Consider the following 57,671-nt stretch of genomic DNA (forward strand, 5'->3'; position numbering starts at 1 on the left):
ATCTTCAGGATATAAAGCTCTAGCTGCTCTTCCTACAAAGGCTCCTTGTTCAGAAATATCTTCAGGATATAAAGCTCTAGCTGCTCTTCCTACAAAGGCTCCTAGTTCAGAAATATCTTCAGGATATAAAGCTCTAGCTGCTATTCCTACAAAGGTTCCTAGTTTAGAAATGTTTCCAGGATATAAAGCTCTAGCTGCTATTCCTACAAAGGTTCCTAGTTTAGAAATGTTTCCAGAATATAAAGCTATAGCTGTTCTTCCTACAAAGAATTCTTGTTCAGAAGCGTTTCCAGGATATAAAGCTCTAGCCGCTCCTCCTACAAAGGCTCCTTGTTTAGAAATATCTTCAGGATATAAAGCTCTAGCTGCTATTTCTACAAAGGCTCCTTGTGTAGAAATGTTTCCAGAATATAAAGCTCTAGCTACTATTTCTACAAAGACTCCTAGTTCAGAAATATTTCCAGGATATAAAGCTCTAGCTGCTCTTCCTACAAAGGCTCCTAGTTCAGAAATATCTTCAGGATATAAAACTATAGCTGCTTCTGCTGTTAATCCAATCATCTCTGCGTCTGTTAATGCCAATCCTTTTCCATAAGTCAGAAGAAAAGGAATTTGCTCTTCTGTCCTTGAGCTCTTTAAAGCAGTAATTATATTCAGATTTAAAACCTCATCTTCTTTTCCTAATCGTCCAACTATAGCTCGAAGCATATTTTCTGCACTTCTTTCTTCTCCTGCTCTCAACTTTATTTCTGAAGGAATCTCTGCTGTTAAAGTATTCCTTAAAATTTCAAAATTAATTCCTTTAGCTGTAATCCCTAAAGAATCTAGTGCAACTTCATTCACTCTTAACTTTGCAGAAGCAGCAGCAAGATTTAGTCCTTTTCTTAATTCTACACTAATATTGCCGAATGACTTTCTAACCTGAAAAGCACGCATTATTCCGTGCCCCCCTGTCGGCAACCCTGTTATTTTCATTCCCATTTTTTGTTCCTCCCTTAATTCATTTGCACCATGCTTAGTGCCGATATAGAGACCTCTGAATAATCAACCCATTTTCCCATGGATTATCTTTTTCTTTTTGGCCCGCATAGAACATAGGCTCGCGGGGCCCCCGACACTGAACGTGTCGGTTCCCACTCGCGCCCGCCTGCCTGCCTCTGGCATGGCCTTCGGCGGATCCTATACCCTCCCGATTTATTATCCTCATCTTAAAAAGAAAATTTCACTTGAACATAAACTATTTTTTGTTGCTCGCAATCCTTTGATGTGCAAGGAATACAGAGAATAATGAAAACCCCGCCGGCCGCAACCCCATTGACCCCAAAATCCTTTTCATGGCATGTCTTCTGGAATTCATTGAAAACCTCTCTGGAGAACGCTATAAGATCGAGCCAAGGCAGGCAGATTTAAAAAACAACCATATTAATTGCTATATTTTTTATCTTGCAAATTTTTCGGAGCTCTCCTTCTTATATATCGATGCCTTCTAAGAAAATTTCAATTGGCAAACAACTATTTGGCCCCAATCGAAGTTTCCTCGCCTTGCATATTTTCTCATGCAATGCTATAATAATTACAACTTAATGTCAGTTTGAAAGTGGGGAAAAAGCCCACTTTTTGTTTTCTTGGAGGAGTTTAATGATTATACCTAATTTTAAGAACATGCTTGCCGAGATCGAAAAAGATCGCGGTATCAAAGAAATAGACCTATTAAATGCCATAAAAGATGCTATGATCTCGGCATATAAAAAACGCTTCCCAACAGCCGAAAATCTCGAAGCAACCATTAGCGACCAGGGCGAAACAAGTATTCTCGCCAATTTGGTAGTTGCAAAAACCGTTAACGATCCACTTGTTGAAATTTCTCTAAAAGACGTTAAGAAAGATAACAAAGATGTTAAAGTCGGAGATACCGTAAAACTTAATGTTACACCAAAAGATTTTGGTCGTTTAGCGGCGCAAACCGCGAAGCAAGTTATTATACAGCGTATCCGCGAAGCTGAAAAAGAGGGAACTTTTGAAGAATATCAAAGCAAGATCAGGACTTTGATCACAGGAACCGTCCAAAACAGAGAACATGGCGGTTATCTTGTAAATATTGGCCGTATTGAAACATTTTTGACTTTTACCGAAAGCATGCCGACAGAAACTTTAAGGCCAAAAGATAAAGTTAAATTGATAATACTTGACGTCAAAAAGACGCCAAAAGGCCCCATGATCGTTGTTAGCCGATCACATCCTGACCTCATAAGGCGCTTGTTCGAATTTGAAATACCGGAAATTACCCAAGGAATACTTGAGATCAAGGCAATTGCTCGTGAAGCAGGAAGACGCACTAAAGTCGCCGTATATTCAAATGACAAAAATATCGGCGCCGTCGGCACTTGTGTCGGACCTATGGGATCAAGGATCCAAAACGTCACAAGAGAGCTTGGGCCAGAGAGAGTGGATATTATCGAATGGTCGCAGGACGATTCCGTATTCATTTCACATTCGCTTTCGCCTGCAAAGGTTTCAAAAGTCGAATTAAACAAAACAGAAAAGACTGTAAGGGTCATTCTTCCCGAAAAAGAATTCTCTTTGGCTATCGGCAAAGAAGGACAAAACGTAAGGCTTGCGGCAAAGCTTACAGGATATAAGATAGATATAATATCGGAAGAAATGCTTGCCAAAGAAAAAGATGATGCAAAAGAGGCCAAAAAAGAATCGGAAAAAGTTGTAAAGCTTGAAGCCGAAAAAATAACTGAAAGTGAACAATAAAGAATAAAGTGGGATCCTGCGACTAAACGTCGCGGCTCCTATAACTCAAAACTATGCGAGGAAACCGCGAACCGTGCCTGCCGGCAGGCAGGGTTCATTCGCAGGTTTCAGAGCCTAGAGAGGGGTTTTTAAATTGGAAAAGATCAAGGTTAGCGCATTAGCAAAAGAACTGAACAAGACTTCAAAAGAGCTTTTGGCAATACTAAAAGATGTTGGTGTCGACGCTAAAACTGCCGCATCATCTATCGATCCCGAATCAGCCAAAATAGTTAGAGATCTATTATCACCTAAAACAGCAACAGCGCCTGACACAGCGCCAAAGAGACAAAGCGACACAGCGACACATCCTGTTCCAGCCTCCAAACCCACACCCGAACCTATTCCTACGCCTGAGCCTATGCCTAAAACAATTCGAATACCTGAAAATGGGATAATATTAAAAGATTTTGCGGATAAATTGAACGCTAGATCGTCCGATATCATAAAAGAACTGATGAAAAAAGGGATCATGGCTACATTAAACCAAAAGATCTCCTCCGAAATGGCTCAAGATATTGGAGCAGGGTTTTCATTCAATGTAGAAATCGATGTCCCGCCACCTGCGGCTACAAAAGAAATTGAAGTCGAGATGACGGCTGAAGAAACAAAAAAACTAAAATCAAGACCTCCTGTTGTTACGATCATGGGACACGTAGATCATGGGAAAACAAAATTACTCGATACAATAAGATCGACAAAAGTGGCCGAATCCGAAGCGGGAGGGATTACACAGCACATCGGCGCTTATCAAGTACAGATCAAAGGCAGAAAGATCACTTTCTTGGATACTCCGGGCCACGAAGCTTTTACGGCCCTAAGAGCCCGCGGCGCTAAAGTCACGGATGTCGCGATAATTGTTGTTGCGGCAGACGACGGCGTCATGCCACAAACAATTGAAGCTATCGACCATGCTAAAGCCGCCGGAGTCCCAATTATTGTTGCGATAAATAAAGTTGATAAGCCTGATGCCAATCCCGACCATGTTAAACAGCAGTTGTCAGAACTTGGCCTCCAACCCGAAGAATGGGGCGGAAGCACGGTTACAGTCCCTGTATCAGCCAAACAAAAGACAGGCATCGATGAATTGCTTGAAATGATATTACTTGTAGCCGACCTTCAAGAATTAAAGGCAAATCCCGACGCGAAAGCAGTGGGTGTCGTTATTGAATCCAGGCTTGATAAAGGAAAGGGTCCGATCGCAACTCTTCTTATTAAAAATGGGACGCTATATGTTGGGGATATTTTCACTTTAGGCGCTACATCGGGAAAGATCAGAGCGCTGATCTCCGACAAAGGCGAAAGAACAAAAAAGGCTACACCATCAACACCTGTTGAGATATCAGGTATTGCGGAAGTTCCAATACCCGGTGATATTCTTCAGGTGATGGACAACGAAAAAGAAGCCAAAAACATGGCCGAACAGAACAAGATATTAAGATCGACGCCTGTTTCGCACACGCTCCAAACCTTGGAAGAATTCTCGAAAGAAGTTGAAGGCGGGGAAGTCCTCGACTTGAATCTTATTATTAAAGCGGATGTACAAGGATCGCTCGAAGCGCTGATCGCTTCGCTTAAAGAGATAAATGTCGAGTCAAAACGAGTTAACATCATCCACTCGGGCGTAGGTAATATTTCGGAATCAGACGTTTTGCTCGCAGAGGCTTCAAAAGCCATATTAATAGGTTTTCACGTCGATATCGATAATAGGGCTCGAGAAATATCCGAAGCTGAAAATATTAGGGTTAAGATCTACGACATCATCTATAAATTGCTCGATGACGTAAAAATGGCGCTTGAAGGCTCTCTCAAGATCGAATATGAAGAAGTAGTGATTGGAAAAGCCGAAGTCAGGCAGACCTTTAAATTCTCAAAAGTTGGCGTCATATCCGGTTGTTTTGTGATATCCGGTAAAATGCTTCGCGGCGCCGGGATGCGAATATTTAGAAATAATGAAAAGATATACGAAGGCAAGATGGAATCCCTTAAGAGATTCAAAGAAGATGTAAAGGAAGTCATGGAAGGCTATGAATGCGGGATCGCAATAGTTGGGTACGAAGGCTTCAAACAGGGCGATATCATCGAATGCTTTGAAATGAGAGAAAAGACCAGAAAATGAGCCGGCCTGAAAGAGTAGCAGAACTTATAAAAAGAGAAGTTGCTGAGATCATTAGAGATAAAGTTTCGGATCCTCGCATTGGGTTTATGAGCGTGATCGATGTTGAATTAACCCCTGACCTGAAAAATGCCAAGATATATATTAGCGTCCTCGGAGATGAGCTCGTCTGCAAGAGAACAATGGAAGGCTTAAAGAGCGCAAAAGCTTTTATTCGAGGAGAATTGGGCCAACTGCTTGAAATGCGCTATATCCCGGAAATAATGTTCATATACGATAAAAGCATCGCCCGCGCGAGCAATGTGATAAATATCATGAACAGGCTATCGCAGAAATGAAACCCTACAGCAAATTTTTACAATTAATAAAACAAAGTGAAACGGTAATAGTCGCCGTGCATAAAGATCCGGATGGCGACACTCTTGGCAGCTTGATAGCAATGGGACTTATTCTTGAAACCTTTGGGCTCAAAGTCACTCTTTTCTCGAACGACGGCGTACCGAACACTTACAAATTCCTGCCGGGTTCCGACAAGGTCATAAGCCATCCTCCAAAGAAGGAATTCGATATCATGGTCGCGGTAGATGCGTCATCGCCTTCGCGTATCGGGACAGACAAGATACTTGCAAAAACGGTCGTGAACATTGACCATCACCCGGACAACTCGAATTTCGGAGCTCTAAATTATGTAGAGCTATTATCATCGGTCGGCGAACTTATATATAAGATCGCGAAAGAATTCCAGATACCAATCACGCAGGAAATTGCGATTGCTTTATATGTTTCAATAATAACTGACACCGGAAATTTCAGATATTCAAATACCCTGCCTTCTACTTTTGAAGTAGCGCATGATCTAACGCTCCACGGGGCAAGCCCATTTACGATAGCGACTTTAGTATATGACACAAAGAGCGTTGAAAGCCTAAAGATATTGGCTGCAACATTGGAAAACCTGGAATATACGCCGGATAAAAAAGTCGCTTGGGCATCGATCACGAAAAGCCTAATTAACGAGATACAAGCAAGGTCGGAGGATTTTGTAGGGATCATCGACCATATTCGCGCAATAAAAGAATGTGAAGTGGCGCTATTATTTCGTGAAGACAAGAATGGAATGATCAAAGTAAATTTCCGTTCAAAAGGAAATGTCAACGTCTCCAAAGTAGCGAATATCTTAGGCGGTGGCGGGCATGTGCAAGCCGCCGGCTGCGAGATCGACCTGCCTCTAAACGAAGCTATAAAGAAAGTTGTAGACCTAGTTCTCAAGGAATTCTAGTGGACGGCATCATAATCGTCAATAAGCCCGAAGGCTGGACTTCGTTTGATGTATGCAATAAGATACGACGCCTCTCGCAAACAAAAAAAGTCGGGCACTCAGGGACCCTCGATCCATTTGCAACAGGAGTTCTTCCCGTTTTCCTGGGGTCAGCTACTAAACAAATTGAAAAATTCTTGAATGGAGATAAGGCTTACATCGGCGAGATGACGTTCGGAGTTAAGACGGACTCGGGTGACCGCACAGGGAAAATCCTAATTCCGAATTCCGAAACAAACACAAAATTCGAATTACCAAATATACAAACATTGTTGGAAATATTTAAGAAATACACCGGTGAGATAGAACAAAGGCCGCCGATGTACTCTGCTGTAAAAGTTAATGGCCAGCGGCTCTACAAATTAGCTAGACAGGGTGTTGAAGTTGAACGTAAAGCTAGGAAGATAACTATATATAAATTTGAGCTTCTTTATTACACCCCCTCTGTCCCTCGGCAGAGCTCGGGACATCTCCCCCTTGCTAAGGGGGAGAATGAGAGGGGGTCTGTAAAATTCTTTGTCTCTTGCTCAAAAGGAACCTACATCCGCCAATTGGCTGAAGATATCGGAGACGAATTAGGCTGTGGAGCTCATCTATCGGCGCTTGAAAGAGTATTGGCTCAACCGTTCCATATCTCTCAATCGATCAGTATGGATACAATAATAAATTTCGCAAAGATAGCAAAGCTTGATTCTATTATTATTCCCACGGGTGAAATATTAGCGCAAAAGACATGATATAATTATTTTATGAAAGACAAACTAAAAATCATTCCATATTATACCGGCTGCGGAACTCTACAAGAAGCATCTAAAAACAAGAAAGCGCGGGAGCTTTTGTGGCTTGAGATATTATTAAATGACAGCATAGCTTGGAAGACAAAGCTTAGCACGGGATCATTTAGGAAATCTTATAAAAAAGCTTGCCTTTGGTACGGGAATTTTGTAAGTTTCATAAATGCCCATATTAAAAGAGCTCCATTAAAAGCTGTGCATGGCCATATTGATGCGAAAGATTATCGTAAATTCGTGGAGGCTATAACTTTTGTCAGCAATTAGCCTGAGAAATATCATAGAGGTCCTGAAAAAATACGTTAATTCAAGAAAAAAGCCTTTAAAAATAATCTTGATAGGCGGTTTGGCGCTTCACTATTATGGAATGCAGGGAAGGACAACAATTGATATCGATGCGGAGGTTACTGGCGACATCGAACCCCTTCTGAAATTCTTAAAAAGAAAAAATATCCCTGCTGATCTTGGCGAAGAGATAGGACGATGGTCAACTATCAATATGCCGTCCGGCTATAAAAAAAGGGCTATCACAATTTATAAAGAAGGACGGTTGATGGTCAAAGTCCTTAATCCCCTAGACTTTATTATAAGCAAATTGCGAAGGTTTACCGAAGAAGATTTTGAAGATGCATTATTTGTTGTGAATAAATACAAATTAAAACAAAAAGATATTGAATCAACGGCAAAGCGCGCTATCAAGTCGTCTCCAAAAGATATAACGATCTTGGCCTTCAAAAAAAATCTAAAGTATTTTCTAAAGAAAATCTAGATAAGCTAGAATGCTTATCCCCGTTAGGGACGGGATAATATTATCGGCAAGCGATGAACTGAATAAAACCGAAGACGGGAAAGCGGAATTACACCGGGGTTATGAGCGTCCTTCAGACGATATGGAATATGAGTATACGCTTCCGTGGCAGGTTAATTTGATGTAAAATTAATTCCGCTGTTTGAATTTATCTCTACTATCTGGTATTATGCTGATCGGAGGGCATCAAATGAACGCAAAATTGATAAAACGTGAAATAATAAAAGAAATCGAGATCCTGCCGATCAATGAGCTAAAATCCGTTGCAGATTTTGTCGAATTCATCAGAGAAAAGCAGGAAGAAGAAAGCCTGCTTAAGAATAAAAAATTATTAAGAGAGATCAAAAAAGCGAAAAAGGATTGGGCGTCAAAGAAACACGATCAATTTATCGAATGGGGAACTTTAAAGAAAAAGTTTTCTATTTGAACGATGTATAATATCGCTTTCCACAATATTGCCGCAAAAAGATTTGCCAAACTTGATAAAGATTTAAGAAGCCGGATAGCCGAATTTATTGATTCTTTGGCCATTAATCCATATCTAGGCAAGAAATTATCGGGAAAACTTGAAGGTGATTATCGCATTAGGATCGGTAATTACAGGGTAATTTATAGAATTATTCACGAACAGAAAATCATTCTTATCTTGAACGTCGGAAGCCGCGGCGATGTTTACAAATAAATCCAATGGATAAAGCTCAAGCCAAGAAGCAAATCGACCTCATTCGAGAGCAGATCCGCAAACACAATTACTTATATTACGTATTAGATAAACCGGAAATCTCAGACTCGGAATATGATAGATACTTTAGACAACTAAGGGATCTTGAAGGCAGGCATCCAGAGCTTATAACACCCGATTCGCCGACCCAAAGAGTAGGAGGAGCCCCGCTAAAATCGTTCAACACCGTAAAGCATAAAACACCTCTTTTATCTCTTGATAATGCAATGAGCATCGAAGAGCTGGAAGAATTCGATAAGAGAGTTCGGGAAGGCCTCAACAAGGATAAAGTAGAATATGATTGCGAGCTAAAGATCGATGGATTGGCCGTCACCATGATCTACAAAAAAGGGAAGTTTGAAATAGGGTCGACCCGCGGAGACGGCATTCACGGGGAAGATATTACCTATAATTTAAAAACAGTTAAAAGCATCCCGCTTATTTTAAACGAACCAATTGATATCGAGGTCCGCGGCGAAGTTTATCTGCCGTACGACGATTTTATAAAATTAAACGAAGAGAGAGAGGCGAACGAAGAAGCAAAGTTTGCAAACCCTCGCAATGCCGCAGCGGGATCACTAAGACAGCTTGACCCAAGTATCACAGCCGAAAGACCTCTGGATTTCTTTTGCTATTACGCGATCCTCCCGAGAGGAAAAGTCAAAACCCAATATGAAACGCTCCAACATGTCGAAAAATTGGGAATTAAGATCAATCCGAATACAAAGGTATGCAATGGCATTGAAGAAGTAAAGAAATATATCGAACACTTCGAAAGCTCTCGTGAAAAATTAAATTACGAGATTGACGGGATTGTTATCAAAGTAAATAATTTGGCATTTCAGGAAAAGTTAGGTTTCACTTCCCGCGCACCAAGGTTCGCAATAGCATTTAAATATCCTCCTATGCAGGCTGTGACTATCATTGAGGACATTCAAGTACAAGTAGGCCGCACCGGGGCAATAACGCCTGTAGCTCATTTAAAGCCGATCCATCTCGCGGGAGTTGTTGTAAAACGAGCGACACTCCATAATGAAGACGAGCTTAAAAGAAAAGGGATAAAAATTGGCGATCATGTAGTAGTTCAACGCGCAGGGGAAGTAATCCCGGAGGTTGTTAAAGTCGTCAAAGAAAAAAGATCAGGGCATGAAAAAGAATTCAATATGCCAAAAAAATGCCCTGTGTGCCATGCGGATCTCTTTCGGCCGGAAGGCGAAGCAGTAACAAGATGCATCAATGCCGCTTGTCCCGCTCAAGTTAAAGAGAGGATCAGGCATTTCACAACACGCGAAGCTATGGATATGGAACATGTTGGCCCGGCAATAATCGACCAGATGGTTGAAAAGAAAATAATAAAAAATGTCGCGGACCTCTATTCGCTCAAGAAGGGTGACGTTTTGAAGCTTGAGAGGTTCGCCGACAAGTCGGCGCAGAATATAATGGATTCGATCGAAGAAAGCAAAGATAGGCCGCTTGATAGATTGATCTACGCGCTCGGTATCCGACTCGTTGGCCGCCATATAGCATCGCTTATTGCCGAGCATTATGAAAACATTGAAGAGTTATTTGATGTAGGTGCCGATAAACTAAAGAAGATCGCCGGCGTTGGCCCTAAAGTTGCGGAATCAATTGCACTTTTCTTTTCGCAAAAAGATAATCGTCACCTTATTGAAAGATTGAAAGCTTCCGGGGTGAGAACAGAGGCTGAAAAGAAGCATGGCCCACAGCCATTTCGAGGCAAAACTTTCGTATTTACGGGTGGACTCGCTACAATGACGAGACCTGATGCGGAAGAATTGGTAAGGTCTCTCGGAGGCCATCCGTCGTCTTCGGTTTCCAAAGAAACCGATTATGTCGTTGCGGGATCGGATCCTGGGTCAAAATATGATAAAGCTTTAAAGTTTGGCGTCAAAACAATTACCGAAAAAGAGTTCAAATCACTAATAAAGAAATAATATAATCAGGTTAGAGAAGATATCCGCACGGATTCAGCTAAATAATCTACAACATCGACGAGATCGGCAAATTCTCTTTGAAGAGCGATTCTTCTTACCCTTGGAGCAAAGGCCCCGCCCATTGAATTGGCAAGCAATGCTCTTAGTTCAGGGGATGTCCGATTGTTATCAAATAGCATCAAGTCCAATCCTGTTTCCTTTTCTCCGATCTGACGTATCTGATCTGTAAGAGTTATATCGGAAACTGTCCTGTTGTCGGTAGCCATTGAAACCCTAAACCCATCCCTTAGCATTTTAAGTAAAGGATGATCTGAAAATTTGCCGCTTGCGATTGTACCCAATTGGTGGTTGCTTTTAACGCTTACTTCAAAAACAATTCCCTTATCTTTCAATTTTTGCCTGTCCGCACAGGAAAGCTCGTTTACTTGGATACCATGGCCTATGCGATCAGCTAATAATAGATCAACTGCCTTCATAATATTTTGGCCGGTCCCTATTGGCTCGCCAGCATGGACGGTCCTAAAAACGTCCGTGTCAAATGTTTTCGCAAAAGCTTCAAGGTAATTTTCCGGAGGATATGGCGTTTCATAACCCACAAGGTCCAAAGCTACTCTTTCGGGATATCTTTTGGCTAAACGGACAGCCGATTCTGCCGTTGGTATAGGATGATCGACATATTTATCGCCAAACAATGCAGTATCAACTTTGTCGCGATAAATACAAGCAACAAGGGTAGAGGACACGCCAAAATCCCTTTCTCCATGAATTAAACCCTGCATGATCGCTTCTCCTATTTCATCATAAGTTAAGCCCTTTTCGGTATGGAGGCATGGAGCATAACGAAGCTCGATATGAAGAACACCGTCATCATGCGCTTGGGCAATTGCGTCATAAGCAATGTTTTCCAATGCGATCCTATCCTGCATAACAGCAAGGGGCAGGGCAAATCCAGCCAATAAAAATCTTAAAAAATCAGTATTCGCTGCATCAGCCTTAAGCCTTGCATATTTTTTAATATCAGCTAAAGTTGCATTTCTTGGAAATTCCGGAATAAATTGTTTGACTCCAGGATCATCCGCTAAAACGATCCCCTGGCGCTCGGCATGTTCAGCGATCATTCTTTCCCTGACCGACCCGTCAAGATGGCAATGGAGATCGGCTTTTGGAAGCAATCGAAGCAATCTCCTCGTCAATTCAAATTTTGGGTTAGACCTAATTGCATTTATTTCTGAAGCAAGCGCTCTTGAATGCGTACATAGATTAGATGAAGTAATGCCGTATGAATACAGCATAAGAGTCGCCGTAGTCCGAACCCTCATGTCCGACGCATCTTTTGCTGTGTTCACAAGGATCAAAAATGAAGCTGGGTCCAAATTCTTGTTATGATATAAATTTATAAGCTGACTTAATGGATTTATTCCGATATCAGAAAAAATATTTGATTGCATCCGTCTGCCTGCCATGGTCCTTAAAACCGGCGGTAAAGCAGTTAATATCCTTGTCATACTTCTTTCCCTAATCCGCTTCTTAATATTGATTCCAACATTCTCGCGGTTGATGAATTCAATCCTGCGATATCAATATTACCTGTCGCATTGAATCCAAGCATTCTGATCCTTTGATCGACGCCAAGTTTCTTCCCAAGCTCAACTCCCCATTGGTCAAAACTGTTTAAGCCCCAAATAAATCCTTTAACAATTGTTCGGTGTTCAAGCATTGAGAGCAGTAACCCCGCTGTAAATGGCGTCAATTTATCTAGCAATAATGAACTTGAAGGACGATTTCCTGGGAAGTTTTTGTGTGTTAATGGATTTTCGCTTCCAAAAGCCAAGGCATCGGGCTGTGCCAAGAAATTGGCCATAAGTTCAAGATGATGGTCAACACCGGTTGCTGAATTGGTCCCTAAAGGATATTGAGGAGTTACAAATCCTATAAAATCCGCCGGGATAGGAGTTGTTCCTTGATGTATCAATTGATAAAAAGAATGCTGGCCATTTGTGCCTGGTTCTCCAAATACAACTTCGCCAGTATCGAATTGGACTTCTCTCCCGTCAATATCAACAAGCTTGCCATTGCTTTCCATCTCAACTTGCTGGGTGTGTGGAGCAAGTTTTAATAGGGCTTGGCAATAAGGAAGCAGAGCTCTAGTTTTAAACCCTAAGAAGTTGATATTCCAAATATCGATCAATGCCGCAAGCACCGGTATGTTTTGTTCAAATGGAGCTTTCCTAAAATGATCGTCCATCCATTCGGCACCGCGAAGGATTTCTTCGAATTTATCGTAACCCAGGAATAATGATAGGGGAACAGCGCCAACTGCCGATGTGGCACTATATCTGCCGCCGACAAAGTCCCAAAATCCGAACATGTTATCCGAATCAATTCCGAAAGCTTCTACTTTATCTTTGGCGGTAGACACAGCTGCAAAATGCTTTTTAATAACAGCCGGTTCGGTCCCAAGTTTACCCTGCATCCATTGTTTCGCAGTTGCCGCATTAAGCATTGTTTCGGCTGTTGTGAATGTTTTAGAGACTATAATGAACATTGTTTCTTCGGGATTTAAGTCAGCTGTTTTTTGAGCAAAGTCGGTACCATCAACATTGGCTACAAATCTTAAGTTCATGCCGGGGATAGCATAAGCTCTGCAAGCTTCAGCCAAAAAATCAGGGCCTAAATAAGATCCCCCGATACCTATCGCAATAATATTCTTTATCTTTTTGCCGGTAACACCAAGTCTTTGGCCTGAAAGAACTTCATCCGAAAAAGTCTTAACTTTTGCAAGTACTGCTTTAACATCTGGCATTACATCTTGACCAGCAAGTAAAACTGGGCCTCCCGATAAATTGCGTAGGGCGGTGTGGAGAACAGCACGTCCTTCCGTCACATTGATCTTTTCACCTGTGAACATGGCTTCGATATTTCCGCGAAGGCCTCGTTCGTTGGCTAAGCCGAGCAAAAGCTTTCTTGCACCATCCGATAATCTTTGCCTGGAATAATCATAAATACCATGATCTGTCGTAACAGAAAAAGATCTAGCACGATTCGGATCTGACGCGAACATTTCCCTTAGATGTTTCCCGCCTGATGCGGCGGCGTACGAACGCAATAACCCAAAGTGCCTTGATTCGTTAAATCTTACGGATGCTTCCATTTGTGTCGCTCCTATATTTTTGAACTTTAAGATATTATATCAATTGTAAACCGATCTCGGCAACTTCAGCGGGCTTTTCTTCCGCGTATACGACACCAAAACGATCCAGCACAGAATAAAGATCTTTTCTCTTGATTGTTTCAAATGCTTTTTCGATAGCTGTTCGATTTTCTGGACTCAACGTCTTTGCGTCAAGATACACTTTACTCTTTAATGGATCCGTTCCTGATGGCCTGAATTTGAGGAAAGTGACCAAAGGCTCGATATCACCTTTGCTTGAAAATGCCATCAATACACCCTCGGATCTTGTGTTCCCAGCATCTAAAGTCTCTTCAACATAAATGACTTGGTCTAGGCAATGCCATGTTGATTTCCATTCTGGCAGGATAAAAGTAAGGATTTCTTTGGCCCTTTCCAAAGAAAGCTTACCCGATCTAACGGCACTTGCTATAGAGAAAAAGAAATTATTAAAATTAGATTTTTCGGCACCCGCATGGGATTTTAATCGAGCAGCTTCATCTGGACCAACTTGGGCGATACGCCCCTGATCACCATGTAAAATATCAAATCGGTCATCAATGCGGGAGACTATATGGTATTTGTCATATCCCGACGCAACGACATTTGGCAACCGCATCTCTTGGCCATCCAAGTAACGCTTTGCCATATCCGCCAAGTGAGCATAGAGAGCGTCCCCAACAGCTTTTTCAGGCATCGATAAGGCTTTGTCCCCTAATATATTTATTAAAGCGTTCGCAAACCCCGAAGTTCTGCCGCCGCTTTCCTCTTCTTTGCTCAAAACTCTTAACATCAACGAACGGTCGAGAACTATTGGATCTCCCAATTGAGGTTGAATGCTTAAAGTCTCTTCATTAGGGCGATTGAACCACCAATCCTGTATCTTTGCCAGGGCCTGATTGAAATTTTTAAACCCGACTCGGCAAAGAAAAGTCGCGATATTCCCTTCAGTTGTCTCGAGATATTTAGCAAATTCAACCCAAGCAGCTGTTGATACATAAGTTGGGAAATACATCCATTTGAATCTGTCCCATTCGCCTGATGCCTTTGTTCTTTCATAATCTGCAATATCCAGAAGTAAAAATGTCTTATTTGGGCTAGGGGCGACAATTATCTTTCCGTCCCCGATCTTATAATATTGGATCCCGAATGTTTCACATAACGGAATAGAGGCCTCGGTCAAAACTTGCTTGACCATAAAACGGTCATTATCGGGATCGCACTCATATATTAGACGTCCGATCGGCAGATCTTTTGCATATTCGGCATAAGGGATCTGTCGAACAACTTTTGATGAAGAAGTATCCACTCCCAAATGATCGACAAAATACTCGTCCTTTACTTTGTCATAGGCAACCACGTATCCAACTCTAAAAAAAGGATCTTCTTCCGGCAATAAGGGTTCAAAAACATCAGTTCTTATACCTAGAGCCTTGAGCTGGGCCATCAAACTTTTTGACGCGCTGCCGGATAAAGTATTTAAAGTGAGCCTAAAACCTTTTTCAGCTGCAAGATTTATTGTAGCGATCGTTTCAGGTGTTGGCGCAAGCGCTTCTTTAAACAATAATGCTGAACGATCATAAGATAAAGTCCTCAGGATATTTGGATCATTTGGCCCCGCAATTGGAATAGTATCACTATTCTCTTTCGCTTCATTATGAATTGATTCAAGGATCTCGATATATCGCGAATAAACATCAGGCAATAATTGCGCTCCGTCTCCGGCTAACGCCTTACGTCCCAATACATAAACCGAACTATGGCTTGGAGTATAATAAGTTCCTCCATCCGAGCCAAGTAAGAAACAGATTAATGATGTTAAATAGATATTTGTTGTATCCGTTGAATGCTCAGAAGTCACAACCGTGATATCATTTGCAGCCATTATCCTGGATTCCAGGTCAAGCATTTCATCGGTCTGCGGACGCACTTCTTTTCCCATAACTTTTAAAGGTTTATCCCTTAAAAGAATAAGGATATCTTCCACAGATCTGCCGCCAAATATCTCCCTGATAACCTTGATCGATCCGGCTGGAAGCGCTTGTTCTATTTCTTTTGCTTTATCCGCCAAGTCGATCCCGCTCAACTTATTTTGAACTTTATCGGCATGAAGCTCTTTAATAAATCTAGCTTCGCCCTCTATCAAAAACGCCAAAAAGATCGGATTATACATATAATTTGGATTATTGTAATCGAGAACATCAAAGGTCTCTCTTAAGCCCGCAGTTGCTTGCGGTGCCAGCTTTTTGAATTGATTCAGATAGCGCGATAAATTGTAAGAATTGATCGAGTCACCGTTCAAAACTATCTTTTGGGCATCAAGCAAGGATAGATCAAAAGGTAAAGCGGGAACGCCGGCAGGGTGGTTTGAAGCAACCTTTTCTAAAAAAGTCCTGCGTAAGTCCAATTGTTCCAGAGAGGATGTCATTCGCCCTGGCATTTTTTGCGCGTCAAAGACAGCTTTTAATTGTGTTTTTTTAAGTGCAGTCCCGCCAACTCGTCGCAACACATCAATTGCTTTGACGCTTGTGATCGCCATTATTATTTTCTCCTATGCTTTCTTTAATCCATCAAGTATCTTGTTCGCTTCAGCTAATACCGCGGCATCCCTGCTGTCTTCAGGAATCTTTTCAAACCAATCGTAAGAATTGCTGAAAACTATCTTTCTTGCCAACTGCCCGGAAATTAATTCTCGTACGATAGCAGGCCCCAATTTTTCAATAATTTCATCTTTGTTTACTTTCTCAAGCAGAGTAGGGAACAGAGAAGCAAATAAGATATCGAACGCTTCTTTTCGCTCAAGAACTTGTGATGAAACCTTCAAAATACTCTTGACCCTTGTCATCGCATGGCTGATCTCTTTTACGAGCGTCGGAAAAGCCAACCGTCCTTCCGATTTATTGTATTCACCCCAGACATACGATGAATTATCTTCGGCATTGCGCCTGACCAGCGCTTCATTGTCGCTTACAAGTTTCTCAAAATTCTCCTTGAATTCTTCTTGTCCCAGCACCTGGATTGAAAGTATTTCATTATTGGAAGTAAAAACGCCGCCACCATTCGCGAATGCGTCAAGGATCCTTCTTCCGTCAAGCTTATCGAATGTTGCCGCAGCTGAAACTACAAACGGTATATTCGCGGCTTCAACAACAAGTTCGTGTACGCGAACAACTTCTTCAACATTTTGATCATTTATGACATTCCCGATAGCTGAAGGGATAAATAGGGTAGAAGGCAATGTTACAATTTCGGATATCCTGCTTCTATCTCTTAGCTCAATCTTGCCTTGAAACTCGGCAAGAAGTTCGGGAGAGAATTGATCGAGAGTTTTTTCTTCTCTTGCAAGCTTCAATAATTCATCTTTTATTCTGGCATCAAAGTCAAACCCTTCCTCGCAAACAAGCAGGCCTGTGTGATCGGATATTGCCGTAAGCTTAATATCGGGCCTTTCATTTAATATAAGATATGCCATAGCGCCGCCGACATCGCCAAAACCCTGGACAGTTGCCGTGACTCTTCTTTGTTTTGGATCGATGCCAAGCTTTTCGATCGCGATCAGCATATTAACAAATACGCCGATTCCCGTGATCTTTAATGCTTTATGCGGAAATCCTCCGAAATCAGCGCTTTTTCCAGTATATATCGCAGGCCAAAATTGCACTCCCATATGTTTTGCAACAACAGATAGGAAGTTCATATCGCTAGACGACATATTCATATCAGGCCCGGGCCTCTTGTCTCCAAGATTTTTCAAATAAACTTCAGCTTCGCTTAAATTGACCAAGTTTTCAAGCTGCACAAGCCTGAATAATAGATCTTTTGCTTTTGCTTGGTCTTTTTCTGCCAAGGCGCCCGCTATTGTTTTGTCCATATCTTCGCCTGTTAATTCCAAAATGGCATCTCTTACATAAGAATATGATCTAAAATCCCTATGAACAGAGATAGAAGCTTCGATCTGTTCAAATGCCGCATCCTGTTCAACTGGTGGATAAGCGACTAGAACTGTCTTTAACCCGTTAACATAGCATCCCCAGAGGATATTTTTTACTTCCTGCGTCCATGCCAAACGAAGGGATTCTTCAAGAGCCTTGCGGGATGAAGCCTCATACCATGCATCCCCATGGATCATACCTTTCGGGTTGTCGAACAAATATCTGTCTCCGCCTTTTGAAACTTCCCCTCCAAACCTGGAACCGATCGCAAATGATCTTGTTTTTGGAGAATAGACGTAGGTAATATCCGTAGGGTAGGTGAGCTTGAAATGATCCGCTATATTCTGTATAATTTTATGGGATAATTTGAAGATGGCGACTTCAGGATTCCTGTTTGGATCAAAAATATTAGTTTCTTTAATAGAGGTTAAAAATACGAACATGATCCTGGCCGCATCTCTATCCTTGGCGTTAGGAATATTTCTGATCGTGGAACGGATCTGCATTGCAAGGCTTTTTAGGTCATGATTGCTTAAGCCGTAATACTGCGAAAATGTCTTGTCATATTTTACCCTAAGATATTTAACTAATAGCGTAGACATTGCAGGATTCTCAACAAATATTTTATCAACTTCATCTGCGGTTAAATGAGGCATGTCCGGAACTTCCGGGAATGTATTTAAAAATCTGCCCATACTGTCCACAAGATCGGAATATGTATATTTTAGCCTTTCCCCGTCCAGGGCAAAAGAATTATGCGCTTTTAATCTTTCAGAAAAATTCGCCCTAAATTTACCAAAAGCTTCAGGCACTCGTTCTTCGTCATAAAAAGGGCAAGCAAAATCTATTGTGCTATAGCCGCCGATCCTCTGATGTCTGACGCCTATTTCGTAAATATCAAGGCCGGATTCCTTTACGGCATATGCCATATCATGGAAAAGCCCAAAATAATCGCGCGTTCTCGTTGCGAGATGGAGTATTCTTGTATCAGGATTAAAATTCGCTGTAAAAGTAGAATCAAGGTCTGTTTTTACTATTTCACTCAAATTTAGGTGAGAAATTATAGGCGTACCGTCTTTTTTCACCGCAGAAATTACACATGAATGGCCATTCAATCTAAACTGCGTGCCTGCTTTAATATCAACGCCTGCCAATGATGCTAACGCGCCTGGAAGGTCATTTCTTCTTCCAAATCCGGAAAATAACACCCTGCTTACCCTAACATCCGCCCCTAATCTCTTCGCCGCAACCGGTCTTCCCGTAACTTCCGTCAATCTGCTTGAAATCATTTTCTTTTCCTCCTATGTTTTTCTTCCCTTATGAATAAGCCTTTCCTATCGCTCTTTCCAGGATTTCGATCTGGTCTGAAACTTCCGCAAGCCCTATAGACAACCTGACCATACCTTTATCAATTCCCCATTTTTTCTTTTCTTCGGCCGAGACAGTCGCGTGGGTGCCAAGGAAAGGCATTTCGATCAAAGATTGGTTTCCGCCTAAGCTTACCGCATGGGAAATAATCCCTTGCCCGTTCTTAGCGACATGGTCGACGATTGCCCTTGCTTTCTTTTCTCTTTCATCAGCATTTCGTCCTTCGGGAATAAAACAGATCATATAGCCTGGCGCAAATTTTCCATCCCAATCCGTAAGTAAGCGGCGGGCATTATCTTTGAAAGCATAATTTGGAAGCCCGGGATATATAGTTTCACTAACATGGTCATTTGAATTTAAGCATTCCGCAACTACTTGAGCGCTTGCTTGCATTGTTGCATATCTGCCATACAAAGAAGGAAGTCCGCGAGTTAATAAATGGTGCACCTGATCAGGAGATGAAATTCCTCCGGTATTCTTCCTGAAAAGGAAAAGATCCTTCCAAGAAGTTTTTGGCATCACAACGACACCGGCCATTTCCTGTAAAAATCCTCCTAGAACCTTTGTCCCGGAATGAACAACAATATCGGCTCCATGCAGAAGAGGGTTGCATCCGGCAGGACCCGGAAAAGTATTATCAACTACAACTACTATGTTTGGATTTTGGCCGTGAGCCAAACGCGATATCGCTTCCAGATCGTAAACTCTTAAATTAGGATTGGTTTCCGTTTCAAAATAGACGACCTTTGTTTTTGGATTCAATATTTCCAAAATATTTTGAGGGTTTGATAGATCGATCTCATGGACAACAAATCCGCGGTTAACTCGTGCGACGCCCGAAACGCCGAAATAATTATCTGTACATCCGTACAAAGGTTTTGCGACAGCAACTTCATCTCCTGGTCTTAAACCAAATTCCACAGCTGAAGTTATGGCGCGCATGCCATCGCTAAAAGTCAGGCCCCAATAATTATCGTGGCGGACGCCTTCGGCGACGGGAACATCATGGACAACGCTAACTGACCTAGAACCTCTTGGGATCCTTGGGGCGGAAAGCATCTGCATCGCGGTATTGCGGTGAACTTCATAAAGCCTTCTTTCTAATCTCATAATTTTATCTCGCAAGTTATTTATAATAATTTCACATGATTTTAATTTATTTTGGAAGTATAATATCCCCATGGCAACAAAAATAAAAAATATCGCAGTAGTGACTCCTGGAGGCGACGCTCCGGGAATGAATGTTGCGATACGCGCGGTCGTCAGATACGCTATATATCATGGCTTGGATGTTTACGGTATCCAAAGAGGCTGGCAGGGACTTATCGAAGGCAATATTATAAGCCTTGATCTTAAATCGGTTGGCGGCATTATCAATCGCGGAGGGACTATCCTCCATACCCACAGGAGTTCGGGCTTCAGAAAAAGATCGCTCCGCAAAACTGCATATCAAAACCTTAAGGCATTTAACATTGATGCAATGGTCGTTATCGGCGGAGACGGGTCGCTTAAAGCTTCCTATGAATTTTATAAAGAATATAATTTCCCGATCATAAATGTCCCCGCATCGATCGACAATGATATATACGGAACAGATTACAGCATAGGGTTTGATACTGCTGTCAACACAGCGGTTGAAGCGATCGATAAAATAAGAGATACCGCGACATCGCACGAAAGGGCTTTTATAATCGAAGTTATGGGGCGAAATAATGGTTTTATAGCACTAGACGTAGGAATGACGGCCGGCGCCGAAGCAATACTTATCCCGGAAATTAAATACGATCTTGCTGCCATTGCAAAAAGATTGCTCCTCGGCCAGCAGAGAGGGAAGACAAGTTTTATTATTGTTGTTGCGGAAGGGGCGGGACATGCGCCCGATATCGCAAAACTTATCCAAAAGAAGACAAAGCTCGATGTAAGGGTAAGTATTTTGGGCCATATGCAAAGAGGCGGATCTCCAACAGCGCTATCAAGAGAAGCCGCCTGCAAACTTGGCTCAAAAGCTGTTGAACTTCTGCTTCAAGGCAAAAAAGCTATGATGGTAGGGATCATATCAGATAAGGTCGTATCGCATAGCGCCAAAGAAATAATAGCCAAGAAAAAGAAAATAGATATCGAGGCCTATAAACTAGCCGAAATTCTTTCCTCATGAAACTTTTTGGATCTGCATTACCGGGGGCATTTTCGATCTGGGAAAAATCATTGCCCTGCATTGAAATACAAGCATCGCGCGGCCCATATTGCACATGAAGCCTATTATAGTGAACCCTGCCTGCCGGCAGGCACGGCTCGCGGTTCCTAAAAACTACGAGGAAACCGCGACGCTTGTCCCGATTCCCACATCGGGATTTAGTCGCTGGTTTTTGAGTTGCTAACCAGGTTTGCCGGCATGATGCAATAATATCGTTAATCGAAAGAAGAAATTTCACTCAATAGAAATCAACAGAGTTGCGCATTTTGAAAAGTTGATGGTCTTCGGGTACGAACTTCCCGCCGTGAACCTCTGTTAGATCGTTTGGAACAATATTTTCTCCCGCAAGGCCAGGGTATACGCCAAAATTTCCGGATTTCATATAATCGAATATCGCATCGCCAAATCTTAGGCCTAATATCCTGTCTGATACATGCGCGATACCGCCGCGAATGGCGTGGCCGCAATTTTGAAGCCTGAAATCTGTGCCTTTGATATGCTTTTGGAATATGCCGTAGAAATATTCGCCAATTCCGCCCAATTGTTCATTGCCGAAAGAATCCTTTTTCTTTGGAAGATCAAAGATCGCTTTGACTATAGCAAACTTTGGATCGGCAATAACTTCGTCTAAAAGTTTCTTATTGCTGTCATTGATCTCTTTAGGAAACCTGGTATCAAATATTCGAGCGCCTTCGGATACTACAACAACGCAATATTTTTGGAATGCCATCGCGTGCTCGACTTTTTTAATAACTTCTCTTAGATCAACTGTTTCTTCGGGAAGAATTACTACATCGGCGCCGCCGGCGATACCCGCGTGAAGCGCTACCCATCCGGCATGGCGTCCCATAACTTCAACTATGAAACATCGATTGTGTGAACGAGAAGTTGTAATAATGTTTTCGATAAAGTGGACGCTTTCAATTACAGCCGAATCGAATCCGTATGTGCGCTCGGTTCCAAAAACATCGTTATCCATTGTCTTTGGCGCGCCAAACATTGGGAATGTGAATTGTTTGCCCATTTTGCCGGCGGCTCCCAAGGTATCGTCTCCACCAAGAACAACCAAACAATCCATTCCAAGCTTCTTCAAATTCTCGATCGCTTTTTCCGGTGCCTTCTTCTCAATATTTTCTTTAGAGAATAAATTTGTTCGAGATGATTTAATAATTGTCCCAGCGACTTTAAAGCTATCTTTTAGATCGACTGTCGAAAGTTTTTGGAGGATCTTGTCTTTTTCGGTTTCAGGATCGCGAGTTAGAGATTCCCAACCTTCGAGCAGACCCCAAAGTTCGATCTTTTCATCAGCCGGAAGGGCAGCGTTTGCAAGATTTATGCGTCGAAGCAAACCATAAATTACCGCGTTATGACCCGCGCAATCGCCTCCACCTGTTAGTATCCCGATCTTTCTGATATTTATTTCTTTCCCTTGAAATTTTACTTTCATCTGTTTTTCCTCTCTTTCTTTCGATATTAACTCACCCCCACCGACTTCGTCGGTTTCCCCCTCTCTTAATAAGAGAGGGGGTTAAGGTGAGTTAGCTACTTTGCTTTGCCAGCAGATCCCAATACGTTAGTATTTTTTGCAATAATTAATTTCTTCAATTCTTCTCTTGCTGGGCCCAAGTATTTGCGAGGATCGAATTCTCCTGGTTGTTCCGCAAACACTTTTCTGATTATCGCAGTCATGACCAAACGGCCGTCGCTGTCGATGTTAATTTTGCATACTGCCGATTTTGCTGCGCGTCTTAGCTGTTCTTCGGGAATACCGACTGCATTGTCCATCTTGCCGCCGTATTTGTTTATCATTTGGACATATTCTTGCACAACCGATGATGCGCCGTGAAGAACTATCGGGAATCCCGGAAGTCTTTTTTCTACTTCTTCCAAAATATCAAAACGGAGCGGAGGAACCGCTTCTCCAGGCTTAACTTTGAACTTGAAAGCTCCATGAGATGTACCGATCGAGATCGCAAGTGAATCAACGCCTGTTCTCTTAACAAAGTCTTCAACTTGGTCGGGCTGTGTGTATGTGTGCTTTTCGGCCGATACTTCATCTTCAATACCCGCCAAAACTCCAAGCTCGCCTTCCACTGTAACATCAAATTTACGCGCATATTCTACAACTTGTTTTGTTACTTCGATATTTTTTTCATAAGGGTGGTGGGATCCGTCGATCATGACAGACGAGAAACCATAATCGATACATGATTTACATAGTTCAAAGGTATCGCCGTGGTCCAAGTGAAGGCAGATCGGGATATTGCTCTTCAATTCTTTGCGGACCATTTCAACCGCTCCTTGGGCCATATATCTTAATAGTGTCTGGTTCGCGTACTTTCTGGCGCCGGATGAAACCTGGATAATAACAGGGGATTTGCTTTCGGCACAGCCCATAATAATTGCCTGCAGCTGTTCCATATTATTGAAATTGTAAGCGGGTATCGCGTACTTTCCCTCCATAGCTTTCGTAAACATTTCCCTCGTGTTAACTAACCCTAACGTTTCATACAACTTCTGCGCCATTTTTTTACCCCCTCACAATTTTTGCGAATACATCGGCCTTAAGAGACGCCCCGCCGACGAGTCCACCGTCAATATCACCTTGTGCCATAAGATCTTTAATATTTTCAGGAGTGACCGATCCGCCGTAAAGGATGCGAACGGTATCAGATATTGACTTATCATAAAGGTCAGTTACAAGCTTTCTTATAAACGCATGAACTTCTTGAGCTTGTTCTTTTGATGCGGTCTTTCCGGTCCCGATCGCCCATACTGGTTCGTAAGCGATAACTAATGTCTGGCAGCTAGCAACTGGCAAGCCTTGAAGGGCGCCGGTTACTTGCTTTTTAATAACATCAAAGGTTACGTTTTTTTCTCTTTCAGCTAATGTTTCACCGACACAAACGATCGGTTTAAGGCAATGTTTAAGTGCGGTATTTAATTTCTTGTTGACTGTTTCATCTATTTCTCCGAAAAATTGTCTTCGTTCGGAGTGGCCGATGAGAACACAGCTCGCGCCGACTGATTTAAGCATTTGGGCTGAAACCTGGCCAGTGAAAGCGCCTTTCTCTTCCCAAAAAAGATCTTGTCCGCCGACCATAATTTCCGAATCGCGCAATACATCGGATACAGATGAGAGCGCTGTAAATGGAGGGCATACGAGAATATCTTTATCTGTTACTTTTCCTACGAGTTTGTTGAGATCTGCGGCTAATTGGACCGATTCCTGAAGTATAGTGTTCATTTTCCAGTTTCCCGCTAGCAGTGGTTTTCTCATTAATTATCTCCTTTATCTTCTTCTTCGCGGGGAGCGGAATCTGTAATGGGGCTTGTTTGCGGCCGAGGCGGAGCCGAAAAATCCTGTAGAATGGAATTCGGGATGTTGCGAGATAGGGAGGGCGTTCCTGATCAATCTTTCGATATTTTTGACCTCTCCGCGCTGGTCGGGCGTTGCGAAAGATATTGCGCGGCCTTCGTGGCCGGCCCTGGCTGTCCGGCCGATCCTGTGGACATAATTTTCGGGATCATCCGGAAGGTCGTAATTTACCACGAGCTCGATCCCTTTGACATCTATGCCCCGCGCCGCGATATCAGTCGCGACAAGTATCCTGTATTTCCCGGTCTTAAAACCTTCAAGCGCTTCGCGCCGCTGGCTCAAGGACCTGTTTGAATGTATCTCGGCTGATGAAAACCCCGCAGTCCTTAGGCCGGAGGTTATGACCGATGCGGCCCGTTTTGTCCTTGAGAAAATTAGGACGGTCCCGCGATACTGCTCCAAAAGCTTGATTAACAGCTTCGGTTTTTCTTCTTTTTTGATAATGAACAATTCCTGCGTGACTTTTTCAGCGGCGGTGCCCGAACGGGCAATTTCAACGCTTATCGGGAGTTTCATATGGGAAGTTGCGATCTTAACGATCTTTTCGGGGATCGTGGCCGAAAAAAGCATTGTTTGGCGTTCTCTTTGCAGCTGCGCTAATATCTTTTCAATTTGCGGAGCAAACCCCATATCAAGCATCCTATCGGCTTCATCCAAAACAAGGATCGAAACATTGTCCAGCCTAAGTATTTTTTGGTTTAAATGGTCGAGAAGCCTTCCCGGCGTTGCGATTATTACTCGGGGATTCCTGCGCAATGAATTGATCTGGTGGTACATTGACGCGCCGCCGATCAATACGGCTGTCTTCATGCCGAATGGATAGCAAAGCTTGTAAATTGTTTCTTCAACCTGTATTGCAAGCTCCCTAGTAGGGACAAGTACCAGTCCGCGAGAGAGGTTTTGGGAAAGCCTTTGGATCATCGGGATGCCGAAAGCAAGCGTCTTGCCAGTCCCTGTTTGTGCTATACCTATAATGTCGTTGCCTTCGACGGCGATAGGTATTGCTTTATGCTGGATCGGTGTTGGGACAGAAAACTTCATCCGCTCCAGGAGTTCTAGTATCTTTGGGGAAATGCCTAAGCCATAAAAAGAGCTTCCATTTGCTTGATTCTGCATGTTCATCTATGTATTATACCATGAAAATGGAAGATGCTTGCCTAATATTGCGTTCGTACAGAAAGACTATCTCAATCGAGATAACTCAAGATGCCGATCTTTTGGTCAGGGCGCCCCACAGGATACCGAAGACAATTATCAACGAATTCATTTCGAAGAAGAGTGCATGGATCGAAAAGAAGAAGCAATTGGTGCGAGAGCGGCAGAAAAATGCAATATCCAAGGATATGGTCGATGTTGTAGCGTTGAAGAAGCGAGCACGCTATATAATAGAGGAGCGGCTCAATTATTATGTAGGGAAGCATGGTTTCAGGTTTAATGGATTTAAGATAACTAGTGCGCGATCGAGATTTGGATCGTGCACTGCGAAAGGCGATCTCAATTTTAGCTGGCGATTGATCTTGTTTTCCCCGGAAGTAATGGATTATGTGGTTATTCATGAGTTAACGCATTTGATCGAATTCAATCATTCGAAAAGATTTTGGGCGAAGGTTGAGGAGTTCATGCCGGAGTTTCGCTTGCATAAAAAGTGGCTACGGGAGAATAGTTATATTATTCGATAGGGGCTGGGTCTATGTTTCTATGTCGCTGTGTCGCTATGTTTTTGGGATATTTCCGCAACCGAATGACGAAAACTGCAACACTTTTACGCTAATCCACCTATTTAGCTGGTATGATAATTGCTGGATGATAGTAGTATAATTAATTATCGATTTATTGACAAAAGAGGAGAATAAAAAATGGAAAAGCATAACGAGACTCATATTGCATTATTTAGAGGGAAAGGAATAAGGAAAGCTATTCATAACAATGAATGGTGGTTTTCTGTGACAGACATATGTGCGGCATTAACTGAAAGTGTTGACGCTGGAGCATACTGGCGAAAACTTAAACAGAGATTGAGTGAAGAGGGAAGTGAAGTCGTGACAAATTGTCACGGGTTAAAACTAGAAGCACCTGATGGAAAAATGCGTGAAACCGACTGCTCCAACACAGAAGGTGTTTTTCGCATTATCCAATCAATACCTTTGAATGACTTGGAGCAGATATTTTCAATGCTTGGCGAGGCGGCGACGACCGAGATCGCGCGCAATAAAGATGCGCGAGGTTATCATGAAAATAAGAAAGTTGCGAATGAAGGCGGGCAGGTTGCGGGAAAAGCGAGAAAAGATCTTGAAAAACGAAGTGGTAAGAAAGTTATTACTAAGGAAAACTATTTAGGGCTTGATACATATAACAAACTGAGGCGTATTGATGGGAACTAATCAATAGCCCAACCAATTTCGTGACGCCACGAAAATGTGGTCGGAGGTCATGTTGTCCGATGTCTGGTGTCTTGTAGTATAATTACGCCATGTCCAAATATTATAATCCAAACCGAACACGAAATATTTTTGATCCGGCATCGGAGGAGCCGTACAAATTGAGCCGGTCAAAGCTTGAGCAATTCGTAAACTGCCCGCGCTGTTTCTACCTCGATCGCCGACTCGGCATCGGCCAACCACCGGGATTCCCTTTCTCCCTCAATAGCGCCGTTGACGCGCTTTTAAAAAATGAGTTCGATCACTATCGCCGTGAACATAAACCGCACCCTCTAATGACACAATATAAACTCGATGCTATTCCATACGACCATAAAGATATCGACATCTGGCGCGATGCGCTCAAAGCCGGCATCTGCCACTACCATAAAGAAACAAACCTAATGATAACAGGCGGGGTGGATGATGTTTGGATAAACCCTCAAGAAGAACTAATAATTGTCGACTATAAAAGCACTTCAAAAGACGGACAAATTACCGCCCTCGATCAAGAATGGCAGAACGGCTATAAAAGACAAATGGAAATATACCAGTGGCTCTTTAGATGCAATAACTATAAAGTGAACAAAACTGGGTATTTCGTTTATTGTAACGGCGATTCCAAAAAAGAACGCTTCGACGGACACCTCGTGTTTGATATAACTCTCATTCCTCATATTGGCGACGATTCTTGGGTCGAACACGTGGTGGTAGATGCGAAAAAGTGTCTCATGAGCGAAACAATACCCGAGGCTAATCTTGAGTGTGATTATTGTCGATATAGTGATGCGTTATTTGGCAATATATCCCGATGAAGGACCTTTGCCAACTTGCTTGATCATGCCAAGTTTCTTCAATTTTTGCAGCTGTAGCTGAGCGGTTCTTTTTGGAGTACTAAGTATATCAGCCGCATCACTCGCAGTGATCCTGCCAACTTGATCCATAAAGTCTAAAATCATAAGTTGATTTCCATCCAAGTAGACTTTTGATCCGATATCGGGCCGTACTTTTTTCAATGATAATACAACGATTTTATTTTTAACATCGTCGATCTCTTCCTTAAAACCTTTAACAAAGTATTCCAGCCAAGAAGTAAAATCGCGTTGCCTTTCTTTGTAGTTTTCCCCGATATTGATGGCTTTATAATATTCCTGGCGATCGCGATTATAATAATCTTCCAGCGCAAATAAATGACGGAAATCATAGCCCCTGCTATATAGAATAAGAGTTGCAAGAGCCCGAGCTGTTCGGCCATTACCATCGTTGAAAGGATGGATCGCGGCAATTTCCTGATGGGCTATCCCGGCTGTTATCACAGGATTGATCCCTTCTTTCTCACTTTGTTGAAGCCACTTTATTAGATCGTTGCACAATCCAACAACCTTTCTTGCTTCCGGCCCCGTATATACAATTTTCTCGGGCTGGCCAAAACTTCGGCGTACAACAAAGATCGGGCCTTTTCTATAATTACCGGAATGTTGTTTGGCTAAAGTTCGATCGGTCACCAGCTTGTGAATATTGAGCAGAATCTTATCTGTGATCAGCTGTTTTCCCTGAACGATCTTTTCGATATATCGTAAAGCACTTATATAATTCTGCACTTCAAATATGTCGCGGTCGGAAGCGCCAACTTTCTTCTTGGCCAGAACCGCTTCAACATCGCGGACTCCCAGCCGATTCCCTTCGATCGCAGTCGAACTATGCGTCATCCTCACCAGTGCCTGGCGTCGAAGCCGCAGCTCCTGCTTGGGTAAGATCTTGGCGCGATCGATGACCGCTTTGGCCTCGGCGATCGCAATAAGCATTTTCACTATATTGTTCGTTAGTTTATATTTCGGGGCAAACATAGCTATATTATATCAAAAACATATATAATCGCGCAACAATCGCGCAACAATCGCGCAACAATCGCGCAGCATCTTGTCTTTACAGGATAGAAGGTCTCGTTTTCTCCAACACATCCAACTCGGTTACCAAAGTTTCCAGTTCTTCGTATCCAACATTCTCTTCATCGATCTTTTTCTCAACAGCTGCAATCTTCGCGTGGAGAGCCTTGAACTTCTTATCGTATTCAGCTTCAGCGGTTTCTGTCTTTTTCTTATTGGACTTCTTTTCTTTCTTAGGCTTCTTGCCGCTGTGTATCGTAAAACTCACATCATCGAGAAGTTCGTGACCGCCAAAGCCTAGTGATAAATTATTTATCTGAAGCATTAATTCAAAACCTCTCGAGCCAATTCTTTGAACCCGACTTTTGATTCGGATGAATAGGGAATAACTTTATGAGCGCCGATTACATCCTGGATCTCTTTTATCTGGTCCTCATAAACCGATTTTTTTATCTTATCCACTTTGTTGGCTACAACTACAACATTTTTGTTGAACTCTTCCAAGCTCCCGAGCATTTCCATGTCGTCGGCCGTAGGACCCACATATGCATCAATGATCAATACGATCTTCTTTTGAACATAAGTTGATTTGAACAAATACCAATCGATCAATTTAAAAAGTCTCTCTCTAACTTCCCACGATGCTTTAGCAAATCCATATCCCGGAAGATCCAACAAATAGACGGAGTCATTGATCAAAAAGATATTTATTTCTTTCGTACGACCAGGAAATGAGCTGGCAATAGCTAAACCTTTTTTATTGGTCAGAGAATTGATAACACTTGATTTGCCGACATTGGATCGGCCGATAAAGGCGACTTGGGGGATAGCGCTATCCAAAATATCGCTTGTGCCTTTTATGCCTCTTATGAATTTTGCCGAAGTAATATTATATTTTAAATTTTGATCGTTCATGATTTGTTTGTTAGTAACCTGCGAGTGAAGTGTTGAGCTATTCTTTCATCTGGGGAAGGATGTACCTGGTCGAGCGGCCGGCGCCTTCGCTTTTAACTATCGCTTTATCATCAAGCATTGTGAGCTCAATATGCGCGGTTTTGTGAGAAACATTAAAAGCTTCCCTGTACTCTCTGTTAGTGATGCTTCCGTGTTCCTGCATTAATATGAGAGCGCGAAGCTGCCGCTTGTTGAGGCCTTTGCCGCCCCAAGGGTTTGTGATCGATTTTTCTTCGTCTTCTTTAGCGGGGCGCGATTCGCCGGCGTCGCGAAGATAACAGATATCATCTGTCTTATATGGCTTCTCGTCGCCTTCGCACACAGTAATTACGGCGACTTTTTTACCGCCGCGGTCCATTACTTCAACTGTCGGTATGATTTTAGGAGTACAGCAATTTTCGGCCAAGTCCTTGACCCATGTCTTGAACTCGTCGATATCTGGAATTTCGACCCCGATAAGGTGTTTATTTTTGTCGTCAAGACCTAAAACGATCTTGCCGCCGTCGGAGTTCGCGAACGCAACAATATCTCGCGACAAATCTTCGGGGGTAGGGATCTGTTTTTCGAATTCTACAGATTGTCCTTCGCCTTGTTCGAGCAGGGTGATGATTTCTTCCCAATTCATTATCACTATGATATCATATAGGCCTTGGCCATGCAATTTCTAAAAACTATTTTAGATCTGATATATCCTCCACGATGTGAAGCCTGTAAATCCCTTGGCCCGCAAGCCTTTTGCGACAGGTGCCGATCCCAAATTTCATTCTTGAAGCCGTCGGCGTTCGTCCATTCGGTGGCCATTTATGAAAATTCTTTAAAGACCGCTATCATGAAGTACAAATACAAAAGAAAAATGCATCTTTCAAAACCTCTTGGCGAGCTTATGGCCCAGTACATAAGATCATCGTTTGATATAAGCAGGGTGGACTATATCGTACCTGTGCCGTTGCATGAAAAAAGATTGCATGAAAGAGGTTATAACCAAGCCGAGCTTTTGTCCCATGAAATAAGCAGGCATTTTGGCGTGCCGACGCTATCCGGGTTGCTCCATAGGACGCGCGAAACAAAACCGCAGTTCGATCTCCCCCGAAACGACAGGTTCAAAAACGTCAAAGGAGCTTTCGCTCTTCATGGCGCGCACCACATAAAAGGTAAAAGAATTTTGATATTGGACGACATATATACGACAGGATCGACTATATCCGAATGCACGAGGGTACTTAAAGAAGGCGAGGCCGCGCAAGTCCATGTCTTAACTCTTTCTCGCGCAATTAATTTATGATATACTTTATTCAAATTCACGGAGGTATAAAATGCAAATAAACATACAAGCCCACCATACGGAATTGACCGCGCCGATCAGGTCCTATGCGACAAAAAAGATAGAAAAGCTGCAAGAATATTATAAGAACATCTTGAAAGCCGAGATAACGCTCGAAGTTAGGGCGAACGACGATACAAGGCGCAACCAGGTCACGGAAGTCACACTCTGGGTCTCGGGCAAAAAGGTCATAAGAGCCTCGGACGGAGCAAAGAATATTTACGCGGCGATAGACCTTGTTGAAGAGGAACTAAAGAAACAATTAAAAAAGCACAAAGATAAGCACATCAAAGAAGCAAGAAGGTCGGCAGAAAAAATAAAATCTAAATTTAGAAAGCCCGGAAAAATTGGACTAGCCGAGTCCTTACTTTAAAATGGTTCTAAAATGGTTATTCAACCTTATCGGCGACACCGATGAGAAAAAGCTAAAGGTTATAACTCCTCTTGTAGGCCTTATAAACTCGCAAGAAGCCGCAATAAAAAAGCTTTCCGACGAAGAGCTTCGCGCAAAAACAGACGAGTTCAAAAAAAGATTAACACAAGGCGAAGCATTAGACGACCTTTTACCTGAAGCATTCGCATGCGTAAGGGAAGCCTCCATCAGGACGATAGGCCTTAGGCATTTTGACGTTCAGCTATTAGGCGGCATTATTCTCCATCAGGGAAAAATATCTGAAATGAAAACAGGCGAGGGCAAGACGCTTGTAGCAACCCTTCCTGTTTATCTAAATGCGCTGACAGGCTATGGCGTCCATCTGGTCACCGTGAACGATTATTTGGCAAAGCGCGATTCCGAATGGATGGGCCCGGTGTACAGAGCGCTTGGCTTAAGTGTTGGCTGTATCCAGCATGACATGGAGCCGTCAGAGAGACAATTGCATTACAGCTGCGATATCACATATGGCACAAATAACGAATTTGGTTTCGATTACCTGCGCGACAACATGGCCCTATCCCCCGAAGATTGCGTACAAAGGGAATTGCATTACGCGATAGTCGATGAAGTTGATTCGATTTTGATCGATGAAGCGAGAACGCCGCTTATCATTTCGGGCATGGTTGAAGATAAAGTTGATACATATTATAAAGCGAATGAGCTGGTAGGAAGATTAAAAACAAATGAAGATTTTACGCTTGACGAAAAAACCAAGAATGTTATTTTGAACGAGCCCGGCATCAAAAAAATAGAAAAACTTTTAAATATTGAATATTTATTTGATGTAGAGCATATGGAGCTTGCCCATCAATTGCTTCAATCCCTCAAAGCGCATTACATGTTCAAACTTGATGTCGATTATGTGATAAAAGACGGCGAGATAATAATCGTCGATGAATTCACGGGACGCTTAATGGTAGGCCGAAGATACAGCGACGGGCTACACCAGGCGATCGAGGCCAAAGAAAAAGTTCAGATAAGGGAAGAGTCTCAAACATTGGCAACGATCACTTTCCAGAACTATTTTAGGTTATACAAAAAGATAGCCGGAATGACCGGAACCGCAAAGACCGAAGAAGGCGAATTCTGGAAGATCTACGGGCTCGAAGTATTAGTTATACCCGCAAACAAGGTGATGATAAGAAAAGATCTATCCGATGTAATCTATAAAACTAAGAAAGAAAAATTCAAAGCGGTTGTTGCCGAGATCGAAGAGCGCCACAAGAAAGGACAACCTCTGCTTGTAGGCACAGTATCGATCGAACATTCGGAACTCTTGTCCGAGATGCTTTTCCGCAAAGGGATACCTCATCGAGTGCTAAACGCAAAACAGCACGAAAAAGAAGCGGAGATAATTGCAAAAGCAGGACAAAAGAACACGGTTACGATCTCAACAAACATGGCCGGTCGTGGTACGGACATTGTATTAGGTGATGGAGTAACAGATCTTGGCGGCTTGCATGTAATCGGCACCGAGAGGCACGAGAGCAGGCGTATCGACAACCAGCTTAGAGGACGATCGGGACGCCAAGGCGACCCTGGATCGACCAGATTTTATGTAGCACTCGAAGATGAACTGATGAGACTCTTCGGCTCCGACCGAATAGCCAACATTATGGACAGGCTCGGCATAGCCCCCGATACTCCGATCGAACATCCGATGATAAGCAGAGCTCTTGAAAACGCGCAAAAGAAAGTTGAAGAATATTATTTTGGCATCAGAAAACAAATTCTTGAATTCGATGATGTCATGAATAAGCAAAGAGATACTATTTATACTTTAAGACATAAGATCTTGTTCGGCGAGAACATTGAAGAAACAAGGGATTCGATGATCGATCCTTCAAATAAAGAAGCTTTCGCGAAAAAAGAAGAAGAAATAGGCGCGGACGCGATGCGAAACCTTGAGAGAGTTGTTATGCTTAGAGTTATCGATTCTAGATGGATCGAACAGCTCGATAATATGGATAATTTGCGCGACGGCATAGGCCTTAGAGGTTACGGCGGAAAAGACCCGTTAGTTGAATATAAGATCGAAGGCTACCAGATGTTCAACGAAATGATGCAAGCTATCCGCGATGAGGTCTCGGACCTTATCTTAAAAGTACAGATAGTAAAAGAAGGCGGGCAGATCATCCAAAAGAAAAGGCAAGTTACATACAGCCAACCCCAAAATGCGCTGGCTGCTCGCAAGGCCGTAAGGGTTGGCCGCAACGAACCATGCCCATGCGGGTCGGGGAAAAAATATAAGAAGTGCTGCGGCAAAGAGGCTGTTTAATGCTCGATGATCTAAAGAAAGAAACCGGCCAGTTCAAAGAAAATATTTTAAAGATCGAAAAGTACATGGGGATCGGAAAGAAGAAGGGTCGCGTAAAAGAATTGGAACCTCTCGCCCAATCATCGGATCTCTGGAAAGACCCGAACAAAGCAAAAGTTGTCCTCCAAGAAATTAAAGCGCTAGAGAAGATCGTTCAAAGCTATGAAACCTTAAAGACAACTTTTGACGATCTTGAAGGTCTTGTTGAGATATCATCCGATCAAGAAGAAAATGAGCTTCGTAAAGAATTTGAAGATATAAAAAAGAAAGCTTCAGTCCTAGAGCTCGCGGCGCTTCTATCCGGACCGTATGATTCAAACAACGCCATATTATCAATAAACTCCGGAGCAGGCGGCACCGATTCGCAGGATTGGGCACAAATTCTACTTCGTATGTACACAAGATGGGCCGAGCACAAAGGTTATGCACTCGAAATGCCGGATATCTCATACGGCGAAGAAGCCGGCATCAAAAGCGCGACTCTTATCATTTCAGGGCCATATGCCTATGGATATTTAAAAAACGAGACCGGAATTCACAGGCTTGTAAGGATCTCTCCATTTTCTTCCGAAGGAAAAAGACACACTTCTTTCGCATCGGTCGAAGTAGTTCCCGAAATTACAGAGGATATTAATATAGAGATCGATCCGGCCGATCTTCGTGTCGATACATACCGCGCATCTGGCCCGGGCGGCCAGAATGTCAACAAAGTATCGTCGGCTATTAGGATCACACATATTCCGACAGGAATCGTAACCCAGTCGCAAACGGACCGTTCACAACACAAGAACCGCGATAACGCGATGAGAATACTTAAAGCAAAGCTCTATGAAATGATGCAGGCCCAGCACAAAGAAAAAATTGACGAGTTGCGCGGAGAGAAAAAAGCGATAGAATGGGGGCATCAGATAAGGTCGTATGTTTTCCAGCCGTACACTTTGGTCAAAGATCACAGGACGGGAGCAGAAGTCGGGAATGTTGATGCGGTTGTCGATGGCGACATAGACGCATTCATTGAAGCATCTTTGAAGAAGAAGGGGTAAACTCACCCCCTCCGACTTCGTCGGTTTCCCCCTCTCTTTTTAAGAGAGGGGGATTAAGGGGGTGAGTTGACAAAAACAAGGAGAATCAAATGGCAGAGAGGATCAGCAAGATATTATTATCCATGATCTTAACCCTTGCGGTGCTGACAGGCGCATGGCTCGGGTTTCAGAGACATGGCATCGAATCCGAAAGCAAAACGATCGAACTCGCAATGGACTATAATGACCTTAAAACAATTTCCGCCCTCTCTCATTATTCCTTCGACAAACTTTTGGGCGACATTAAAGAACGTGGGGTAGTTTCGATAGGCGTCCGCGAAGAAACGCTTTCTGAAGCATCAACCATGGGCGAGATTTATTATGTCACAGGGTCGGGGATTGCAAGGTCTCCCGACATAAACCTTGAATTAAAAAAGCTCGCGCGAAAAAAACTTATTTCCGGCGACAAGACATATATAATTAGTACGAACGACACTTCGCGGACAAGAATCGCAGGCCAGCTTTCTTCAATGCTTCCGGAAAAAGATATTATACCTTTGAAAAAAAACATCGTCGAGATAAGCCAAGGCGACGTCCTGCTTAAAGACGCAGGTGTTGGATTATCCGAAGCTGTTACAAATTATTTATCCAAGAAAGGCTTCCGCATCATCCCAAGACTGTGGAACGACCCGCGCTATAACATCAAACAAAAGATCGCTTCGCTCAAAGGGCATCAAACGATCATCTTTGACGGCGATGAGATCACAGGATATCCCGAGAACATCAAGCTATTGGCCAAAGAATTAAAGAAGAACGGCATTAAATTCGGCAATGTCGAGATCGTAAAACAAGATGGGGATAAAAAGCTTAGAGGATTAATGAACCACAATATTGTCCGCGTCCACAGCATCCCAAAAGACGAATTGAAAAAGCTTGGCCGGGATGAGGCAATAGACAGGTTTGTTCGCGCGGCAAAAGAGCGAAGCATTAGGCTTATCTATATTAGGCCGTTCCTGCCTCCGCAGATAATAGGGGATCCCATCAAATATAATTTGAGCTACTTATCAGATGTGAAGGCCTCGCTTGCAAATGCCGGCTTCAACCTTGGCCCTGCGTCAAAACCAACAGTTATAAAACCTTTCGGATGGCAGGTGCTCCTTATGGGGATTGGAGTTGTGATAGGAGGATTGCTTCTTATAAATTATTTTATTAAGTTCCCGGAATTTGTAAATTGGATAACGATAGTTGCGTCTGCTTTTATTATGGTAGTTGTCGGAGCCGGCGGCCATTCATTTATTCTTGAAAAGACCTTGGCATTTTTGGCAGCCATCACTTTTCCGGCATACGCTATGATCTCCCAATTCTCCAAAAAAACACAGGGAGAGGGCAATCCATATATCAATGCTTTGTACATTGCCCTAAATGTTGTTGCAGACACCGCATTGGGCATTATTTTGATCGTAGGCCTTCTCGCGAACACTACCTTCATGCTAGCGGCCCAAACATTTGCCGGGATCAAATTCACTTTGATAATTCCAGTCCTTCTTGTCGCGATATACTTTTTCTTTAAAACAGAAGAAGGATTCGATATGACATCGTTCAAGAATAAATTGCAGAACATAATGTCGACCAACTTGCCTGTTTGGATTTTCTTATTAGGGTTAGTTGCGTTAGGATCGCTTGCTATCCTTCTTGCGAGATCCGGCAATTTTGTGCTCCCTGTCCCCGAATTTGAAAAGACAGGGCGTTTGATATTGGAAAAGATCATGTCGGTAAGACCTCGTACAAAAGAATTCTTGATCGGATATCCATTCTTGATGATATCAGCGTTCTTGTTCCTAAAAGATAAAAAACAATGGTTGCCGGTACTTTTAGCTATTGCTGTTATTGGTCCCGTATCAACGCTCAACAGCTTCTGCCACATCCACAGCGCGCTTGTTATATCAATCATAAGATCTGTTAATGGTTTAGTGCTCGGGGTTCTAATTGGATGGCTTGCGTGGTTCCTGATCACCAAATATTCAAAAGCATGAAGATCGCAGTTTCAGGATATTATGGGTTCGGAAATTTGGGCGATGAAGCAATCCTCCAATCCCTAAAGGAAGGCTTCAAGGGACACGAATTATTAATACTCGATCGTGATAATAGGTTTAACCGCAAATATATAAAAGACGCGGATATTTTTATTAGCGGGGGCGGGGGGCTGCTGCAAGACAAGACAAGTACCAAAAGCTTCCTCTATTATGTCGGGCTCATATTCTACGCAAAGCTACTTCGCAAAAAAATATATATATTTGCTCAAAGCATTGGCCCCATAACTAATCCATTCAATCTCATGCTTCTAAAAAGGGCTCTTAGTTCAGCTAATCTTATAACAGTAAGAGATAGCGCTTCTTTTGATTTCTTACAGTCTTTAAATCTCAAGGAAAAGATACTCAAAACCGCCGACCCAACTATTATTCTCAAAAAAGATGATTCAATTAAGATAGAGAAAAAGTATCCCGGACCAATGATCGGGATATGCCCAAGACAATTCAAAGATATGCCAAAAGACATGGAAGAGAATTTTGCAGCGCTCTTGGACAAATTATTTTCTCTCAATAAAGCGAACATTGTATTGATCCCTTTCCAAAAGCCAAACGATATCGAGATCTGCGAGAACATTGCAAAGAAAATGAAGCGCCCTAATAGAATTTTAAGAAACGGTCTTCCCCCGAACAAGATGATGGGAGCGATATCCCAAATGGACCTCGTGCTAGGCATGAGGCTTCATTCATTGATCTTTGCCGTAAATACTCTAACCCCATCGCTTGGCATCACTTACGATCCAAAGGTCCAAGGTTTTATGGACGATCTGTCTCAGCCTGTTATTGAACCGAAAGATCTCAAGGAAACGGAAATACTTTTGGAAGTAATAGGACATCTCCTTGAAACCTCGGACGGAATAAAACACAGCCTTGAAATCGAACGCCGCAAGTTATATGCTAATGCAGAGCTTAATTTTGAGTTACTAACGATGCTAAGGAGCAAATAAAAATGGACTTAATAAATTTCAATTGGCTGGGGCTTGCGATAGTTATTATTCAGATATTCATCATAACCGATCCTGTCGGCAATCTTCCTATCTTCTACGCGCTGACAAAAAAGGAAAACCCGATCGACCGGCAAAAAACATTTTTTACGGCGGCGGTCACCGCGTTCACTATGCTTATCGTTTTCGCTTTCTTAGGGAATGCGATACTCGATCTGTTCAAAATAACTCTTGCCGATTTTCAGATAGCCGGCGGCATATTGATCTTGATCATAGCGACGCTTATTTTGATTAGAGGCACTTGGGCGGAAGAAATGGAACACCCTGAATCGGTTGGAGTAGTGCCTATCGCATGCCCGCTTCTTGTGGGTCCGGGCGCGATCACGACAGCAATGGTATCGATGGCTATAAACGGCATAGCGATAACGATCCTAGCCATTGCCGCGAATTTCTTCATCACTTTGGTCACCTTATATTTCGGAGAGAACATTTTTAAGTTCTTGGGTGAGAACGGGTCAGCGATAGTAGGAAAGGTTATGGCGATCATTTTAGCTGCTATTGCCGTAAGCTTTATTCACAGCGGAATAGCTTCTTGGATGACTGTGCCTGTCGTCAGGTGATGATTTGATAGAACAAATAAAACTGGCTGATGTTATTGTAGACAATGTAACAATGGCGGAAGCTTTGGATAAACTTCAAGAGCTTATCGCATCGAAGGTTCCAAGCATTATCGTCACCCCCAACCCCGAAATCATAGTTTCCTCACAAAACGACCCAGAACTTAAGGCAATAATAAACAACGCAGACCTAAGATTGCCAGATGGAATCTCTATGGTTGTAGTAAGCAAGATACTAGGTTCGCCTCTTAAAGAGAGGGTATCGGGCATTGATTTCCTGCTGGCCTCGTGCAAGCTTGCCGAAAATAGGGGCTGGAGCATATATCTTCTTGGAAGTTCAGAAACAGTTGTGAAAAAAACGGCTGAGAATCTTCAGGTCCAATTCCCCAAATTAAAGATCGCGGGATATCATAATGGGTTTTTTAATACTAAAGAAGAAGAAAGCTCAATCATCACCTCCATAGCCAACATAAAACCGACTATCGTTTTTGTAGGGCTAGGGGCAGGAAGACAGGAGCGGTGGCTCGCAAAAAACATGAAAGGCATAGGCTCCTCGACTGCGCTCGGGGTAAACTCCGGCGTAGGAATAGGAGTGGGTGGGAGTTTTGACGTTATTTCTGGACTAAAAAAACGAGCACCTGTTATATATCAGAAACTTTATATCGAATGGCTTTATCGCTTAATAACCGAGCCGCAGAGGTGGAAGAGGCAATTGGCGTTACCGAGGTTCTTGTGGTTGACGTTGATAAAAAGATGATATAATTCCCATATGAAAGAAGAAATTGTCGAGAAATTAAAAGATCTATTCGCTTCGAAGAAAGAGATTTCGATGGCTTTCCTTTTTGGGTCACAGGCAACAGGAAAAACAACTTCTGAATCCGATATCGATGTAGCTGTTTGGTTTTCAAAAAATGTTGAGCTCAATGAGATCGATAGGCTTTGGCTGGAGATCGAATCTTTGCTGCACAATAACGTCGATCTAATTATTCTTAATCAAGCCAACCCAAATACCGCATGGGCGGCTATGCGGGGAATAACTCTTAAGATCACGGATTATCGCTTATATTACATAGATATTTGCAAGATACTGCTTGCAGGCGAAGATATCGAGATGCCCAACAGCTATAGGGAAGTCATATTGAAACTAGCGGAAATGAAAATTTTAACGCTTGGAAAGGTCGAAAAGATAGCCGATTATGCCAATCTGCGGAATATTTTGGCTCACCAATATCTTGATATTAAGTGGGATAAGATCAGATCGTTTATTGCCAATGCATTGGATGATTATAACGAATTTATTGCGATCATTTCAAAGAAGATAGGGATTTGATAAATAATTCGCAATTCGAAAAAACTTTGGAAATTCGAGATGCTTAACTCTTTTCCCCCAGCCAAACCATTCCCCAATCAAAATCATCATCTGCGGCAAGATGAACGGGAGAGCCGAATCGATAAACACTAAAATGTCCACAGGAAACCCAAGACAAAATACGCTATCAGTATTAAATTTGCCGACATGCCGCCCCATATTGTGATTAACCGATCTGCCGCCATCTAAAATTGGAAGCCTATAAAGCCTGCCTAATCCTTCGTCAGATACTGCGGATAGTCCAAGTTCCAAACAAGCAGCAGTTTTTACAAAACGATGCTGTGAGGTATTTACGATCCCGGAAATTGCCGGCATAAAATACTGTGGCGCATATTTCCATGAGCTTCCTGCAACTTCCTGAATGACAGTAGCAAGCGGCGGGATTTCAGCAAATCCCATTCTTTGCCAATATCTTATTGCCGTATCGCTATAAGCCGAATTATATACAGCGGCCAGTTTTTCAATAAATCTGCTCTTGCAGAGGACCGCATTGCCAATTCATTGCGGAATTTAAGTTCAGCCAAAGTTAAAAAGATATCATCTAACTTTCTTTGATCAAACTCGGTAACAAGAGTAGGGGGTGCTACGGATTGTGGGTGAATGCCAAAATAATCGTCGCAAACAACCAATGACCTTGGAACATCATAACCTGTTACGGCGTCAGTGTATTTTGCGTGATCCAAGAAGAGGGTTCCTTCGCCTTTACCGTTAGGATTCCCATTACCTAAAACATGAACCCTTCCTGATTCACTTCTGAATAATCCTGGCCGAACTCTTTCAAATCGCCCAAGATTGCCGTAGATTTCTGATGTTATTACTCTGAACGCCATGTTTCTTTATCGAGTCGTTTAGACGAGAATTTCACCGATTATGATATAATAACCTTATGAAAATCATCGAAGATGCAATCTCAATTTCCGAATTGAAACAAATGGCCGAGAAAGGGTTTGGGAACTTCGTTAAAGCTGTTGTTGATATTGAAAGAAATATAATGGCAGTCGACGCTGAGTTGCATGCCGACGAGGAATCTCTTCTTCTTGAAAATGGATCCAAACAATCGAATTTGTGGGGTATAAATATTTATCCTGAAAACAAAAAACAAGAATGGATCGAGTTTGATTCTATGATAAATCTCAAACCATCTCTTGGCAATCGCACAAGAAGCATCCAAGACCAAGCAATAAAAGACACGATCACTCAAATTGTTCACAATATTGTTACACCATGAATTATCAACATAAAGAATTAGCTTCAGGCCGATGGAACAACTTCTCCTTTCTAGAGCAAATGGCCAATGTTGGAAGCGAAGTTGAAAGAGCTATCAATTGGCGAAAAAGAGGAAACATGAAGAACTCACAATCGGCATTTGATAGGACATTGGAACTATTAGATCTAACGATAGCAGATAACAAGAACACAAAACGCTTAAAAGAAATAGTTAGGACAAGAGAAGTTTTGGCGGATTATTTCGCTTTCGACAATAAATACAAATCAACCGATGAAAACTGGCAGAATTACTTTTTGGCGTTCAATTATGCAGCTAGAATAAACGCTTAATTTAGGCTAATTCGTTCAATTCGAGAAAACTTAGGAAATTCGATCAATTAGCGACGCCACTCCCATTCGAGGTCTGGCAAATTTCATCTTGGCTGAACGTATTATTGGTGTTATAATTTCCTCCAATGGTAGAAGAAAAAGGAACAAACTTAGAACCGCCTGTTAATTCAAGATTATTAAAAGAAATAACTAGGAGAATAGTCGCAAAGATCGATCCGGAAAAGATCATACTTTTCGGATCACATGCCTACGGCAATCCAAACAAAGATAGCGATCTCGACCTATTTATCATAAAAAACACGAAATTACCCGCCAGCAAAAGATACGCGATGATAAGCGATGCTCTCTTCCCAAGGCTCGTTCCAATGGATTTCATTGTAAGGGCCCCTAAGGAGATCGATTCTCGCCTTAAAGGTTTTGATCCATTTATTAAGGAAGTGCTAAATAAAGGGAAAACTTTATATGAAAGGAAATAACTTCTCAATTGAATGGGTTGAAAAATACTTAAAAGCGCTCCTGACAATGAACGAAATTGAATTTCCAAAACAGCACGATCTAGAAGAACTTCTTTCCCTTCTTCTAAAAAAAGATCCTTTTCTAGCGACGATCCGCAATGATCTGGAAAAATTAACTCCTTATGCCGTCCGATTTAGATATCCTGGCGACGAAGTTCCGGCAAAAGAAGTAAATGAAGCGGTAATTATCACAAAATGCTTACGAATTATTTTAAGAAAGAAATTGGGGCTAAAAACAAAATAATGACAGATAATATACTATTAGATATCGAGCTTCCAGGCATCAAATTATTCAAAAAGGGCAAGGTCAGGAATGTTTATGACCTTGGAGATGCGCTTCTGATCGTCGCGTCCGACCGCATTTCCGCTTTTGATTCCGTCATGCCAAACGGCATCCCAGATAAAGGAAAGATACTCAACCAAATATCTCTATTCTGGTTCAACTTCACTAAGAACACAATCAAAAACCACGTGATAGAATCTGATGCAGAGAAATATCCAAAAGAACTTTCCCCCTTCAAGAAGATGCTGTCTAAAAGATCGCTTATAGGCAAAAAAGCTGATTTGATCCCGATAGAATGCGTTGTTCGCGGTTATCTCTCTGGATCGGGATTAAAAGAGTACAATAAGGCAAAATCTATCTGCAGCATTAAATTGCCTGACGGTCTTGTTGAATCTTCAAAACTCCCTGAACCAATTTTCACTCCAACAACAAAAGCCGATGTCGGACATGATATGAACATTAGCTTTAAAGAAGTTATAGACAAAGTAGGAGCAGAGACAGCAAATACCCTAAGAGATAAAACCTTGGCTATCTATACATCTTGTGCGAATTATGCTTTATCAAAGGGAATAATCATAGCCGATACCAAATTTGAGTTTGGATTTTATAATGGCGAAATTATTCTTATTGATGAAATCCTGTCACCCGACTCGTCGCGCTTCTGGCCAAAAAACAAGTATGCTCCAGGAAGATCACAACCAAGCTACGACAAACAATTCGTAAGAGATTATCTTGAATCGATCAAATGGGACAAAGAACCGCCCGCTCCAAAACTTCCTGGCGATGTTGTCGCAAAAACAAGAGAAAAATATTTCGAAGCCTATAAATTGCTTACAGGCAAGGAGGTGCTCTAGGGAAAAATGACCAATGACCAAGTTCCAATGACCAATTAGGAGGAACAATATGAATATAGGAAAAGCATTCGGAGATTCTTGGGGGATATTCACAAAGAATTTAATTACTATAATCTTAGCCTTTATTGTTGTCGGGGTCTTGGGCATTCTAACGCTGGGGATTCTCTTGCTCCCGCTTTTTGTCGGGTTCCAAATGATGTTTGTTAAAGCAAAACGCGGCGAACAGATCTCTTTAAACGATGTATTTTCGCAGATCAAGAATTTTTGGAGGTTCCTGCTTTGCGTTATTATAATCGGCCTGACATGCTCTATATTCTTCCTTGTGTCGGCATTGTTCTTCAACTTTGGTTATAATTTGGTCGGGGGCATCCTTGTCGCCTTAGGGATAATAACCGCAATTTATTTCGGGGTTAGCTGGATGTTCGCCTTCCTAATAATCGCGGACAAAGGCATGCCTGCTATTGACAGCTTAAAGGCAAGCAAGATGATAGTTTCAAAAAATAACTTCTTCATGCATTTGCTAATGCTTATTTTAGTGAGCATTGTGGGGAATAGCGGGTCGTATGCATTGATGATAGGCATATTGCTGACCTTCCCGCTGGCACAGGGAGCTTTGGCCTGCGCGTACGCGGACGAATCGAAGTAAGCTAACTCACCCCCTCCCTCACAAAGTTCGGGTTTCCCCCTCTCTTATAAAGAGAGGGGGATTAAGGGGGTGAGTTGAAAAGGAAATAATATGGATATAGGCAAGGCATTTATCGATGCTTGGGAAGTTTACAAAAAGAATTATATCGTTCTAATATTATCTTATTTGACTTTTCTCATATTATCGGTCTTGACCCTTGGTGTTTTGGCCATCCCTCTAAGTGTAGGGTTCAAGATGATGTATGCAAAAGCATCAAGGGGCCAAGATATTGTCTTCAACGATATCTTTTTGCAAATGAAGAATTTTATGCCGCATGGTTTCAATGCAAGTAATTATATTCCTTCTTGTTATGTCTTATACTTCCGGAGTCATAACCTGTGCGTACCTCCAGGAAAGCAAATAACAAATGGATAAAAAGACAAAAAAAATAAAGATCGGGAATATTGTTATTGGCGGCGGAAATCCAATCGCCGTCCAATCCATGACAAAGACCGATACATCCGATGTTAAAGCGACAATAGCAGAGATACATAAGCTCGAGGCCGCAGGCTGCCAGATCATAAGATGCGCGGTCCCCGATGAAAAAGCCGCACACGCTATAGGCGAGATAAAAAAGAATATATCGATCCCTTTAATAGCCGACATCCATTTTAACTACAAGTTGGCGATTATTTCGGCAGAAAATGGCGCGGATAAGCTTAGGATCAATCCCGGGAACATTGGCGATATAGAAAAGATAAAGTCGGTAGTTTCGGCGGCAAAAGAAAGGAATATCCCGATACGAGTCGGGGTAAACTCCGGGTCGCTCCAAAAAGATATTAAAAAAAAATATTTCCACCCGACAGCAAAAGCTTTGGTTGAGAGCGCATTGCAGAACGTCAAAATACTTGAGAAGCTTAAATTCACAAATATTGTGATAGCCGTTAAATCAACATCGGTACCGATAACGATCGAGGCTTATGAATTATTATCCAAAAAAGTGGATTACCCTTTGCATGTTGGTCTAACAGAATCGGGCATTTCAAAGATAGGAATTATAAAGTCATCAGTTGGAATTGGATCGATCTTATCGCGAGGGATCGGAGATACAATAAGGGTATCGCTTACCAGGGATCCAATTGAGGAAGTTAGGGTGGGATTTGAGATATTAAAATCGCTGGAGAGAATTAAGCACGGGATAGTCTTGATCTCTTGCCCCACATGCGGCAGGACCGATATCGATGTTGAAAAGATATCAAAAGAGATCGAGGAAAAAACAAGGCATATAACAGCGCCTCTAAAAGTTGCTATAATGGGATGCGAAGTTAACGGCCCCGGGGAAGCAATGGATGCCGACCTTGGGCTCGCGGGCGGCCGAGAAGTAGGGCTTATTTTCAAGCATGGCGAGATCCTAAAAAAAGTGAACGAGTCCGAAATGGTCAAAATCCTGCTTCAAGAAATTGAAAGCATGGCGAAAGAATATCAAGGGGGATTATAAAACATGATCGATAGGTATACGCTTCCAAGGATGAAAGAAATATGGAGTGAAGAGAATAAATTTAAAAAATGGCTTGAAGTAGAACTTGCCGCATGCGAAGGATGGACGCGGTTAAAAAGGATACCTTCTTCTTGCCTAAAAAAGATCAAGAGCAAAGCGTCTTTTGATGTTAACCGCATAAACGAGATCGAAAAAACCGTGGATCATGACGTTATAGCCTTCCTAACGTCGGTTGCGGAAAAAGTTGGCCCCGATTCCAGGTTCATCCATATGGGTCTTACATCATCAGATGTTGTCGATACTTCTTTATCGCTGCTTATGCGTGAAGCCGGAACTCTGATCTTGAACGATATCAAAGACTTGATACGTGTTTTGCGGCGCATGGCAAAGAAATATGAAAATGCGGTCATGATGGGACGAACTCATGGAGTTCATGCCGAACCTATGACCTTTGGCCTCAAAATGGCGCTGTATATGTCCGAAATGGAAAGGAATTACGAGAGAATGCAAAAAGCAGTAAGTGTAATTTCATACGGCAAATTCTCGGGAGCTGTTGGAACATACTCAAACATAGATCCAAAAGTTGAAGAGATCGCTTGCGGGATATTACAGTTAACGCCTTCAAAAGTTTCATCTCAAGTATTGCAAAGGGATCGCCACGCCGAATATTTAACGACAATAGCTATTATCGGTGGAACGCTGGAAAAGATAGCTCTAGAAATTCGAGGCCTTCAAAAGACAGAGATCGGAGAAGTCGAAGAACCCTTCAAGAAAGGCCAAAAGGGATCGTCAGCAATGCCTCACAAGAAAAACCCTATTACATGCGAGCGGATCTGCGGGCTGGCGCGGGTCCTTCGCGGCAACGCAACGGTCGCCGTTGAAAATATGGCCCTTTGGCACGAAAGGGATATATCGCATTCCGGCGCTGAACGCATAGTGATCCCAGACTCAACAACGCTTTTGGACTATATGCTAACTTCAATTACGCGCGTTGTCGATAATCTTATAGTAAACACAGAGAACATGAAAAGAAACATCGAAAGAAGCGGCGGCCTTATTTATTCGCAAAGGCTCCTTTTGGCTTTGGTAGACCGAGGCTTAACCCGAGAAGACGCCTACCAGCTTGTCCAGGCGAATGCGATGAAGGCGCGGGGACTTAGCAAGAACCTGAAAACCGTTGTCATGGAAGACTACAAGATCACAAAACATTTATCGCTGAAGGATATTGAAGAAATATTCGATATCCGTTATTATCTAAGGAACGTTCCAAAAATATTTACAAGGCTGGGAATAGCATGAAAGCAAAAATTTACGTAACGCATAAGAAAGGCGTTTTAGATCCTCAAGGAAAAACGGTCGAATCAGCGCTCAAGACTTTGGGATACAAGAACGTCTCGAACCTCCATGTCGGAAAATATATAGAGCTGGAAATCGATGGCAGGGACAAGAAAAAGATAGAAAAACAAGTGATCGAGATGTGCGACAAGCTTCTTTCAAACCCTATAATCGAACAGTATAGATTTGAGGTTGTCCCGAGCGGAGTCGAGGGATGAAGTTTGGGATCATAGTATTCCCGGGGTCAAACTGCGACCATGATATCTACCACGTCATAAAAGACGTCCTAAAACAACCTGTCGAATACATTTGGCACACGGAACACAACTTAAGCGGCTTTGACTGTATTGTTCTTCCGGGAGGCTTTTCTTACGGCGATTATTTGAGATGCGGAGCAATAGCTCGATTTTCAAAGGTTATGGAAGCCTTAAGACAATTCGCGGATTCGGGAAAACTTGTGGTCGGGATCTGTAACGGATTCCAAATATTATGCGAAGCCGGATTTTTGCCGGGCGCTCTGCAGCGAAATAAAGATCTAAAATTTATATGCAAACATATCCATCTTAAAGTTGAGAATAACAAAACAAAATTCACAAAAAAATATGGTAGGGGAGAGGTATTAAGAATTCCAATAGCCCATGGCGAAGGAAATTATACCTGCGATAAGCAGACCCTCGCCTCGCTAAAAAAGAACAATCAGATCGTTTTCACATATCACGGCGAAAACCCTAACGGCAGCATGCTAAATATTGCGGGGATTTGCAATAAAAAACGCAATGTTATAGGCCTTATGCCTCATCCGGAACGCGCGTCGGAATCGATCTTAGGGTCAACAGACGGATTAAGGTTCTTTAAATCGATCCTTTCCCGCTGAAATTTCTCGCAAAATCTGCCGATATATAATAATATATGAAAAATATCGGTTCTTTGTGCTCAGAACCTGAGACTGAAGTCTCGGTTCCTCGCATATCTATAAAGAAAAATGGAACCGCGAATTCATTCGCAGGTTCCATTTTCAAAATGCTATTTATTTTCATCTTATCTTTTTCAACTTTATTTATTTTGGCCGGATGCGGGGTCGACTCGAACAAATATACAATAAGATCAATAACGCTATCGCCATCTAACGCCCAAATATTTTCAACAAAAACACAGCAATTTACATGCAAAGCCCTTTATGGTGACGGTATGCAGCGCGATTTTTTTGGCGCATCTTTTGCTGTAGATATTCCAAGTTCTGGTATAATTGATAAAAATGGGCTTTTTACAGCGTCTAATACAAACGCAACGATCGAAGCTACGATTACTGCGGCTTATGGGAATTTAATGGCAAGCGCTGAAATTACAGTGAGCCCGGAAATTACAACAAAAGAAGCGGTTGCTTTGGTAAATACGCCGGAAGTTCCGCAAAACCTTGCCGTTTCAAATATAACCCCCTACACAGCGAAAATTACAATTAGCGGCGGCGCTGACGGCTATATCCTGTCATTTGGTTTAGATGAAGCGGCATCAAATTCCGGCCTGATCGAAGCTATGAGCAATACAATCCCATTGTCAGGCCTCCCGTCAAATTCGGAGATATTTTTCAAAGCTAAAGCTTTTAAATACGCGGATACAGGGCGCATATACAGCAATTATTCGAATATTTCAAGCTTTGATACCGCAAATTATCCCATTAAATTCGATATTTTGGAAAACAAGATCATTGATGACAAAGGAAATACAATAATTTTCCGCGGCGTCAATATATTGGACCCTGCATGGATGGATTTGATCTATAAAAATATCGATGATAAATATTTTTCAGCGCTTGCGTCATGGAAAGTAAAAATAATTAGGGTCCCGATACATCCGGCAGCTTATAAATATTACGGCAGTACCGCATACCTTAAGATACTGGATAAAGTATTGGACCTTGCCGCATCGCATGAAATATATGCGATATTAGACTATCATTCCATAGGATTTCCGCCTGAAGGTGAATATATGGGTCTAACAGGAACAGATACGCCATGGACAGGATCGATATATGCGTATACAATCCAAGAATTGATAGATTTCTGGAAAATCATTGCCGAACATTATAAGAACGACAATAGAGTTGTGTTTTATGAGCTTTTTAATGAGCCTACAAAGACCAATTTACCTATAACTGATTCTACCGACAATCTAATAACCGGAAGCTCATTGGATAAGATATCATGGGGCTTATGGAAAGCCCAAGCTGAAATTTTAGTTGATATTATAAGAAATATTAACGAAAATGCAAAGATCATAGTAGGGGGGATAAATTATTCTTATGACCTATCGTATGCACTGAAAGATCCCGTAAACAGGCCAAAGATTGTCTATGGCACGCATCCATACCCGAATCAATCAATGAGCTCGGACACCGCATTTGGCAATTTAGTGTCAAAATACCCGGTTTTTGCTACCGAATTCGGCTATGCTCCGGGAGCCGCGGGCAAACATTACCAAGGTGATGATGTATACGGAACTCAAATTATCCAGTATTTAGAGGGCAAGAAAATAGGATGGACGGCTTGGAACTTTAGTACAGAATGGTTTCCGTCATTGTTATTAGACTGGGATTATAATACGACCGCGTCGGGTAGTTTGTTCAAAAATCTTCTCAAGTCGCACTAATTCAATTTTGGCTGTTAAAAACCTCTGTGGACAAGTCATGGGTGACGCAGTTTTTGGCATAGCATAAACAAATACGAGCTATTCATCACCCACTATATACTTGACATAAGATATATTATACGACGTTGTATGGGGCACAAAAATATATGTTTTTATGGCATATTTTTGGGGGACTTAACTAATCTCCGACGCCTTTTACCCTTAATCCTATCGAATAGTTCCTTGCCGAATTGAAAATATCGTCAGCCTGGAAGAAGATGTCGCTATAATTATACATCTTATAGAAGGCTGTAGTCCTGATCTTGGGAACTGCCGGCTTTGGATTGTTGAAATCATACAGATCGCCGCTTATGATCATAGCTTTTGACGCAAAGAAATCCAACCCGCCTCCAAGGAATGTATTGATCATTCCCAGGCGCATTCCCATATCAGATGTTAATCTTCGTGATATCTGAATGTCTAGCAAGCTCAAGTTCCGAGTAGGCCCCTCTCCTATTCCGACCCTTAAAAAATCCGTCGGGCTTTGGACTATATCCAAATTACCTCTCACGCTGTTAGCAGTGGTACCATATTGCATATCAGCCGAAGGCTTAACATTTAATTTACCGAAAGAATCAAAAAAGTTATTGGCTGAAGCTAAGGTTCTATTGGTTTCTTGAACAGTACCTTTAACGGAAGCTTGAAAGTTTGGATCTCCGGTTATCTTCAAAATACTCGCATTTGTTTGCCTTAACTCGTTTGTGAGCCTTTCGACATCTGCCGCTACCTTATCCGCGGTAAATACCGCGCCCTTAAACGCAGCTTGCAGGTTTGGGTCCTCAATAATGCTTCTTAATGTTAACAATATCTTTTTTGTCTCGACCAAATTTTGAGACCCGATATCAACAAAATCGACCAGGCCTGCGGTTGAGATACCGCTTAGCGCCTTTCCTTCTTTATACGCGGCTTCAGCCGTCCCTGGCCTGATCTCCAAATATTTAAGGCCTACAATGCCGTCGAACCCTATCCTTAATGTCGAGTTTTCAGGGACAATAAGCCCTTTTTTGATTATCGTATGGATCTTAATATCTTGAGGCCCAGGGTCTATTTTCATTACCTTCCCGACAGTAAACCCCCTATACCTGACCTCGGACCCGATCGTTAGCCCTTCAATGTTTGGGAAAGACCCCATTAATTCGGTACCTTCCCTTATTAAGAACAGGTTGCTTTTCCAAGAGATAGCAAGTCCCAGCGCGATAAATACAACCATTGTAAAGATCCCGACCTTTGCAGCTGCGGATAATTTCATACTAAAGCATCTCCTTTATTTTGTGCTTTCAAGCCCGGCATTGATAAAATCATATATTATCTTGTTTGTTGATCTTTTTGTTTCAGAAACTGTCCCGCTCTCGATGAATTTTCCTTTATGCAGCATTATTATCCTGGATGCTGTCCTAAAAATAGTGCTTAATTGATGGGTTACGACAATCGATGTAACCTTTAATCCTCTTCCCAATTCAATAATTAGGTTTTCTATATTCGTTGAAGTTATGGGGTCAAGGCCAGTTGTCGGCTCGTCGTATAATATAATTTTTGGGTCAAAAGCGAGTGCGCGCGCGATGCTTACCCTTTTTTGCATGCCGCCAGACAGTTCGGACGGCATCAGGTCCTCTTTGCCGGCAAGATCGACAAGCTTTAACTTTTTTGAAACGATAGCGCTTATTTCCCTTTCGGATAAATTGGCATGTTCGCGCAGCGGAAAAGCGATGTTTTCACCTACTGTCATCGAGTCAAAAAGAGCGGAAGACTGGAAAACCATCCCGATCTTTTGCCTTAGCTTCAACAAGCCTTCTTCGGATAATCTATTTATGTCCTGCCCATCAATGAAAATACTTCCCGATGTAGCATCTTCAAGCCTCAAGATGAGCCGCAACAGGGTGCTTTTTCCGCAGCCAGACGGCCCAATTATGGCTAACGTTTCGCCTTCGGGGATAACGATCGAAACATCGTCCAAAACCGTAAGCGCACCATATTTTTTTGTTAAGCTCAATATCTTTATCATTTAAATAACAGTACCGACAAAAAATAATTAACGACGAACAATGCGATGAGACATGAAACCACAGATGATGTCGTAGCTTCCCCCACTCCTTTCGCCCCACCTTTTGTTTTAAGTCCCCTGTAGCACGCGATTATCGAAATGATAATACCGAAAATTAATGATTTGAAGACGCCGCCGTAAATATCGCTCGTTTTTATGAACTGCTGAGCAGAATTGATATAATCGACAGAATTGATCTTTATCAAATAAACTGCGACCAGATATCCGCCCAAAAAGCAAAAGATATCGGCAAGCACCGTAAGCAACGGGAGCATGAACGTGCAAGCAAGCATTCTCGGCCCAACAAGATATTTTACAGGATTACTGCCGGCCGCTTTTAGGGCATCTATCTGTTCAGTTACGTTCATCGTGCCGATCTCGGCTGTAATTGCGGCTGCAACCCTAGACGCTATAACGATCCCCGTTAATGCCGGGGCAAGCTCGCGAGTAACAGCTATCCCCATGACGCCGCCTATATATTTGCTCGCGCCAAATCGTACGAATTCGGTCCCGATCTGCACAGCAAAGACCATGCCTACAAAAAATGCGGAAGTTGCAGCTATCGGCAGGGAATTGATGCCAACTTTGACCATCTGATCGAAAACCAATTCCGGCCTAACTTTCCCGGAAATTAAGCTTTTTAGGGTATCAATGAATAATTGCGTGGAATGCCCGAATTCCTCGATGATCTCGATAGATTTATTCCCCAAGTTTTCGATGAATCTGTTATTTTCCATTATACGCCCTTATTGCATACGGGATATTTTCAATAATATCCGATGCTATCATCCCATACTCGCCTTTATCTTTTTTGGACAAGTCTCCGGCTATCCCATGAATATTTACCGCAAGGCATACCGCATCAAAGATCGGCAATCCCTGCCCAACAAAAGATGCGATGATCCCGGTCAATACATCCCCGGATCCGGCGGTCGCCATCCCGGGGTTCCCTGTCTTATTTACATATTCGAGCCCGAACGGGCTTGCGACAACCGTATTATATCCCTTTAAAACAATAATTGCGTTCCATTTTTTTGAAAATTCTTTAGCGATCTTCAGGCGATTTTTCTGTATATAGTCAATTGATAAATTCGCAAGCCTAGCCATCTCTCCCGGGTGTGGCGTAATAATTATTTGTAAATTAGTTTTTTCCAGATCATCGCCGTTTAACACATTAAGAGCATCGGCATCTATTATTAATGGGCAATTTGAAGTTTTCAACAATTTGAGAACTAGATCCTTTATGTTTTCACTTTGCGAAAGGCCTGGGCCACAAGCAATACAATCGTATTTAATATCCGACATCTCGTAATAATTTTTTATGATAACTTCTGGTGTTGCCAGATTCGCGATATCTTTTAAACTTGAAGGAACTGCCCAGTAAACAAGCCCCGCCCCAGCCCTTAATGCCGCGCGCGATGCCAAGACCCCTGCCCCAAGCATCCCAGATGATCCGGCAACGATAAGGACGCGGCCATAATCGCCTTTATTCGTATCATTTTTTCTTTTCGGTAATTTATTTTTCAACATATACGGTGGCCACGGCATAATCCCTGCTATGCGAAAGGCTGACATGGACTTTTTTAGCAATTTTTCTCTTGAGATATATTTGAGGTTTCCCAAGCAGGTCATTTACAACTTCAATATCCGTCCATGCCGCTCCGTTCTTATCCTTTCCGATCCCTCTGATCCCTGTTCCTATCGCTTTAGAGAACGCTTCTTTAGCGGCAAATCTGGCGGCAAGCTCGGGTATTTTGAAGCCTTTCTTTAATGTGCAGTAAACGATTTCGCGATCAGTATATATTTTTTTTAGAAAAGAATCTCCATATCTCTCAACGGAGGAACTGATACGGTCAATTTCAATTATGTCGACGCCAATTCCTTTTATCATTAATAGACAGGTGTCACCCAACTTGAATATTTAGGATCGTCGCCGCGAGCCGCGCGAAAATAAATTTCTTGCAGCTTCTTTGTTAAATTCCCTATTTTCCCGTCTTTTATTGTCTTATCGTCGACTTGGATGATAGAAGATATTTGGGCACCGGTCCCGCAAAAGAATAGCTCATCGGCGGAATATAATTCATCTTGTTTGATCTGCCGTTCAACCGTTTCGATGCCAAGTTCTTTTGAAGCAAGTTCCATCACGGCAGCTCGAGTTATGCCCGGAAGAATTGTTTCGGAAAGCGGCGGCGTTATCAGCTTGCCGTTCTTGGCTACGAACAAATTTTCCCCCGATCCTTCGGCGACTGTTCTTTCGTGCGATAGAAGGATCGCTTCGTCAAAACCTTTTTCTAAAGCTTCCGCTTTTGCAAGGGAAGAATTAAAATATGCGCCGGTGATCTTCGCTCCTTGAGGCGCCGATCTCTCCGAGATCCTATACCAAGAAGAGACGCAAACTCTTATTCCCTTTGTAATATCAAGATATGCGCCAAATGGGGCCAAGAACATGCAGAAATCATCTTCGATCCCTAAAAGGCCCAGTCCAATTTTTTCCTGGGATTTATAATAGATCGGTCTTATATAGATATCTTCTTTATATCTGTTCTTTTTTGTAAGTTCAACGGTAATATCCACCAATTCATCGATCGAATATTTTGTGGCGGTCTTTAGAGCGAGAGCCGAAGATCTTTGAAGGCGCTCAAAGTGTTCTTTAAGCTTCAAGATATACATCTGGTTTTTGTCGGCATTCCAATATGCTCGTATGCCTTCGAAAACTCCTGTACCATAATTGAAAGCATGAGTCATTATTCCGATCTTTGCATCGGAAAACGGGACTATTTTCCCTTTAAAAAAAGCGTATTTCATGATTATGGTTTGGGGACTTCCAAATCCTTGCAGATTTTCTTGGCTAAGAATTCATGAATTTCATTGTGCCGGGGAATAGTTGATGTTTTGCGGTTGGATGAATTGAAATAAACTGTATGTCGGGATCCCTCTCGAAGGAAACGGCAACCGTTAAGGGTTAGATGTTCTATTAAATCCCTTCTTTTCATTAAACATTAACTCCGATTTCCTCTTTTACCACTTTCTTTCCTACAATATCTCTTTCCGCAAGTTCACGATTTGATTCTAAAATAAGTGCAATTGCTTCTTTTAAATTTTCCCTGGCGTCATCCAATGTTTTACCCTGGGTATTGGCTCCAGGCAGTTCTTCCACATATCCGAGAAACCAATCTTCCGTTGTTTCAAAAACCGCCGTAAAATTATTTATCATTATTACACCGCCTTAATGCGCCCTAATTCTATCATAAAAACATTTCTGTGAAAAGGTGAGATTTTCGAGGAGGGGGCTGAAGCCGATTGATCTACATCCTCTCCGGAGCCGAAACTTTTAATAATTCTAACACATTGCGAAGTACTATTCGAGTGGCAGAAACAAGGGTAAGCCTAGAATACGAAAGCTTTCTATCTTCGGTTATCACTCTGCATTGATGATAAAAATTATGGAAGTTTTGCGCAAGATTTTTCGAATATTCGATCAATATATGAGGCTCGCGACGCTTTGCCGCAGCCAGGATCTCGTCCGGATAATCAAGCAGCTTCCTCATGAGTTTTCTTTCGGATCCGTGCGTTAGCTTCGATAGATTTGGAGCGCATTCATAAAAAGTTTTTTTATCATTGAATTCTTTTATTATGCTTGAGATCCTCGCATGGGCATATTGGACGTAATATACGGGATTGTCAGAGGCTTGCGCTTTTGCAAGTTCGAGATCAAAATTCAAATGCGAGTTGACCGATGTCATGGTCATAAAAAATCTTGTAGCATCACGCCCGACTTCGTCGACTACTTCATTTAAAGTCACCATGTCCCCGGTTCTCTTCGACATTCTGACAGGCTCTTTCCCGCGAAAGAGGGAAACAAGCTGTCCGATTATCACTTCGAATTTCGATACCTGTAGGCCAAGGGATTGGATCGCCGCTTTCAAACGAGGAATGTAGCCGTGGTGGTCCGCGCCCCATACATCTATCATATAGTCAAAACCTCTTTCATATTTGTCGGCATGATACGCAATATCGGCCGCAAAATATGTTGTTTCGCCATTCGCCCTGATCAAAACACGATTCTTATCATCGCCCAGCTCTTGGGATTTAAACCACAAGGCACCCTCTTCCTCAAAAGTCACACCATGCATTTTCAATTTCAAAATAGCATCTTTTACTTTATTGTTCTTATGGAGTGTTTCTTCGGAGAAGAATCGATCGAATTTGACACCAAGCTTCTCGAGTGATGCCTTCTGTTCATTAAGCATTATCTTTAATATTATTCTTCTGATGTCCTGCTTGCCCGCCGAAGCCGAGGCTATGGCGGGATCTTCTAATATCCTGTTTACATAATCTCCGCCATACCCACCCTCGGGGATCTCTGTACCATTGATACGCGCCTTGACCGATAGCTCCAGCTTATCTATTTGGTTGCCGACATCGTTCACATAAAATTCGCGCTCAACTGTATACCCGATAGCTTCTAGAAGGCTAGCAATATCGTCTCCGATCACCGCCCACCTGCCATGACCCACATGCAAAGGGCCGGTAGGATTGGCCGACACAAATTCTACAAGCACTTTTTGGTTCTGGCCAAAATTGGATCGTCCATATTGATGGTCTTTATCAATTATTTCAAATAGAATATCTTGCAGGAACTTTATGTTTAATTTGAAATTTATAAACCCGTTCCTGGCCGCTTCAACTTTTTCAAAGGTATTATTGGTAGATAGATCAGCGGCGATAAAAGACGCGATCTCAAAGATCGGTTTGTTGACAATGGGCGCCAACTTTAGCACTATATTTGTCGCAAAATCTCCGTAGCGTTCTTGAGGGATCGAAATGTCTACTTCGGGCAAAAGAGAGGGAGAAACAAGCTTTGATGCCGAATCTTTGACTAATTTAGCTAGTTTCTCCCTCATAATATTGAATATCCTTTCTTCGTATTAACCGCGAATTCATTCGCAGGTTAATTCTCTTTTGACTTATCGAAGCTGGATTTTACTTCATTGAATTTTTCTTTGCCTTTCTCAATTGCTTCGGATACTTTCTTTCTGGCATCTTCGCCTTTTTCTGGAGCAAAAAGAAGCCCTGCTACAAAACCTATTATCCCCCATCCCAATATCCCCTTTAACAGCTTGCCCACTATTTATCACCTTCCTTCATAATATCGATTGATTCTTTGACTTTATTTATTATATCAAGGTTCCCGATCTTCTTTTTTGCGATTTCAATGCCAGAAATAATAAAATCCATGATGCTTATCAAAAATGCCGCCGCTTTGATCTCTTTTTTGAGCCTGTTTGTAACAAACCGTATGTCAAGAAGAACTAAAACTCCAAGTATTGCAAGAACAATAAGCGCAATAAGTAGTATTATTCCGCAAAATTGAAGAGCCAAACCCATATATAAACTCATTTTTTACCTCCTTGCCTTAGGATATGATCCAAGCAGCTTATAGAAAGCGACTTTGCTCTCAATCATCCTAAGCGCCCTAGAAATGTCGATATCATCCCTGTGGCCTTCTAGGTCGACAAAGAAATAATAGTCGCCCAATTCTTTTTTTACGGGGCGGGATTCTATCTTTGTAAGATTTATGTCGCGCTCTGCAAATTCGGCTAACACATCGTGCAGACCTCCCGGCCTATCCTTGGGAAGAGTAAAAACTATTGATGTTTTGTCTTTTCCTGTTTTCTTATGGTCCTGTTTTGATAATATTACGAACCTCGTTTGGTTGTCCTTTGAATTAAGATCACGCGCTATTACCGATAAGCCATATAATTTTGCGGAAGCCAAGGTGCCGATCGCCGCGAATACCGGACCTTTGACGACGCCATGGGAAATGATCTTTTCGCCAAGTGATTGCGCGACCTGCTTTGCCGCTTCCGATGTTGAATATGACAAATGAAGTTTAGCTTTTGGTAGTTTTCTCCTCAAATAATCTTTGCATTGCTCAAGCGGCTGGGGATGGGAGATAACATCGGTTATTTCGTTGGCTTTAACCCCTTTCTGGGCTAAAAGATAATTATGGACGGGGAAAATAAGTTCGCCGCAGATCTTCAAATTTACATCGCGAGCCAGCATATCGGTTACGGTCCCTATCGTTCCTTCGATAGAATTTTCGATAGGAACTATGATCTCATCAACGCTTTTTTTATCGGCAGAGACCAGCGCATCGTGGAAAGTGGCAAAAGGCTGCATAGAAACTTTGCCTTTGATCTTTCTTGCATAGATCTTGCTGGCTTCTTCTGAAAATGTCCCTTCAGGACCTAAGTACCCTACTTTCATACTGCACGACCTCCATGTTGGATTCTTTGAGCATCTGGCTTGCCAATTCGTCGGGGTATCCGCCTTCGTAAACCAAACGGACGATCCCCGC

Annotated in this window: 65 protein-coding genes (1 of these 65 running past the window's edge); 36 read left to right on the top strand and 29 right to left on the bottom strand. The window is 42.3% G+C overall.

What is annotated here, in order from left to right:
* Positions 1-981, bottom strand: a 981-nt coding sequence (locus HZC34_05455; GenBank protein MBI5701269.1) for a hypothetical protein, incomplete at its 3' end; no start/stop codon positions are given.
* A 681-nt stretch (positions 982-1,662) separates the two neighbouring features.
* On the opposite strand from HZC34_05455, the gene nusA reads away from it, so the two are divergent.
* The 11 genes from nusA (at position 1,663) to ligA (ending at position 10,505) form a co-directional block, all read left to right on the top strand.
* The gene (gene nusA / locus HZC34_05460) at positions 1,663-2,760 is read left to right on the top strand and encodes a transcription termination/antitermination protein NusA (GenBank protein MBI5701270.1); all 1,098 of its coding nucleotides are present in this window, start codon (positions 1,663-1,665) and stop codon (positions 2,758-2,760) included.
* Positions 2,761-2,893: 133 nt separating this feature from the next.
* Positions 2,894-4,915, top strand: a complete 2,022-nt coding sequence (infB, locus tag HZC34_05465; GenBank protein MBI5701271.1) for a translation initiation factor IF-2 — start codon at positions 2,894-2,896, stop codon at positions 4,913-4,915.
* Positions 4,912-5,250 carry a 30S ribosome-binding factor RbfA gene (rbfA, locus tag HZC34_05470; GenBank protein ID MBI5701272.1) on the top strand — a complete coding sequence of 113 codons (339 nt, stop codon included), beginning with the start codon at positions 4,912-4,914 and terminating at the stop codon, positions 5,248-5,250. Before infB ends, rbfA begins: the two co-directional genes overlap by 4 nt.
* Positions 5,247-6,191, top strand: coding sequence for a bifunctional oligoribonuclease/PAP phosphatase NrnA (locus HZC34_05475; GenBank protein ID MBI5701273.1), 945 nt, complete (start codon positions 5,247-5,249; stop codon positions 6,189-6,191). Before rbfA ends, HZC34_05475 begins: the two co-directional genes overlap by 4 nt.
* Positions 6,191-6,967, top strand: a complete 777-nt coding sequence (gene truB, locus HZC34_05480) for a tRNA pseudouridine(55) synthase TruB (protein MBI5701274.1) — start codon at positions 6,191-6,193, stop codon at positions 6,965-6,967. Before HZC34_05475 ends, truB begins: the two co-directional genes overlap by 1 nt.
* 12 nt (positions 6,968-6,979) lie before the next feature.
* Positions 6,980-7,288 carry a hypothetical protein gene (locus tag HZC34_05485; protein MBI5701275.1) on the top strand — a complete coding sequence of 103 codons (309 nt, stop codon included), beginning with the start codon at positions 6,980-6,982 and terminating at the stop codon, positions 7,286-7,288.
* On the top strand, positions 7,275-7,790 hold the full coding sequence (locus tag HZC34_05490; protein ID MBI5701276.1) for a hypothetical protein: 516 nt from the start codon (positions 7,275-7,277) through the stop codon (positions 7,788-7,790). Before HZC34_05485 ends, HZC34_05490 begins: the two co-directional genes overlap by 14 nt.
* A gap of 10 nt (positions 7,791-7,800) precedes the next feature.
* A complete protein-coding gene (locus HZC34_05495; protein MBI5701277.1) occupies positions 7,801-7,956 on the top strand; it encodes a hypothetical protein in 156 nt (51 codons plus the stop codon).
* Positions 7,957-8,019: 63 nt separating this feature from the next.
* Complete coding sequence (locus HZC34_05500; GenBank protein ID MBI5701278.1) at positions 8,020-8,256, top strand: hypothetical protein; 237 nt, start codon at positions 8,020-8,022, stop codon at positions 8,254-8,256.
* A 3-nt stretch (positions 8,257-8,259) separates the two neighbouring features.
* Complete coding sequence (locus HZC34_05505) at positions 8,260-8,511, top strand: type II toxin-antitoxin system RelE/ParE family toxin (GenBank protein ID MBI5701279.1); 252 nt, start codon at positions 8,260-8,262, stop codon at positions 8,509-8,511.
* Positions 8,512-8,516: 5 nt separating this feature from the next.
* Positions 8,517-10,505, top strand: a complete 1,989-nt coding sequence (gene ligA, locus HZC34_05510; protein ID MBI5701280.1) for an NAD-dependent DNA ligase LigA — start codon at positions 8,517-8,519, stop codon at positions 10,503-10,505.
* A gap of 5 nt (positions 10,506-10,510) precedes the next feature.
* On the opposite strand, the gene HZC34_05515 is transcribed toward ligA, so the two are convergent.
* From HZC34_05515 to HZC34_05535, 5 genes are read right to left on the bottom strand one after another with little or no spacing between them, the layout of a single operon-like run.
* On the bottom strand, positions 10,511-12,010 hold the full coding sequence (locus tag HZC34_05515; GenBank protein ID MBI5701281.1) for an adenosine deaminase family protein: 1,500 nt from the start codon (positions 12,008-12,010) through the stop codon (positions 10,511-10,513).
* Positions 12,007-13,656 (bottom strand): glucose-6-phosphate isomerase, encoded by a 1,650-nt coding sequence (gene pgi / locus HZC34_05520; GenBank protein ID MBI5701282.1) that lies wholly within the window; start codon positions 13,654-13,656, stop codon positions 12,007-12,009. The genes HZC34_05515 and pgi overlap by 4 nt, the downstream gene beginning before the upstream one ends.
* Before the next feature lie 34 nt (positions 13,657-13,690).
* Entirely contained in the window at positions 13,691-16,213 is a 2,523-nt protein-coding gene (locus HZC34_05525; protein ID MBI5701283.1) for a hypothetical protein, read from the bottom strand.
* 12 nt (positions 16,214-16,225) lie between these two features.
* On the bottom strand, positions 16,226-18,895 hold the full coding sequence (locus tag HZC34_05530) for a hypothetical protein (protein MBI5701284.1): 2,670 nt from the start codon (positions 18,893-18,895) through the stop codon (positions 16,226-16,228).
* A gap of 28 nt (positions 18,896-18,923) precedes the next feature.
* Complete coding sequence (locus HZC34_05535; GenBank protein MBI5701285.1) at positions 18,924-20,084, bottom strand: aminotransferase class I/II-fold pyridoxal phosphate-dependent enzyme; 1,161 nt, start codon at positions 20,082-20,084, stop codon at positions 18,924-18,926.
* 82 nt (positions 20,085-20,166) lie between these two features.
* On the opposite strand from HZC34_05535, the gene pfkA reads away from it, so the two are divergent.
* Positions 20,167-21,129 carry a 6-phosphofructokinase gene (pfkA, locus tag HZC34_05540; protein ID MBI5701286.1) on the top strand — a complete coding sequence of 321 codons (963 nt, stop codon included), beginning with the start codon at positions 20,167-20,169 and terminating at the stop codon, positions 21,127-21,129.
* 277 nt (positions 21,130-21,406) lie between these two features.
* Here the strand turns inward: pfkA and HZC34_05545 are convergent, their stop codons facing one another.
* The 4 genes from HZC34_05545 to HZC34_05560 form a co-directional block, all read right to left on the bottom strand.
* Positions 21,407-22,615, bottom strand: a complete 1,209-nt coding sequence (locus HZC34_05545; protein ID MBI5701287.1) for an ATP-dependent 6-phosphofructokinase — start codon at positions 22,613-22,615, stop codon at positions 21,407-21,409.
* 95 nt (positions 22,616-22,710) lie between these two features.
* The gene (locus tag HZC34_05550; GenBank protein MBI5701288.1) at positions 22,711-23,694 is read right to left on the bottom strand and encodes a class II fructose-1,6-bisphosphate aldolase; all 984 of its coding nucleotides are present in this window, start codon (positions 23,692-23,694) and stop codon (positions 22,711-22,713) included.
* A 4-nt stretch (positions 23,695-23,698) separates the two neighbouring features.
* On the bottom strand, positions 23,699-24,448 hold the full coding sequence (locus HZC34_05555; GenBank protein ID MBI5701289.1) for a triose-phosphate isomerase: 750 nt from the start codon (positions 24,446-24,448) through the stop codon (positions 23,699-23,701).
* 12 nt (positions 24,449-24,460) lie between these two features.
* A complete protein-coding gene (locus HZC34_05560) occupies positions 24,461-25,669 on the bottom strand; it encodes a DEAD/DEAH box helicase (GenBank protein MBI5701290.1) in 1,209 nt (402 codons plus the stop codon).
* 20 nt (positions 25,670-25,689) lie between these two features.
* Between HZC34_05560 and HZC34_05565 the strand changes: the two genes are divergently transcribed.
* The 3 genes from HZC34_05565 to HZC34_05575 all read left to right on the top strand — a co-directional run bounded on the left by HZC34_05565 (position 25,690) and on the right by HZC34_05575 (position 27,779).
* Positions 25,690-26,226: a M48 family metallopeptidase gene (locus HZC34_05565; GenBank protein MBI5701291.1), complete on the top strand. Its 537-nt coding sequence runs from the start codon at positions 25,690-25,692 to the stop codon at positions 26,224-26,226.
* A 177-nt stretch (positions 26,227-26,403) separates the two neighbouring features.
* Positions 26,404-26,928, top strand: a complete 525-nt coding sequence (locus tag HZC34_05570) for a Bro-N domain-containing protein (GenBank protein MBI5701292.1) — start codon at positions 26,404-26,406, stop codon at positions 26,926-26,928.
* 89 nt (positions 26,929-27,017) lie between these two features.
* A complete protein-coding gene (locus HZC34_05575) occupies positions 27,018-27,779 on the top strand; it encodes a PD-(D/E)XK nuclease family protein (protein MBI5701293.1) in 762 nt (253 codons plus the stop codon).
* Here the strand turns inward: HZC34_05575 and HZC34_05580 are convergent.
* The 4 genes from HZC34_05580 to HZC34_05595 all read right to left on the bottom strand — a co-directional run bounded on the left by HZC34_05580 (position 27,756) and on the right by HZC34_05595 (position 30,429).
* A complete protein-coding gene (locus HZC34_05580) occupies positions 27,756-28,811 on the bottom strand; it encodes a Fic family protein (protein MBI5701294.1) in 1,056 nt (351 codons plus the stop codon). The genes HZC34_05575 and HZC34_05580 overlap by 24 nt on opposite strands.
* A gap of 79 nt (positions 28,812-28,890) precedes the next feature.
* A complete protein-coding gene (locus HZC34_05585; GenBank protein ID MBI5701295.1) occupies positions 28,891-29,175 on the bottom strand; it encodes a hypothetical protein in 285 nt (94 codons plus the stop codon).
* Positions 29,175-29,765, bottom strand: coding sequence for a ribosome biogenesis GTP-binding protein YsxC (ysxC, locus tag HZC34_05590; GenBank protein ID MBI5701296.1), 591 nt, complete (start codon positions 29,763-29,765; stop codon positions 29,175-29,177). Before ysxC ends, HZC34_05585 begins: the two co-directional genes overlap by 1 nt.
* A 37-nt stretch (positions 29,766-29,802) precedes the next feature.
* Positions 29,803-30,429, bottom strand: coding sequence for a putative DNA binding domain-containing protein (locus HZC34_05595; protein ID MBI5701297.1), 627 nt, complete (start codon positions 30,427-30,429; stop codon positions 29,803-29,805).
* Between the two features lie 30 nt (positions 30,430-30,459).
* Here HZC34_05595 and HZC34_05600 point away from each other — a divergent pair, with 30 nt between their 5' ends.
* The 9 genes from HZC34_05600 (at position 30,460) to HZC34_05640 (ending at position 39,878) form a co-directional block, all read left to right on the top strand.
* Positions 30,460-31,086, top strand: coding sequence for a ComF family protein (locus HZC34_05600; GenBank protein MBI5701298.1), 627 nt, complete (start codon positions 30,460-30,462; stop codon positions 31,084-31,086).
* A 31-nt stretch (positions 31,087-31,117) separates the two neighbouring features.
* Positions 31,118-31,498, top strand: coding sequence for a ribosome-associated translation inhibitor RaiA (raiA, locus tag HZC34_05605; protein MBI5701299.1), 381 nt, complete (start codon positions 31,118-31,120; stop codon positions 31,496-31,498).
* A gap of 1 nt (position 31,499) precedes the next feature.
* Entirely contained in the window at positions 31,500-33,839 is a 2,340-nt protein-coding gene (gene secA / locus HZC34_05610) for a preprotein translocase subunit SecA (protein ID MBI5701300.1), read from the top strand.
* Positions 33,839-34,921, top strand: coding sequence for a peptide chain release factor 2 (gene prfB / locus HZC34_05615; protein MBI5701301.1), 1,083 nt, complete (start codon positions 33,839-33,841; stop codon positions 34,919-34,921). The genes secA and prfB overlap by 1 nt, the downstream gene beginning before the upstream one ends.
* A gap of 89 nt (positions 34,922-35,010) precedes the next feature.
* Positions 35,011-36,933: a hypothetical protein gene (locus HZC34_05620; GenBank protein MBI5701302.1), complete on the top strand. Its 1,923-nt coding sequence runs from the start codon at positions 35,011-35,013 to the stop codon at positions 36,931-36,933.
* The gene (gene csaB, locus HZC34_05625; protein ID MBI5701303.1) at positions 36,900-37,934 is read left to right on the top strand and encodes a polysaccharide pyruvyl transferase CsaB; all 1,035 of its coding nucleotides are present in this window, start codon (positions 36,900-36,902) and stop codon (positions 37,932-37,934) included. Before HZC34_05620 ends, csaB begins: the two co-directional genes overlap by 34 nt.
* Positions 37,935-37,936: 2 nt before the next feature.
* Positions 37,937-38,551 carry a MarC family protein gene (locus tag HZC34_05630; protein MBI5701304.1) on the top strand — a complete coding sequence of 205 codons (615 nt, stop codon included), beginning with the start codon at positions 37,937-37,939 and terminating at the stop codon, positions 38,549-38,551.
* Positions 38,552-38,555: 4 nt separating this feature from the next.
* Positions 38,556-39,305, top strand: coding sequence for a WecB/TagA/CpsF family glycosyltransferase (locus HZC34_05635; GenBank protein MBI5701305.1), 750 nt, complete (start codon positions 38,556-38,558; stop codon positions 39,303-39,305).
* Positions 39,306-39,317: 12 nt separating this feature from the next.
* Positions 39,318-39,878: a DUF86 domain-containing protein gene (locus tag HZC34_05640; GenBank protein ID MBI5701306.1), complete on the top strand. Its 561-nt coding sequence runs from the start codon at positions 39,318-39,320 to the stop codon at positions 39,876-39,878.
* On the opposite strand, the gene HZC34_05645 is transcribed toward HZC34_05640, so the two are convergent.
* Both HZC34_05645 and HZC34_05650 read right to left on the bottom strand, forming a co-directional pair.
* The gene (locus HZC34_05645) at positions 39,858-40,316 is read right to left on the bottom strand and encodes a hypothetical protein (GenBank protein MBI5701307.1); all 459 of its coding nucleotides are present in this window, start codon (positions 40,314-40,316) and stop codon (positions 39,858-39,860) included. The two genes, HZC34_05640 and HZC34_05645, sit on opposite strands and share 21 nt — an antisense overlap.
* 14 nt (positions 40,317-40,330) lie before the next feature.
* Positions 40,331-40,747 carry a hypothetical protein gene (locus tag HZC34_05650; protein MBI5701308.1) on the bottom strand — a complete coding sequence of 139 codons (417 nt, stop codon included), beginning with the start codon at positions 40,745-40,747 and terminating at the stop codon, positions 40,331-40,333.
* Positions 40,748-40,803: 56 nt separating this feature from the next.
* On the opposite strand from HZC34_05650, the gene HZC34_05655 reads away from it, so the two are divergent.
* The 12 genes from HZC34_05655 to HZC34_05710 all read left to right on the top strand — a co-directional run bounded on the left by HZC34_05655 (position 40,804) and on the right by HZC34_05710 (position 49,230).
* Positions 40,804-41,145, top strand: a complete 342-nt coding sequence (locus HZC34_05655; GenBank protein MBI5701309.1) for a hypothetical protein — start codon at positions 40,804-40,806, stop codon at positions 41,143-41,145.
* Positions 41,142-41,474, top strand: coding sequence for a hypothetical protein (locus HZC34_05660; GenBank protein ID MBI5701310.1), 333 nt, complete (start codon positions 41,142-41,144; stop codon positions 41,472-41,474). Before HZC34_05655 ends, HZC34_05660 begins: the two co-directional genes overlap by 4 nt.
* A gap of 125 nt (positions 41,475-41,599) precedes the next feature.
* The gene (locus HZC34_05665; protein ID MBI5701311.1) at positions 41,600-41,950 is read left to right on the top strand and encodes a nucleotidyltransferase domain-containing protein; all 351 of its coding nucleotides are present in this window, start codon (positions 41,600-41,602) and stop codon (positions 41,948-41,950) included.
* Positions 41,937-42,233 (top strand): HEPN domain-containing protein, encoded by a 297-nt coding sequence (locus HZC34_05670; protein ID MBI5701312.1) that lies wholly within the window; start codon positions 41,937-41,939, stop codon positions 42,231-42,233. The genes HZC34_05665 and HZC34_05670 overlap by 14 nt, the downstream gene beginning before the upstream one ends.
* A complete protein-coding gene (locus tag HZC34_05675) occupies positions 42,233-43,126 on the top strand; it encodes a phosphoribosylaminoimidazolesuccinocarboxamide synthase (GenBank protein ID MBI5701313.1) in 894 nt (297 codons plus the stop codon). The genes HZC34_05670 and HZC34_05675 overlap by 1 nt, the downstream gene beginning before the upstream one ends.
* Before the next feature lie 49 nt (positions 43,127-43,175).
* Complete coding sequence (locus HZC34_05680; protein ID MBI5701314.1) at positions 43,176-43,772, top strand: hypothetical protein; 597 nt, start codon at positions 43,176-43,178, stop codon at positions 43,770-43,772.
* A gap of 90 nt (positions 43,773-43,862) precedes the next feature.
* Entirely contained in the window at positions 43,863-44,186 is a 324-nt protein-coding gene (locus HZC34_05685; GenBank protein MBI5701315.1) for a hypothetical protein, read from the top strand.
* Positions 44,179-45,249, top strand: coding sequence for a flavodoxin-dependent (E)-4-hydroxy-3-methylbut-2-enyl-diphosphate synthase (gene ispG, locus HZC34_05690; GenBank protein MBI5701316.1), 1,071 nt, complete (start codon positions 44,179-44,181; stop codon positions 45,247-45,249). The genes HZC34_05685 and ispG overlap by 8 nt, the downstream gene beginning before the upstream one ends.
* Positions 45,250-45,252: 3 nt before the next feature.
* Entirely contained in the window at positions 45,253-46,548 is a 1,296-nt protein-coding gene (locus HZC34_05695) for an adenylosuccinate lyase (GenBank protein ID MBI5701317.1), read from the top strand.
* Positions 46,545-46,802: a phosphoribosylformylglycinamidine synthase subunit PurS gene (gene purS, locus HZC34_05700; protein ID MBI5701318.1), complete on the top strand. Its 258-nt coding sequence runs from the start codon at positions 46,545-46,547 to the stop codon at positions 46,800-46,802. The genes HZC34_05695 and purS overlap by 4 nt, the downstream gene beginning before the upstream one ends.
* Positions 46,799-47,458 (top strand): phosphoribosylformylglycinamidine synthase subunit PurQ, encoded by a 660-nt coding sequence (purQ, locus tag HZC34_05705; GenBank protein ID MBI5701319.1) that lies wholly within the window; start codon positions 46,799-46,801, stop codon positions 47,456-47,458. Before purS ends, purQ begins: the two co-directional genes overlap by 4 nt.
* Positions 47,459-47,604: 146 nt before the next feature.
* On the top strand, positions 47,605-49,230 hold the full coding sequence (locus HZC34_05710) for a cellulase family glycosylhydrolase (GenBank protein MBI5701320.1): 1,626 nt from the start codon (positions 47,605-47,607) through the stop codon (positions 49,228-49,230).
* A gap of 178 nt (positions 49,231-49,408) precedes the next feature.
* Here the strand turns inward: HZC34_05710 and HZC34_05715 are convergent, their stop codons facing one another.
* From HZC34_05715 to HZC34_05775, 13 genes are all read right to left on the bottom strand, one after another.
* On the bottom strand, positions 49,409-50,518 hold the full coding sequence (locus HZC34_05715; protein ID MBI5701321.1) for an MCE family protein: 1,110 nt from the start codon (positions 50,516-50,518) through the stop codon (positions 49,409-49,411).
* A gap of 15 nt (positions 50,519-50,533) precedes the next feature.
* On the bottom strand, positions 50,534-51,271 hold the full coding sequence (locus HZC34_05720) for an ABC transporter ATP-binding protein (GenBank protein MBI5701322.1): 738 nt from the start codon (positions 51,269-51,271) through the stop codon (positions 50,534-50,536).
* Positions 51,268-52,047, bottom strand: coding sequence for an ABC transporter permease (locus HZC34_05725; protein ID MBI5701323.1), 780 nt, complete (start codon positions 52,045-52,047; stop codon positions 51,268-51,270). Before HZC34_05725 ends, HZC34_05720 begins: the two co-directional genes overlap by 4 nt.
* Positions 52,037-52,840, bottom strand: coding sequence for an NAD(P)H-hydrate dehydratase (locus HZC34_05730; GenBank protein ID MBI5701324.1), 804 nt, complete (start codon positions 52,838-52,840; stop codon positions 52,037-52,039). The genes HZC34_05725 and HZC34_05730 overlap by 11 nt, the downstream gene beginning before the upstream one ends.
* Positions 52,827-53,201 (bottom strand): holo-ACP synthase, encoded by a 375-nt coding sequence (acpS, locus tag HZC34_05735; protein MBI5701325.1) that lies wholly within the window; start codon positions 53,199-53,201, stop codon positions 52,827-52,829. Before acpS ends, HZC34_05730 begins: the two co-directional genes overlap by 14 nt.
* Positions 53,201-54,115, bottom strand: coding sequence for a branched-chain amino acid transaminase (locus HZC34_05740; GenBank protein MBI5701326.1), 915 nt, complete (start codon positions 54,113-54,115; stop codon positions 53,201-53,203). The genes acpS and HZC34_05740 overlap by 1 nt, the downstream gene beginning before the upstream one ends.
* 2 nt (positions 54,116-54,117) lie before the next feature.
* Positions 54,118-54,303 (bottom strand): type II toxin-antitoxin system HicA family toxin, encoded by a 186-nt coding sequence (locus tag HZC34_05745; protein MBI5701327.1) that lies wholly within the window; start codon positions 54,301-54,303, stop codon positions 54,118-54,120.
* A complete protein-coding gene (locus HZC34_05750; protein ID MBI5701328.1) occupies positions 54,303-54,524 on the bottom strand; it encodes a type II toxin-antitoxin system HicB family antitoxin in 222 nt (73 codons plus the stop codon). The genes HZC34_05745 and HZC34_05750 overlap by 1 nt, the downstream gene beginning before the upstream one ends.
* Before the next feature lie 91 nt (positions 54,525-54,615).
* Positions 54,616-56,214 (bottom strand): arginine--tRNA ligase, encoded by a 1,599-nt coding sequence (locus tag HZC34_05755; GenBank protein ID MBI5701329.1) that lies wholly within the window; start codon positions 56,212-56,214, stop codon positions 54,616-54,618.
* 47 nt (positions 56,215-56,261) lie between these two features.
* Positions 56,262-56,441 (bottom strand): YtxH domain-containing protein, encoded by a 180-nt coding sequence (locus HZC34_05760; GenBank protein MBI5701330.1) that lies wholly within the window; start codon positions 56,439-56,441, stop codon positions 56,262-56,264.
* A complete protein-coding gene (locus tag HZC34_05765) occupies positions 56,438-56,710 on the bottom strand; it encodes a hypothetical protein (protein ID MBI5701331.1) in 273 nt (90 codons plus the stop codon). The genes HZC34_05760 and HZC34_05765 overlap by 4 nt, the downstream gene beginning before the upstream one ends.
* 3 nt (positions 56,711-56,713) lie before the next feature.
* The gene (gene pheA / locus HZC34_05770) at positions 56,714-57,580 is read right to left on the bottom strand and encodes a prephenate dehydratase (GenBank protein ID MBI5701332.1); all 867 of its coding nucleotides are present in this window, start codon (positions 57,578-57,580) and stop codon (positions 56,714-56,716) included.
* Positions 57,555-57,671: the end of a dCMP deaminase family protein gene (locus HZC34_05775; GenBank protein ID MBI5701333.1), read on the bottom strand. The gene runs 348 nt beyond the window's last position; the window shows 117 of its 465 coding nt (coding positions 349-465); its start codon lies beyond the right edge, outside the window; the stop codon is at positions 57,555-57,557. Before HZC34_05775 ends, pheA begins: the two co-directional genes overlap by 26 nt.

It is taken from the genome of Candidatus Saganbacteria bacterium (genome assembly GCA_016223245.1).
Taxonomy (GTDB): Bacteria; Margulisbacteria; WOR-1; order XYC2-FULL-46-14; family XYC2-FULL-37-10; genus JACRPL01.

Coding starts and splice junctions, on each gene's coding strand:
- HZC34_05595 (MBI5701297.1), bottom strand. CDS start 30,429: ATGAATTGGGAAGAAATCATCACCCTGCTCGAACAAGGCGAAGGACAA.
- raiA (MBI5701299.1), top strand. CDS start 31,118: ATGCAAATAAACATACAAGCCCACCATACGGAATTGACCGCGCCGATC.
- nusA (MBI5701270.1), top strand. CDS start 1,663: ATGCTTGCCGAGATCGAAAAAGATCGCGGTATCAAAGAAATAGACCTA.
- HZC34_05575 (MBI5701293.1), top strand. CDS start 27,018: ATGTCCAAATATTATAATCCAAACCGAACACGAAATATTTTTGATCCG.
- HZC34_05675 (MBI5701313.1), top strand. CDS start 42,233: ATGACAGATAATATACTATTAGATATCGAGCTTCCAGGCATCAAATTA.
- HZC34_05560 (MBI5701290.1), bottom strand. CDS start 25,669: ATGAACATGCAGAATCAAGCAAATGGAAGCTCTTTTTATGGCTTAGGC.
- HZC34_05485 (MBI5701275.1), top strand. CDS start 6,980: ATGAAAGACAAACTAAAAATCATTCCATATTATACCGGCTGCGGAACT.
- HZC34_05585 (MBI5701295.1), bottom strand. CDS start 29,175: ATGCTTCAGATAAATAATTTATCACTAGGCTTTGGCGGTCACGAACTT.
- HZC34_05565 (MBI5701291.1), top strand. CDS start 25,690: ATGGAAGATGCTTGCCTAATATTGCGTTCGTACAGAAAGACTATCTCA.
- HZC34_05725 (MBI5701323.1), bottom strand. CDS start 52,047: ATGGAAAATAACAGATTCATCGAAAACTTGGGGAATAAATCTATCGAG.
- HZC34_05680 (MBI5701314.1), top strand. CDS start 43,176: ATGAATATAGGAAAAGCATTCGGAGATTCTTGGGGGATATTCACAAAG.
- HZC34_05740 (MBI5701326.1), bottom strand. CDS start 54,115: ATGAAATACGCTTTTTTTAAAGGGAAAATAGTCCCGTTTTCCGATGCA.
- HZC34_05645 (MBI5701307.1), bottom strand. CDS start 40,316: ATGGGATTTGCTGAAATCCCGCCGCTTGCTACTGTCATTCAGGAAGTT.
- ysxC (MBI5701296.1), bottom strand. CDS start 29,765: ATGAACGATCAAAATTTAAAATATAATATTACTTCGGCAAAATTCATA.
- HZC34_05530 (MBI5701284.1), bottom strand. CDS start 18,895: ATGATTTCAAGCAGATTGACGGAAGTTACGGGAAGACCGGTTGCGGCG.
- HZC34_05545 (MBI5701287.1), bottom strand. CDS start 22,615: ATGAAAGTAAAATTTCAAGGGAAAGAAATAAATATCAGAAAGATCGGG.
- HZC34_05695 (MBI5701317.1), top strand. CDS start 45,253: ATGATCGATAGGTATACGCTTCCAAGGATGAAAGAAATATGGAGTGAA.
- prfB (MBI5701301.1), top strand. CDS start 33,839: ATGCTCGATGATCTAAAGAAAGAAACCGGCCAGTTCAAAGAAAATATT.
- HZC34_05475 (MBI5701273.1), top strand. CDS start 5,247: ATGAAACCCTACAGCAAATTTTTACAATTAATAAAACAAAGTGAAACG.
- acpS (MBI5701325.1), bottom strand. CDS start 53,201: ATGATAAAAGGAATTGGCGTCGACATAATTGAAATTGACCGTATCAGT.
- HZC34_05630 (MBI5701304.1), top strand. CDS start 37,937: ATGGACTTAATAAATTTCAATTGGCTGGGGCTTGCGATAGTTATTATT.
- HZC34_05755 (MBI5701329.1), bottom strand. CDS start 56,214: ATGAGGGAGAAACTAGCTAAATTAGTCAAAGATTCGGCATCAAAGCTT.
- purQ (MBI5701319.1), top strand. CDS start 46,799: ATGAAGTTTGGGATCATAGTATTCCCGGGGTCAAACTGCGACCATGAT.
- HZC34_05550 (MBI5701288.1), bottom strand. CDS start 23,694: ATGGCGCAGAAGTTGTATGAAACGTTAGGGTTAGTTAACACGAGGGAA.
- HZC34_05685 (MBI5701315.1), top strand. CDS start 43,863: ATGGATATAGGCAAGGCATTTATCGATGCTTGGGAAGTTTACAAAAAG.
- HZC34_05555 (MBI5701289.1), bottom strand. CDS start 24,448: ATGAGAAAACCACTGCTAGCGGGAAACTGGAAAATGAACACTATACTT.
- HZC34_05500 (MBI5701278.1), top strand. CDS start 8,020: ATGAACGCAAAATTGATAAAACGTGAAATAATAAAAGAAATCGAGATC.
- ispG (MBI5701316.1), top strand. CDS start 44,179: ATGGATAAAAAGACAAAAAAAATAAAGATCGGGAATATTGTTATTGGC.
- HZC34_05720 (MBI5701322.1), bottom strand. CDS start 51,271: ATGATAAAGATATTGAGCTTAACAAAAAAATATGGTGCGCTTACGGTT.
- secA (MBI5701300.1), top strand. CDS start 31,500: ATGGTTCTAAAATGGTTATTCAACCTTATCGGCGACACCGATGAGAAA.
- pgi (MBI5701282.1), bottom strand. CDS start 13,656: ATGGAAGCATCCGTAAGATTTAACGAATCAAGGCACTTTGGGTTATTG.
- HZC34_05580 (MBI5701294.1), bottom strand. CDS start 28,811: ATGTTTGCCCCGAAATATAAACTAACGAACAATATAGTGAAAATGCTT.
- HZC34_05640 (MBI5701306.1), top strand. CDS start 39,318: ATGAAAGAAGAAATTGTCGAGAAATTAAAAGATCTATTCGCTTCGAAG.
- HZC34_05765 (MBI5701331.1), bottom strand. CDS start 56,710: ATGAGTTTATATATGGGTTTGGCTCTTCAATTTTGCGGAATAATACTA.
- HZC34_05620 (MBI5701302.1), top strand. CDS start 35,011: ATGGCAGAGAGGATCAGCAAGATATTATTATCCATGATCTTAACCCTT.
- HZC34_05505 (MBI5701279.1), top strand. CDS start 8,260: ATGTATAATATCGCTTTCCACAATATTGCCGCAAAAAGATTTGCCAAA.
- HZC34_05525 (MBI5701283.1), bottom strand. CDS start 16,213: ATGGCGATCACAAGCGTCAAAGCAATTGATGTGTTGCGACGAGTTGGC.
- HZC34_05715 (MBI5701321.1), bottom strand. CDS start 50,518: ATGAAATTATCCGCAGCTGCAAAGGTCGGGATCTTTACAATGGTTGTA.
- HZC34_05745 (MBI5701327.1), bottom strand. CDS start 54,303: ATGAAAAGAAGGGATTTAATAGAACATCTAACCCTTAACGGTTGCCGT.
- HZC34_05515 (MBI5701281.1), bottom strand. CDS start 12,010: ATGACAAGGATATTAACTGCTTTACCGCCGGTTTTAAGGACCATGGCA.
- HZC34_05495 (MBI5701277.1), top strand. CDS start 7,801: ATGCTTATCCCCGTTAGGGACGGGATAATATTATCGGCAAGCGATGAA.
- HZC34_05670 (MBI5701312.1), top strand. CDS start 41,937: ATGAAAGGAAATAACTTCTCAATTGAATGGGTTGAAAAATACTTAAAA.
- HZC34_05600 (MBI5701298.1), top strand. CDS start 30,460: ATGCAATTTCTAAAAACTATTTTAGATCTGATATATCCTCCACGATGT.
- HZC34_05535 (MBI5701285.1), bottom strand. CDS start 20,084: ATGAGATTAGAAAGAAGGCTTTATGAAGTTCACCGCAATACCGCGATG.
- pheA (MBI5701332.1), bottom strand. CDS start 57,580: ATGAAAGTAGGGTACTTAGGTCCTGAAGGGACATTTTCAGAAGAAGCC.
- rbfA (MBI5701272.1), top strand. CDS start 4,912: ATGAGCCGGCCTGAAAGAGTAGCAGAACTTATAAAAAGAGAAGTTGCT.
- HZC34_05665 (MBI5701311.1), top strand. CDS start 41,600: ATGGTAGAAGAAAAAGGAACAAACTTAGAACCGCCTGTTAATTCAAGA.
- HZC34_05650 (MBI5701308.1), bottom strand. CDS start 40,747: ATGGCGTTCAGAGTAATAACATCAGAAATCTACGGCAATCTTGGGCGA.
- HZC34_05570 (MBI5701292.1), top strand. CDS start 26,404: ATGGAAAAGCATAACGAGACTCATATTGCATTATTTAGAGGGAAAGGA.
- HZC34_05750 (MBI5701328.1), bottom strand. CDS start 54,524: ATGATAAATAATTTTACGGCGGTTTTTGAAACAACGGAAGATTGGTTT.
- HZC34_05655 (MBI5701309.1), top strand. CDS start 40,804: ATGAAAATCATCGAAGATGCAATCTCAATTTCCGAATTGAAACAAATG.
- purS (MBI5701318.1), top strand. CDS start 46,545: ATGAAAGCAAAAATTTACGTAACGCATAAGAAAGGCGTTTTAGATCCT.
- HZC34_05660 (MBI5701310.1), top strand. CDS start 41,142: ATGAATTATCAACATAAAGAATTAGCTTCAGGCCGATGGAACAACTTC.
- HZC34_05730 (MBI5701324.1), bottom strand. CDS start 52,840: ATGTTGAAAAATAAATTACCGAAAAGAAAAAATGATACGAATAAAGGC.
- ligA (MBI5701280.1), top strand. CDS start 8,517: ATGGATAAAGCTCAAGCCAAGAAGCAAATCGACCTCATTCGAGAGCAG.
- HZC34_05710 (MBI5701320.1), top strand. CDS start 47,605: ATGCTATTTATTTTCATCTTATCTTTTTCAACTTTATTTATTTTGGCC.